This is a genomic window from Aliiroseovarius sp. B-4, assembly GCF_056857795.1.
On sequence record NZ_JBSXNV010000036.1, the window covers coordinates 1 to 57671 of the forward strand.

A 57671-nucleotide genomic window follows, 5' to 3' on the forward strand; every position below is an offset into this window, starting at 1 on the left:
AATCCGTCGCCCAGGCCGCAAAACACCTCGGCATAGGCAGATCAACAGCTTACAAGGTGATCAGAAACACCACGCCATAAGCCATGTTTATGCTTCGTTCTTCCTTAGCGTGGTTCTACGAAGAAACCTTCCGATGGGGCCATATGGATCAGCGGGTGACCCACGCGGCGATCACCGACAACAAACGCCTCGGTGCCGTGCTGGAGCAAATCAAAGAGATGCAGGACGCTGCGCCACCAAAGCCAAAGGTGCGGACCAACTCAGAGAAGATGGGCTACAAACCAAACGGACGGCGGCCGGGACGACCGCTTGGACCTCGGACCAAGAAGAAGATTGCGGACGCGGCACAGTAGGTCAAACTCAAGGGTATGACTGAAGACGAACCAGAGATCATCTTCTCCAAATACACTCGGACCGTCACCATCGACGGGCATCTTTTTGACGTCGAGATTTACAAGACCAGCATCAATCTCGGCTGGAATCCTGTCCGTAGAGAACCAGTTCGGCACCTTAACGATTTCAGACAACCCGCCCTTCTTTGGTGATGTTCTCGCCTAGCGTGCCTTTGAGGAGATCGTGCGCGAAGACGGCATCCGCGCATTCTACAACAAAAAAGAACAACGGAAGCTGGGTCTTTAAGCTGTCCCCGCAAAGCCAGCCAGGGCTGCGATATCTGAAGTCTTTGCCCTGTCAGGCTTTGCTCCGGTAAGCGCCTGCAGTGACATTCCTGATTTGCAGAACCGGTGACATTTCTGAATGGTGTTTACATGTCTACGCGCGCAGGCACATTCGAAAGTGGGTTGCTACAAATCCCCTATCTTGCTGGAAAGCAAGGAGAATGGACATGGCCCACACAGAGCTGGATTTGCGTGAACGACGCGCAATCGAAGAAATGCTGAACGCAAAAGTGCCTTGGATGGTGCACGCCAACTGAAGCCTTCAGGGAAGAGATCATGAAACTGAGTTAGCGGAAAACGTCGCAGCGACCCTTGAGCCAACACGTACGTCTGCCCCTGCCTCCTAGCGGAAAGGCTCTCCACCGCAATGCGCCGAGCCTCCGCCAGGCCTTTGTGCGGCTTTGCACTTGACGTGACGGCCTCAGGCGGAATATCACATGTGTGATCTTAAATCACTTATGTGATAAACCCACTCTGAGTTGTTCAGGAGGACACCATGCGCGCCATCGTGCTTCACGCACCGAAAGACATCCGCCTCGAAGAGGTTCCGGAACCCACCGCCGGACCAGGCGAAGTGGTCGTCCGTGTGGCTTCGGTCGGCGTCTGCGGCTCCGACCTGCCGCGGATGCTCATCAAAGGCGCACACAAGATGCCACTCATCACCGGACACGAGTTCTCGGGCCACATCACCGAGATCGGTGAAGGCGTCGAAGGCTGGGAAAAAGGCGAACTGGTCGCCGTCCCGCCGCTTCTGCCCTGCTACGACTGTCCCGAATGTGCGACCGGCAACTTCTCGCGTTGCCACGATTACGATTACTTCGGCAGCCGCCGCGACGGCGCATACGCCGAATACGTGGCCATTCCGGTCGAGAACCTTCTTAAAACTCCGGAAGGCGTCGATCCGCGCGCCATCGCCATGACCGATCCCGCCTCCATCGCGCTTCACGCGATCTGGAAAGCAGGCGGCATCACCGCTGGCCAGACCGGCGCCGTGGTCGGCTGTGGCCCCATCGGCCTTTTCGCGATCCAGTGGATGCGCATCATGGGGGCCTCCTCGGTCATCGCCGTGGACGTGTCGGAAGAGAAGCTGGACCTCGCGCGCCAAGCTGGTGCAGACGTTCTCGTGCTCTCCTCCGAGACAGACAAGAACAAGGCCCGCGCCAACGTGGTCGTGGAAGCCGTCGGCCTCGACGCCACCATCAACACCGCGATCAACATCGCAGCCCCTGGTGGCCACGTGTCCTTCATCGGTATTCCGGTGCCGGACGTGACCATGGACAACAAGACGTTCCAGACCTTCCTGCGTCAGGAAATCTCGCTGCACGGGTCGTGGAACAGCTTCGGCGCACCCTTCCCTGGGCCGCAGTGGACCACCACCATCGAGAAATTCGGCACCGGCGAGCTGAAATGGGAATTCATGATCTCCCATGATCTGGAACTCGAAGAGCTGCCCGAGATATTCCGCCGTTTCGACGCGCGTGATATTCACTTCTCGAAGGTCCTGTTTCACCCTTAAGGAACAGGTGACGGAACGGGAGGGCGCGTCGCAATGGCACATACTCTGAGCTTGGACTTCGGCACCAACGGTGTCCGCGCCGGGATTTTCGATCTCGACGCGGTCAAACTCGTGGCCGCGGCAGAGCGGGGCTATGTTACCCGTCACATCCCCCCGAACCGTGCCGAACAATCGCCTGACGACTGGTGGGCGGCGCTCTGCGATCTGATGCCCGAGGTTCTGGCCGAAGCCGGACACCCCGAGATCGACGCGATCTGCATCGCCACCTTCGCCTCGACCGTTGTGTTCAGCGACAAACACGGTCAGGCGCTCGCCCCCGCGATCCTCTGGATGGATGCCCGCGCCACGGAAGAAGCGGCCAAGACCGAAACCGTCTCGCACCCCGTGCTTGCCTACTCCGGCGGGTCCGACGCGGTCGAATGGCTGGTGCCCAAGGCCATGTGGATGGCCAAGAACGATCCCGACCTCTGGGCGCGCACCGACATCGTCTGCGAAGCCCTCGACTTCATCAATTTCCGCCTGTCCGGCGTCTGGGCAGGGTCGCTGATGAACGCGACTTGCAAATGGAACTACGACAGCCGCGCCCGCGCGTTCTGTGACGATCTCTACGCAGATCTCGGCGTCCCCGAGCTGACCGGCAAGCTGCCGCCCGACATTCTCGATATCGGCGCGGTCATCGGCACCCTGACCGACGAAGCGGCCACGGCGCTCGGCCTCACCTCCCGTCCGAAAATCGTTCAGGGCGGCATCGACGCCCACATGGGCACCTTCGGGGCCGGCACCGTCGAACCCGGATCGATGCTGATGATCGGGGGCACCTCGAACGTGCACCTGACCCAAGTGCCCGACGACGGGCGCGATATCACCGGCGTCTGGGGGCCCTATCCCCACGCGCTGACCCCCGACCTTCGGATGATCGAAGGCGGGCAGGTTTCGGCAGGATCGATCCTGAACTGGCTCGCCCGCGACATTTACCGCCTTGATGACGCGGGTTTCGTCGCGCTTTGCGAGGAAGCCGCCGAGGTCGATTTCCGCGACACCGGCCTCATGGCGCTCGATTTCTGGATGGGCAACCGCACGCCCTATCGCGATGCCTCGCTGCGCGGTGCGCTGATGGGCCTGTCGCTGTCCCATGACCGCGCCTCCATCTTCCGCGCCTGCGTGACCTCGGTCGCGCTCGGTTCGGCCAACGTGGTCTTCGACCTCGACCGCCAAGGGGTCCATATCGACCGCCTCGTGCTGGCGGGGGGCATCCTCAAGAACCGCATGTGGCTCGACGCGACCGTCGACGCCATCGGCAAACCCGTGAAGGTCGCGACCGGAGACAACCTCTCGCTCTATGGCGCCGCCGTGGCGGCCAAGGTGGGCCTCGGCCTGTCGCCCTCACTCGTCGACGCCGCAGGCTCCGTGGCCGCCCCGATGGTCGAACACGCCCCCGACATGGAGGCGCACGAAGACTACAAAACCATGCTCGCCGATTACCGCGAAGCGGTCGAGGTGCTACGCCCGATCCTGCACCGGCTGTCAGCAGGGCGCAAAGGCCGCGCCGCATGAGTGCCGAAGACAAGGATAAGGCCGCCAACCGGCTTCCGGTCGATGAAGCCCGCGAGCTTCTGATGGTCCGCATCGCGCGCATGGCCTATCTCGAAGATCGCAGCCAGACCGAGATCGCCGCCGAAACCGGCCTCAACCGCTGGCAGGTGAGCCGCCTTCTGACCGAAGCCCGCGATCTGGGCGTGGTGCGCATCGAAGTGGTGCCGCGCTCCTCCCGCCGCCCCGATCTGGAAAGCGCGCTGGCGCGGGCTTTCGGGCTTCGCGATGCCATCGTCGTCCCCGCCTCGGGGGCCGAGGCCGGTGCCGATCCGCTCGACGGTGTGGCGCAGGCGGCGGGGCAGTATCTGGCCGCCATAAAGCCGCGCCCCGAAATGGTCGGCGTGTCGTGGGGTCGCACCATGGCCCGCGTAGCGCATTGGTTGCCGCCGAAATGGGCCGACGGGGTCGAAGTGGTGCAGATCAACGGCACCGTCGCGCCGGTCCCGCAGGTGGCCCATCATAACGACGTGGCCGAGACGTTCGCCCGCAAGGGCAACGGAAGCTTCATTCCGCTGCCGGTGCCCGCCATCGTCGGCGAACGCGCCACCCGCGAGGTGCTCGAACGCGACCGTATCGTGGCCAACGTGCTCGACAAGGCGCGCACCGCAAAGGTGCTCTGCTTCTCGCTCGGCGCGCTTGGCGAAGCCTCGGCGCTGCTTCTGTCGGGGAACATCCTCGACGGCGAGAAAGACGCCCTGTTGCAGGCGGGCGCCGTGGGCGACATTCTGGGACGGTTCATCGACGTGCGTGGCAACATCGTCGACACGAGCCTGAACGAACGGACCATCGGGCTCGACCTGTCCGACCTCAAGACCCGCGAGCGCGCCATCGGCGTCGCTGCAGGGCAAGACAAGAACGACGTCGTGCTGGGCGCGCTTCACGCGGGCCTTATCAATGTCCTCGTCACCGACGAGGCGACCGCAAACTATGCATTGGAGCATGTCCATGACCGCTGAGTTGAAGGAAACCCCCGTGATGGCACAGAACCAGCTTGTGCCCACCTCCGAGACCGGAGGCCATGCGCGCAACCCCGGTATGCCGCTTGCCGTCGAGATGTTCGAAGGCCACGCCGTGAACCGTTCGGCTGCCGAACGCCGCGCCGCATCGCTCGGCGGTCGCCGCTCGGTCAAGAAACAGTGGCAGGCCGCCTGGCTCGTCAACGCCGTGCGCCTGATCGACCTGACCACGCTTGCCGGTGACGACACCGCTGCCCGTGTGCGCCGCCTCTGTGCCAAAGCCCGCAACCCGATTGCGCCGCACATCATGGAAGGCCTCGGTATGGGCGATATGAAGCTCACCACAGGCGCCGTCTGTGTCTATCCGACGATGGTGGAACACGCCGTGCGCGCGCTCGAAGGTTCGGGCGTTCCGGTCGCCTCCGTCGCCACCGGCTTTCCGGCGGGCCTTACGCCCCTAAACCTGCGTCTCGAAGAGATCAAATACGCGGTCGACAACGGCGCGCATGAGATCGACATCGTCATCAACCGCGAACAGGCCCTGCGCGGCGAATGGTCGGCGCTTTATGACGAGATCGCCCAGATGCGCGAAGCCTGCGGCGAAGCCCACCTGAAAGCCATCCTCGCCACCGGCGAGCTTGAAACCCTGCGCAACGTCTATTCGGCTTCGATGGTCGCGATGCAGGCGGGTGCGGACTTCATCAAGACCTCGACCGGCAAGGAAGGCGTCAACGCCACCCTGCCCGTCAGCCTGACCATGATCCGCGCCCTGCGCGATTACGGCACGGCCACCGGCCATATGATCGGCTTCAAACCCGCAGGCGGGATCAAGGCCGCGAAAGAGGCCCTCACCTGGCAGATCCTGATGAAAGAGGAACTCGGCCGCCCGTGGCTCGAACCCGATCTCTTCCGCTTCGGCGCCTCGTCCATGTTGGGCGATATCGAACGCCAGCTCGAACACAATGTCACCGGACGCTACGCCGCGTCCTCGCGCCACGCGATCGCTTGAGGGAGCACGACGAACAATGACTGAAATCACGGATATTCTCGCCACCATGGAATACGGACCCGCCCCCGAAGATCGCAGCATCGTGGACGCTTGGCTCGCCAAGCACGAAGCGGGCTTTGGCCACTTCATCGACGGCGCTTTCACCAAACCCGGCAAGCTTTTCGACGTGTCGAACCCCGCGACCGGCAAACGCATCGCGGGCGTGACCCAAGGCACCAAGGCCGATGTGGACGCCGCCGTCGCCGCCGCCCGCAAGGCACAGCCGAAATGGGCCGCACTGTCGGGTCATGAGCGCGCCAAGTACATCTATGCGCTGGCCCGCCACGTGCAGCAACACGCCCGTTTCCTCGCGGTGCTGGAAACCATCGACAACGGTAAGCCGATCCGCGAAAGCCGCGACATCGACGTGCCGCTCGTCGCCCGCCATCTCTATCATCACGCCGGTTGGGCCGAGATCCTCGAAGACGAATTCCCCGGCTCCGAAGCCGTGGGCGTCTGCGGTCAGGTAATCCCGTGGAACTTCCCGCTCCTGATGCTGGCATGGAAAATCTCGCCAGCGCTCGCAGCCGGTAACACTGTGGTCCTGAAGCCTGCGGAATACACGCCGCTCACCGCGCTGGCCTTTGCCGAGATCGCAGCCGAGATCGGCCTGCCCAAAGGTGTCTTGAACATCGTCACGGGTGACGGTGACACCGGCGGTGCCATCGTCAGCCATGACGACATCGACAAGGTGGCCTTCACCGGCTCCACCGATGTGGGCCGCATCATCCGCCGCCAGACCGCAGGGTCGGGCAAACAACTGACCCTCGAACTTGGTGGCAAATCGCCCTTCGTGGTCTTTGCCGACGCCGATCTCGACGCCGCCGTCGAAGGCGTGGTGGACGCGATCTGGTTCAACCAGGGTCAGGTCTGCTGTGCCGGTGCCCGTATCCTCGTGGCTGAACAGGTTCACGACCGGTTCGAAGCGCTGCTGCGTGCCCGTATGGACAAACTGCGCGTCGGCGATCCGCTCGACAAATGTACCGACGTGGGCGCTATCGTGGACCCGATCCAGCTCGACAGCATCACCTCGCTCGTCGACGAGGGCGTCGAACAGGGTGCCAAGCTCTACCAGACCGAAGCGCCCAAAGGCTGTTTCTACCCGCCCACTCTGGCGACCGAAGTGGAACCGGCCTCCGTGCTCTCGACCGAAGAAATCTTCGGCCCCGTGGTCACGCTGACCTCGTTCCGCACCCCTGCCGACGCTCTGGCGCTCGCGAACAACACGCGTTACGGCCTCGCCGCGTCCGTGTGGTCCGAGAACATCAACCTTGCGCTCGACATCGCGGCCAAGATCAAAGCGGGTATCCTCTGGATCAACTGCACCAACGTCATGGACGCGGGCGCAGGCTTCGGCGGCTACCGTGAAAGCGGCTTCGGTCGCGAAGGCGGACGCGAAGGCATGGGCGCATATGTCTCCAACGCGCTTCCGGCACCGAAGAAACCGGAAACCGCACCAGAAGCCCCCAACGCCATGCCGCAGGCCACCGGCCCCGACGCGGGCAAGGACGTGGACCGCACCGCCAAGCTTTACTACGGCGGCAAACAGGCACGCCCCGATGGCGGCTATTCCTATGGCGTCGAAGGTCCGAAAGGCACCGTCGGCCTCGCCGGTCTCGGTAACCGCAAGGACATCCGGAACGCTGTCGAAGCCGCAACGAAAGCCTCCGGCTGGGGCAAGGCCACGGGTCACAACCGTGCGCAGGTGCTCTATTACCTCGGTGAGAACCTTGCGGCCCGTTCGGGCGAGTTCGAGGAACGTCTCGTCTCCTTCGGTGCATCCGGCAAAGCCGCGGCCGCAGAAGTCGAAACGGCCGTGCGCCGCTGCTTCTGGTATGCCGCCCAAGCCGACAAGTTCGACGGCGCGGTGCACCAGACCAAAAGCGCCTTCGTCACGCTTGCGATGAACGAGCCGCTCGGCATCATGGGCATCGCCTGCCCGACCGCGCATCCGCTTCTGGGCTTCGTCTCGACCGTTCTGCCTGCCATCGCGATGGGCAACTCGGCCGTCGCCCTTCCGAGCCAGACGCACCCGCTTGCGGCGACCGACCTTTATCAGGTTCTCGAAACCTCGGACGTGCCCGCAGGCGTGGTGAACATCGTCACCGGTGTGCGCGACGAATTGTCCAAGACCCTCGCCCAACACGACGAAGTCGCGGGCATGTGGTATTTCGGGACCAAAGAGGGCGGCAAGATGGTCGAAGCCGAAAGCGCCGGCAACCTCAAACAGACGTGGACCGAAGATGCGGCCGCCCGCGACTGGACAGGAAAACAGGGCTACGGCCAGGACTTCCTGACCCGTGCGACGCAGGTGAAAAACATCTGGGTTCCCTACGGCGAATGATTATCTTCGACTGCGACGGCGTTCTCGTCGACAGCGAAATCCTGTCCTGTGAAACGGATGCCCGGCTTATGACTGAAGCCGGGTATCCGATCACGACGGAAGAGCTGATCCACGAATTCATCGGACGTCCGAAACCCGCGATCTGGGCCGAAGTCGAGAAACGGCGCGGCACGCCGTGGCCCGATGGGCTTCTGGACCGCGCCAATGGCATGCTCCAAGAGCGGCTCAAGACCGAGCTTCTGCCGGTCGACGGGATTGCAGAGGCGCTTGGCCGTCTCAACGGCCCCCGTGCCGTGGCGTCCTCGTCGGGCGTGAAGAAACTGGCCCTATCGCTCGACGTATGCGGGCTGTCGGGGTTCTTCGGCGATCACGTCTATTCCGCCGAACTGGTGGCGCGGGGCAAACCCGCTCCGGACGTGTTCCTGCTCGCGGCCTGCAAGGTCGGGGCCGATCCCGCCGATTGCCTCGTGATCGAGGACAGCGCGGCTGGCATCACCGCCGCCCGCCGCGCAGGCATGCGCGCCATCGGGTTCACCGGTGGCCGCCATAGCTGGCCCGTCCATCGTTCGGTTCTGGAAGAGGCCGGTGCCATCGACATCGTCACGGATATGCGCGACCTGCCGGAGACCATCGAAAAACACGCGCGCGCTGCCTAGAGGCGCGCGCGGATTTTCAGAACATCTCGTTGCGCCGCATCTGCCGCAGGTAACGCTTCATCCGCGTCAGCCGCTCGTTGTGCGCCTTGCCCAACCGCCGCGCGACCAGCGTGGACAGAACGTCCGCGATCACCAGCGCCGCAATGCGCGATGTGGTCGGCGTGAACAGATCGGTGTTGTCGAGCGTCTCCGCCGTAATCACCACGTCCGAATAATGAACCAAGGGCGAATCCGTCTCGCCGGTGATGGCGATGACCTTCGCCCCCTGCTCCCGCGCCAGACGCGCAAGCTCGGTAATCGAACGGGTGACGCCGGTGTTGGAAATCGCCACAGCCACCGATCCCGGTTTCATCATCGACGCCGCCATAAGCTGCTGATGGCTGTCGGTCGTCGCGTTGCACGGAATACCGAACAGCGGAAACTTCTGCTCCAGATCCTGCGCCACGATCGCCGACGCCCCGAACCCGAAAATCTCCAGATGATCCGCCTTCAGGATCAGATCGACCGCCGCGTTCATCTGTTCGATGTCGAGCGCATGACGCGCCCAGTCGAGCGAGGTGATCGTGTAATCGAAAATCTTCTGCGCCACTTCGGTCGGCGTGTCGTCATCCGAGATCGCCGAATGGGTCGCGGGCGTGCCAAGCGCGAGGCTCTGCGCCAGCCGGATTTTCAGGTCCTGAAACCCGTCGCAGCCGATTGCGGTGCAGAACCGGATCACGGTTGGCTGGCTCACTTCGGCAAGCAGCGCGGTCTCTGCAACCGTCGCGTTCAAAATCCGGTGCGGCGCTTCCAGCAGCACATCCGCCACCTTGCGGTCGGACTTCCGCAGCGTCGGCTGCATCGTGCGAACGACTTCAAGGATATTTCGGTTTCCTGCTGTCTCCATGTCTCTCATAATTCTCAAATAGCCTAGAGCGCAGCGCGCGATAACTCAAAAAATGAACCGATTTCGGCGGGACGGAGGTATACCGCCGTCTGGGCGCCTGCAATCTCGCGGATTTTCGCGGGGTCTTCGGTGTTGAAATCGAACAACCCGAAATGATGCGCAATCACCGACGGAATGCCCGCAGACCGTGCAAGATCAAGCGCTTCTGCCGTATCCATATTCCCCGGAACACCGTTTTCCCGCCGCCGCGCATCGCGCCCATTGACCGGAAACAGCCCCAGATCGGCGCCCAGTGCGGCTACTTCCGCAACCTGACCCTCGAAGGGAATGGTATCGCCGGAGTGAAAAATCGTTGCGTCACCCAAGCGGACGGCCATCCCGAGAAACACGTGGTTCCCCGCCTCGTCCCGCTGCAACGCCTCATGCGCCGCCCGGGTCGCGGTCACTTCGATGCCTGCCAAAGGTGCGATCACCTCGCCCGCCTCGATGTCGATGACCCGCTCGGGCCGGACGGCTGCCCGTTCCACCGCCACATCGCGCACCGCCCTCGCGGCGATGAGCGGCGCATCGGGATTGGCGGCCATCAGATCGGGCAAAGTGCCGAGGTCCAGATGGTCGGTATGCGCATGGGTCGCGATCACCAGATCGACATGCGCGATCTCATGCGGCGCGACCGGCGCGGGCATCATCCGGATATGCGGAAATTTGGTGCCCGCATATTTCTCGGCCAGACTGTCGGACAGGTAGGGGTCGATGACCACACGCCGTCCGCCCCCGTCGATCACAAAGCCCGCCTGCCCCAGCCACCACAGCCGCACGGCGTCACTTGGCGGGGCCGCCAGAACGTCGGCCAGCCCGCGCGCCTCGGCGTGAACCGTCAGCCGCGCCTCAGGCCGGGACATCCTGCGCCTCCAGCGCGTTCAACAGGTTCGTCACCGCATCGCGGGTCGCCCGCATCACGCTTCCGTCCGTCAGACCGCCGACATGGCTGGTCGCGATAACCTTGGGATGCGACGCGATGCGCCGGTCCTCGGGCGGTTCCTGATCGAAGACATCGGTCGCATAGCTCGCGACCTTCCCCCGATCCAGCGCCGCAATCATCGCATCGTCATCGACCAGACCGGCTCGCGCGGTGTTCACCACGATCGCACCCTCCGGCATCGACCCTATCCGCTCGGCGGTCAAAATCGGTGTGCCATCTTCCGTCATCGGACAATGGAACGTCACCATCGCGGTCTGCGCGAACAGATCATCGAGCGACACGTAGCGCACCGCACCCTCCAGCGCCCCGAGCGCAGGCTCGAAAGGATCAAAGGCCACCACATCGGCCCCAAGAGCGACCAGCGTGGTCGCGACCTTACGCCCGATTGCACCCATGCCGACGACGCCGACCGTGGTGCCCTCGATCTCGCGCCCCTTGAGACGCGGCCAGCCACCCTCGCGCACACCAGCACTTTCCGCCGGAATGTGACGACAGGCCGACAGCATCAGCCCGATGGCAAGCTCGGCCACACCGGTGGCATTCGCACCAGCGGCACGCTCCAGCCGGATGCCCTCGGCCTCGACGACTTCGACCGGCAGGCTATCGACACCGGTGCCGTTGCGCGAAATGACCCGCAACTTGTCCGCCGACCGGATCACCGCCTCGCTCACAGGCTCGACGCCCGCAAGCCAGCCAACGCACTCCGGCAACAGCTTCATCAGTTCCGCCTCATCCGGCGTCTTGCCAGGTGTGCAGAACACAACGTCATAGCCTGCCATCGCCAGACGGCTTAGCTCATCGGGCGGGTTCGACGTCAGCGAACGGGGGGTGACGAGAATCTTTCCCATGCTCACCCCTTCGCTGCCTTGACCGCGATCTCGGTCAGCTTGTCGATGTTCTCCTTGCCGGTGTCGATGGTGATGTCGAACACCTCCGCGATCACCTGCGTCCAACCGTGGATAAAATATGTCCAGCCATCGTTAATGGTCAGGCCACGCTCTGCTTCCTGTGCCCGCGCCTGATCCAGAAAGACCAGCTCGCCGCGATAGTTCAGTTCCCAGACAGTGACCTTCTCGGGGAACACCGCCGCGTCTGTCAGCGGCGAACCGGGTCGGTCCTTGCCCAGTCCCGTCGCGTTGATGACCAGCGACCCCGGCGCCATTGAGGCCAGCACCTTGTCGTTGGTGTCGGGCGCATCGACCAGCACGTAGTCGACCGGCACATCGCTGTCGATCTGCTCGTGGACATGCCGAATTTCGTCCAGCCGTTCCTGCGTGGTGTCCGAGACGACAATCCGCGCGGGCACATCCTGCCCCCGCTCGCGGCGCATCAAGTGCCATGTCAGCGCGATGGTCGAGCCACCGACACCCATGGAAAACACCTCGGCCCCGTTGCCGCTCCAATACCCGTCCCCCAGAAACCCGTCGATGGCGAGACCCGAGGACACCGGGTCTTTCGCGTGACACACAAGCAGGTTGTCGCGCTTCGAAATACAACTCGTCTCGCGCATCAGGCGGGCAAAAACGTCGATCTTGTCGAACAACTCTTCCGCCGCATCGAACAGGTCGATCTTGTGGGTCGTCACAAGCGCCCCCCGCGACATCGGATCGTCCCGGATGAACTTCACAGCTTCGACGTAGGCCTCCGGCGCGGAATGGGGTTTAAAGTCGATCCCGCGGATCGCGACGTCACCCAAACCGAGGTATTCGGCCCACGCCGGAAACACCTTCATGATCGAGCTTTGGCCGGTGGTCACACCGATGAAGTGAAGCGTCGGCTTCTCGCAAGGCGCATAGGTCATCCGCGCACCTCTATCGCCTTCGCCACCGCAGCGCGGGCTTTCTCGGTGATGCCGGACCAATCGCCAGCCGCGATATCTTCGGGCTTTGCAATCCACGTTCCGCCGACAGCGGCGATCTGCGACATCGACAGCCAGTCGGACATATTGTCGAGCGTTACGCCACCCGTCGGAATGAATGTCAGCCCCAGATGCGCGAAGGGGGCCGAGATGTTTTTCAACATCGACGGACCGCCCGCAGGCATGGCGGGAAAGAACTTCATCAGGCGATAACCCCGCGCCGTCGCGCGCGAAATATCCGAGGGCGTCATGATCCCCGGAGCAAAGGCAAGCCCCGCTTCGTCCGCGGCACTGGCCACGTCAGGGTCGTATCCCGGAGCCAGCCCGAACTTTGCGCCGGCCTCCATGGCCTGCGTCACCGCGTCAGGCGAGAGGATTGTGCCCGCGCCCACGTTCAATTCGGGGCGGCTGTCACGCAGCTTCGCCATCACCTCGGCAGCAGCATCCGTACGGAAGGTGATCTCGGCCACGCCGAGCCCGCCCTCCAGCAGAGCATCCGCCAGAGGTTCAGCATGATCGGGATTTTCGATGGCGATAACCGGCACGACGCCGATTTCGGCCACCGCGTCGAAAGCGCTGGTGGTCATCAGGCCACCTCTTCGCCGTAGATCTTGGCAAGGTCCTCGGCGCTTCGCGGGGTCCAATCGGGGTTGTCCACGGCTTTCCAGCCGCCGTTCCCGTCATCGACGATCCGCACTTTCATACCGCCCGAGCGCTCGATGATGCCGTAGTCCTGACCGGAATCGGAGGGATAGGCGAACATCATGACAAGATCTTCGGTGCCGGTGTTGACCGAACGGTGGATCCAGTAAGGCGGCACGTAACAGATGCCCTGCGGCTTCACTTCCACAAGCCGCACTTCCCCCTCGGGGCTTTCCAGCTGCATAAGACCGGTGCCCGACTGGCCGTAGTAAATCTCCGGACGGTCGCCGTTGGCGTGAATGTGGCCACGGGTCAGAAAGAACTCGTCCCCAACCTTGCCCGGCTCCATACGGGTCACACCCATAATAAGGTCGCTGACCTTATCGCCCGGAGTGTAGGACGTCACTTCATAAGCGACCTGCCCCTTACGTTCCGCGAGAATAGCCTCGAACGCCGATTCGTCCGCATAAAGACCGACAAGGTCGTCATAGGTCTTTTTGTAGTGACCATTGGCCCCTTTCAGCAGCCCTTCGGCCACAGCAACGTCGCAATATTGGGGTTCGGCGATTGTGGGCATGTCTTCCTCCATCCATGTGTCCGGCGCAGACCGAGCCAATTTGGCCTCCGCACCAAGGCAATCCGTAGCTTTACTACCAAATCAATTACCTAGTAGCCGAGAAATCGGGCATATTGCAACCTTAAACGGGAATCTCAGGCGCTAACACGGGCAGTTTCTGTATTGACGTGTAACAGCTTGGTAGCTACGCTCCGTTTTGTTCAGAGAGGACTGACAGGCGACGGACGTGAAAAACGACGCGCCAATTCCTAAAGGAGGAGACACATGAAGATTAAATCCATCAGTGCAATTGCCGTCGCAGCAACCATGGCCGCAGCGGGTTCCGCTCAAGCTCAGGACTGTAACCTGGGCATTTCCATGTACACGCTCGGCGCGCCCTACTTCGCCGCTCAGGAAGACGCAGCGCGCAAAGCCGCCGAAGAAGCAGGCTGCACCGTGCGTTCGGCTGACGGCCAGAACGACATGGTCAAGCAGATCGGCGACATCGAAGACATGGTCGCCGCCGGCATCAACATCCTGATCATCAACCCGCGTGACGCGCAGGGCCTCGTCCCCGCCGTGAACGCCGCGTCCGCTCAGGGCGTGCACGTGGTTGCGATCGACTCGACCCTCGACCCGTCCGCCGACTTCATCACTCAGATCCAGTCGTCGAACGAAGCCAACGGCGAACTCGTCGGTGACTGGCTCGCTCGCGAGCTCGACGGCGAACCGGCCCGCATCGCGCTTCTCTCCGGCAGCCAAGGTAACCTCGTCGGCCGTGAGCGCCGTCTCGGCGTCCTGCGCGGCCTGATGGACTCGATGCTGACCAACTACGGTTCCGCCGAAGTTGAAGTCGTCGGCCAGGGCTGGGGCAACTGGGCAACCGAAGGCGGTCTGACCGCGATGGAAGACCTGCTGACCGCACACTCCGACATCAACGTCGTGCTCGGCGAGAACGACTCCATGGTGCTCGGCGCCCGTGCCGCTCTTCAGGCTGCTGGCCGCCTCGACGAAGTGATCCTCGTCGCCGCTGCTGACGGTCAGAAAGAAGCCTACGAGCTGATCCGCGAAGGCGAATACGGCGTGACCGGCCTCAACAACCCGAATGAAATCGCCCGCATGGCGGTTGAAGTCGGCCTCCAGGCGCTCAACGACGAGCTGCCGGAAGACATGGGCAAACTCACCTTCACGCAGCCTGCCGCTATCACGCAGGAAAACGTGGACGAGTACTACGACGAAGAGTCGCTCTTCTGATCTTGCAAGAGTAACGTGAAGACGGCACGGTCCGGCTCCTTCGGGGGTCGGGCCGTTCCGACCCAGACGCGCAGGGGGAGAGGCGCTGTGACCAAGCCACTCATCGAACTCGACAACATCACGAAAACCTTCGCGGGCATCCACGCGCTGACCGAGGTGGATTTCACGCTGATGCCCGGCGAAGTGCATTCGCTCGTGGGCGAGAACGGCGCAGGGAAATCGACCCTGATGCGCGTGCTCGGCGGCGAGATGCGCCCCAACGCGGGCACCGTGTCGATCATGGGCGAAGAAGTGAAGATGCATGGACCGGTCGACGCGATCGAACGCGGCGTCTCCATCATCCACCAGGAAATGGCCCTCGCGCCCGACCTCTCCGTCGCTGAAAACATCTTTCTGGGCGAACTGCCCGCCCGCATCGGTTGGGCCACGCTGCGCCGCAGGGCGCGCGAGCTGATCAACCGCCTCGGCTTCGACATTTCTCCCGCCGCGCTGGTTGGTGACCTCTCGGTCGCTCACCAGCAGGTGGTCGAGATTGCGAAAGCCCTGTCCCGCAACGCCAAGGTCATCGTCTTCGACGAACCCACCGCCGTGCTGTCGATGGGCGACGCCCAGCGTCTACTCGACATCATCCGCAGTCTGCGCGACGACGGCGTGGGCGTGGTCTATATCTCGCACCGACTGGACGAGATTTTCGCGATCTCCGACCGGATTTCCGTGCTGAAAGACGGCCAGAACGTCGAAACCGTGACGCCTGACAGCCTCACCGTGGACGACCTGATCCGCAAAATGGTCGGCCGCCCCCTGAGCCAACTTTTTGGCGACAAGCCCGAAACCGAAATCGGCGAAGAGGTGCTGCGCGTCGAAAACCTGACCCTGCCCAACGGCGTCGAGGACGTAAGCTTCTCGCTCCGCCGTGGCGAAGTCGTGGGCTTGGGCGGTCTTGTCGGCTCCGGCCGCACCGAAGTCGTGCGCGCCATTTTCGGCGCCGACCCGATCACCTCGGGCACGATCCAGCTGCACGGCGAAGCCTTCCGTCCACGCGGCCCGAAACAGGCCGTGAAACGCGGCGTGGCGCTGGTGCCCGAAGACCGCAAAGGTCAGGGCGTCGTTCTGGAAATGTCCATCGGCCGCAACGCGACCATGGCCAAGACCTCGGACGTCACCCGCTTCGGGTTCTTCTCGGCCCGCAAGGAACGCAATGTCATCGAAGGGCTGATCAAGTCGCTTCGCATCAAGCTGGGCCACCACTCCGACCCCGTGTCGAGCCTGTCGGGCGGCAACCAGCAGAAAGTCGTCCTCGCCAAGTGGTTCAACACCGGCAACGACGTCTTCATTCTCGACGAACCGACCCGCGGCGTGGACGTGGGTGCGAAAACCGAGATCTATTCGCTCATTCACCGCATGGCCGCCGAAGGCAAGGCCGTGCTCGTCATCTCGTCCGAACATGCGGAGCTTTTCGGTCTGTGCGACCGCGTGCTCGTCATGGGCGAAGGTCGCCTGCATGGCGAGCTTCTGCCGCCGGACTATACGGAAGAAAAGCTTTTGACCCTGTCCATGTCCAGCCAGCGGTCATCTGAAGGGGAGAAATCGGCATGACTGGTCAAGGCGTAGGCGTTGGTGAACCCGGCGCGACCGAAAACGAAAAAACCAAAGGCCCCACGACGTCTTTCACCAAGCTGTTCCGCCAGTTCGGCACCTTCGCGATCTTCGTGATCCTTGTGCTTCTGGCCTCGACGCAATCCGACGCGTTCCTCTCCGAACGCAACATCATGAACGTGCTGCGGCAGATGTCCGGCGTGGGCGTGATGGCCATCGGGATGCTCTTCGTCATTCTGACACGCGGGATCGACCTTTCGGTCGGCTCCATCGCCGCGCTTGGGGCCGTTTCCTCGGCGCTCCTGATTCAGGAGTTCCCCCTGCCCCTCGCGCTGGCGATGTCTGTGGGCATCGGCGCGGCCTGTGGCGCCATCTCCGGTGTGCTCATCGCTTTCTTTCGCCTGCCCGCCTTCGTCATCACGCTCGCCATGATGACAGCCGCACGCGGCTTCGCGCTAATCCTGTCCAACGGTCAGCCAATCATGCCCGGTGACTCCGGTCGCCCCCTGCAGGAATTCGGCACCTCCTTCACCTTCGGCTTCCCGAACCCCGCGATGCTGATGTTCGGCCTGTTCCTTCTGGCCTTCCTCATCCTCAACTACTCGCGCTTCGGGCGTCTGGTGAAAGCCATCGGTTCGAACGAAGAATCCGTGCGTCTCTCCGGTATCTCGGTGCCGTGGTATGTGCTCGCCGTCTACATCATGTCCGGCGCACTCGCTGCTGTCGCAGGTATCCTCGTGACCTCCCGCTCCGGCGTAGGTTCGGCCAGCGTCGGTTCCGGCGCGGAACTTGACGTGATCGCAGCCGTGGTCATCGGCGGCGCAAGCCTCATGGGCGGTCGCGGTGGCGTCATCAACACCTTCATCGGCGTGATGATCCTCGGCGTGATCGGCAACATCATGAACCTTGCCGGCGTTCCCGGGTATCACCAGCAGGTCTACCTCGGCATCATCATCGTGGCGGCTGTCGTCATCCAGCACGGCACCCAACTGTTCCGCCGCTGAGGTCGATCGTGACCGATTGCACCATTGCACTCGACATCGGCACCGGCTCCACCCGCGCAGCGGTGATGGGGCCGGACGGCCAGGTTCTCAGGATCGCGGCCCGCGAATACCAACAGATCGTCCCGGCCTACGGCTGGTCCGAACAACGCCCCGCCGACTGGTGGGCCGCCTCCTGCGACGCACTGAGCGAAGTGACCGCATGGGCCAAGAACGAGGGCCATACCCTCACCGCCTTGGCAGGCTGCGGGCAGATGCACGGCACGGTTCTGGTGGACGCCGACGGTGAACCCACCCGCGATGCGGTGCCGCTCTGGAACGACAAGCGCACGCTCGATCACGTCCGCGCCTTCGAGGCCCGTGAGAAGGTCGAAGACTGGCTCGCCCGCACCGGCAACCCGCCGACACCGGCATGGCCCGCGTTCAAGCTTCAATGGCTGCGCGATGAAGAGCCCGAGGCCTATGCCCGTGCCACCCATGTGCTCATGCCCAAGGACTTCGTGAACCTGAAGCTGACCGGCGAGCGGGCGATGGACTGGACCGATGCGGCCTGTTCCTTCCTGATGGACCCCGAAACGGGGCGCTGGAACGATAGCGTTCTCTCCGACCTTGGGCTGGATGCGTCGAAAATGCCTGCGGTCAAACTGCCGACCGAAATTCTGGGCCATGTCACCGCCGAGGCCGCCAAGGCCACCGGCCTGCCCCAAGGGCTTCCGGTCCTCGCAGGGGGCGCGGATTACCCGATTGCGCTTCTGGGCTCCGGCGTCTGCCGCCCCGGATTGGCCTCCGAAGTCGCGGGCACCTCGTCCATCGTGACACTGGTGGCCGAAAAGCCGGTGCTCGATCCCGAGATTTCCAACGTCGGCACACCGGAAGGCAACTGGGGCGCCTTCGTCCTGCTCGAAGCGGGGGGCGATGCGGCCCGCTGGGCGCGCCGTGCCTTCCATGACAACGATCTAAGCTACGGCGACATCCTCGCGATGGCCGAAACCGCCGCTCCCGGATCGGATGCGCTGTTCTTCCTGCCCTATCTCGTGGGCGAACGGCTGGGCGCGCACCGCAACTCGCGGGCGCAGTTCTTCGGCCTCGCTGCCGGTCACGGCCTGCCCCAGATGCACCGCGCGGTGCTCGAAGGCGTGGGCTTTGCCGTAAACCGCCACCTTCAGGTGATGGAACGCGCCACCGGCACCCGCCCCGAGGTGCTCATCGCGTCGGGCGGCGGTGCGAAAGCCGACTTCTGGCTGAAGATCAAAGCCTCGATCTACAACCGTCCGATCCTGATCCCCGAAGAAGCCGAATGCGGTCTCGTCGGCTGCGCGGCGCTCTGTGCCGTAGCCTTGGGTCACGAACCCGATCTGGAAAGCGCCGCAGCCAAACTCGTGCGCCACACCCGCGAAGTGCAGCCCGACCCCGCTTGGGCCGAGCATTACGCGCGGATGCAGCCGCTCTTCGACACGCTCTACACCCAGAGCCAAGCACACTACGACACGCTCGATGCGCTCACGGCATCGCAACCGGAGGCCTGAATGTCCGACACCACTCAAGACGCGGCAAATGTGCCCTACCTCGACCGCTTCCGGCTGACCGACCGTCACGTGCTCGTCACCGGCGGCGCGCGCGGTATCGGGCTTGCGACCTGTGAAGCGCTGGCACAGGCAGGGGCGCATGTGGTCCTCACCGACCGCGACGCGGACGCCGCCGAAGCGGCTGCCAAGGGACTGGCCGATAAGGGTCTCTCCGTGACCTCCGATGTGCTCGAAGTCACCGATCCGGCGGCGGTTCAGGCGCTGGCCGACCGCCACCCCGAAGTCGATACGCTGGTGAACAACGCAGGCATCGCCCGGTCGAACATCCCCGCCGAACGCATGAGCGACGACGAATGGTCCTCGGTGATCGACATCAACCTGAACGGCCTGTTCTGGTGCTGCCGTGCCTTCGGCGCGAAAATGCTGGAACGTGGAACGGGCAGCATCGTCAATGTCGGCTCCATGTCGGGCTACATCGTGAACCGACCGCAGGAACAGGCGCAATACAACGCCTCCAAGGCCGCCGTTCACCAGTTAACCAAAAGCCTCGCCGCCGAATGGGCGCCGCGCGGTGTCCGCGTGAACGCGGTTGCCCCGACCTACATCGAAACCGAGATGAACTCTTACGTCTACGAGGACGAAAACCTCATGCGCCACTGGATCGGCGGCACGCCGCAGGGCCGCATGGGTCGCACGGACGAAGTCGCCTCGGTGATCCTGTTCCTCGCCTCCGACGCGGCGAGCCTTATGACCGGCTCCATCGTGCTCGCAGACGGGGGTTACACCTGCTGGTAAGGCCAGCCGCACGTTTTCTGGGAGGAATAACATGCCCGACACCGCACAGACCATGAAAGTCACCGGCGCCCGCTTTCCGGGACGTTACATCCAGGCCCCCGGCCTGATCGCGCGCCTCGGCGTCGAGACGAAAAGCTTGGGCACCAAGGGTTTCGCGATCCTCGACCGCGCTCTGGCTGACATGCTCGAAGCCGAAATGACCGCAGGCGCAGGCGACGACATTGCGCTCAGCTTCCACGCCCACGGCGGCGAATGCTCCGAGGAAGAGGTCGAAAAGCTGACCGCGCTCGCCAAAGACGGCGGAATCGACGTGGTGATCGGCGCGGGCGGCGGCAAGGCGCTCGATACCGCCAAGGTCGTGGCCCACAACATGGGCGTTCCCATCGTCATCATCCCGACCATCGCGGCCTCGGACGCGCCCTGTTCGGCGCTCGCCGTGGTCTATCGCACCGATGGCACCGTGGCTTATGACCTGTTCCTGCCGCGCAATCCCGATCTGGTGCTGGTCGATACCGCCATCGTCGCCAAAGCCCCCGCGCGCTTTCTGGCCGCTGGCATCGGTGACGCGCTCGCCACGTTTTACGAAGCCGAAAGCAGCCGCATCGCGGATGCGCCCAACTGCTGGGGCACCTTCGGGTCGCCGCTTGCCTTTGAAATTGCGCGCTACTGCCGCGACGTGATCTTCGCGGACGGCGTTCAAGCCCTCGAAGATTGCGACATGGACGACGCCTCTCCCGCCCTTGAACGGGTGGTGGAAGCCAACATCCTGCTCTCCGGCGCGGGCTTTGAAAGCGGCGGCGTCGCAGGCGCGCATGCAATCCACCACGGGCTGTGCGAACTGGATGACGTGCACCACCACCTGCATGGCGAAAAAGTCGCCATCGGTGTGCTCGCCATGCTTCTGATCCACGGACAACTGGACGAATTCGAGCGCGTGCGCGCCTTCTGCGCCTCGGTTCGCCTGCCCACCGATCTCAAAGGCGTCGGCATCACCGATCTGACCGAAGAGAAAGTCGCCCGTGTGGCGGAACGCGCCTGCAAACCGGGCGACATCATGCACAACGAACCGATCAAGGTCACACCCGACATGGTGGCCGAGGCGTTGCGCAAACTGGCCTGAGCGCACGCCGCTCGCCAATCACATCGAGGGAGGAGATACCATGACCGAGTTTTCGGAAATCATAGACACGTTCAAACCGGACCTGCTGGCGGGAAAATCTGCCATCGTCGTCGGCGCCACCAGCGGCATCGGGCTCGACATCGCCCGTGGCCTCGCGGCCCTCGGCGCGACCGTCATCGGCTCCGGCAGCTCCGCCGAAAAAATCGCGAAGCTGGATGAAAAGGGGATCACCTTCCAACGTCTCGACGTGCGCGACGCCGATGCGATCCGCAGCTTCTGCGCGGCGCAGGAACGGGTCGATATCCTCGTGAACGGCGCCGGCATCGCGCGCGGTGGCGAGGAATGGGACGAAGAGATTTTTCTCGACACCATGGATGTTAACCTGAACGCGCAGATGCGCTTTTCCTTCGCGCTCCACGACAAGCTGGCCGAGACCAAGGGCGCGGTGGTCAACATCGCCTCCATGCTCAGCTTCATGGCCGACCCCGAAGTGCCCGCCTACTGCGCGTCGAAAACCGGCGTGTTGGGGCTGACCCGCGCCTGTGCTCACAAATGGGGCCGCGAAGGCATCCGCGTGAACGCCATCGCACCCGGATATCACCAGACCGACATGACCAAACCGATCTGGTCGCGCCCCGAAGGCGAACAGGCAATCTCGAAACGCACCGCGATGGGCCGTTGGGGCACGACACAGGATCTCGTCGGCGCGACGATCTTTCTGGTCTCGCCCGCAGCCGCCTACATCACCGGCATCTGCCTTGAGGTAGACGGCGGTTTCGCAACGGGCAATCCGCTGGATTGATCCCACCGCAATCCGTCCCTGCAAAACACCCCCCGCTCCCTCCCGCGGGGGGTGTTTTTACATGTCGGATCATGAGAAGCGATTGATTGATAACCACGCAGGATCCCCTTCACCCTGCCACATCCAGCCGTAAAGCTTCGATATCGCGCTTCGGCGGATTGCCGAAGAGCCGCGCGTATTCGCGACTGAACTGTGACGGGCTTTCATAGCCGACACGGAACGACGCACTCGCCGCGGCCAGATCCTCAACCCGAAGCGTGTCCGCGAAAGGCACCTTCATACAGTTCACAAGCGACAGGATACGATGGTTCGGTCCGCCCGAGGCGACAAACGACCACAGCCGCGCGCGCTGATCGGACCGCAACCGCTTTCACCCGCTTGTCGGCAGCAGCAGCATTCAAGCCCATGCCACCAAAGCCGCAGATCCCCAGAATACCGATCCGGTCACGGCGCACACTGTCCAGCAGGCCGAGATCATCGACCGCCGCCATGAAGTTTTCGGTTGATGTCGGGCGAGGCCCGATCACGGGGGCTACCGCCGCTTTCACCAGTGAACGACGGATCGAACGCCAGCGAGGCGAAGCCACGCTCGGCCAGCATCTGCGCGTGCAGGCCCGAGGATTGCTCTTTGACCGCGCCGAACGGTCCGCTGACCTCAATCGCAGCGAAGGGGCCTGCCCTCAGGGGTGTACAGATCACCAGCCAACGTGATGCCGAAACCGACCTTCCGTCGGCGTTACATGTGGATTTGTGCGTTAATTCCGCGAACCGATAGATCATGACCGCGCATTCCATGCCTATTCCGCCGGAACGCGCGGGATTTCGCACTTTCGCCTTCGCGCGCCCCTACCCCACGCGCCGCAGTGACGGCAGGCCAAGGATATCGCGCCACGGCCGCCCGCTCTTGCGCAGCACCATGATCCCGTCGATGGACACCACGAGCACCAGCACCGCGCCGATCACGACCGATTGCCACTCGGACGGGACGGACAGAAGGTTGAAGGCGTTGTTCATGAACGAGATGAAAACCACCCCGAGAAACGCGCCCAGGTAAGATCCCTTACCCCCCGCAATCGAACCGCCGCCGATCAGGCAGGCGATGAAAATCTGCATCTCCAGCCCTTCGCCCATATACCGGTTCGCCATACCGACCCGCGCAGTCATCAGGATGCCGGCAAGCGCTGCAAGGAACCCCGACAACACGAAGCACCAGAACTCGACCTTCCGCTTGTCGATCCCGATGGACGAGGCCGCCTGCGGATTTCCCCCGAGAAAGACCAGACGCCGGCCACCTGCGCTCAGGCGGAAGAAAGCCTCCATCCCGATCACCAGCAGAACGGCAAAGGCGAAGAGCCCGTAAAAGCCGCCCATCTCAAAGCGCCCCAGCGCGCCGAAGCCTTCGGGAAAGCCGGTAAAACCAGCCAGCTTCTGACCCGACATCACAACCTCGATCACGCCCCGCGTCATGTAAAGCACGCCAAGCGTGACGATCAGGTGGTTGATCCCCAGCACCGCGACAAAGGCACCGTTAAAGGCCCCGATCCCGACGCCGACGGCCAGCCCCGCAGCCATGGCAAGCCACACCGGCGCACCGGCGGAAAACGCCATCGCCGTGGCGATCCCCGCCAAGCCCATGACCGCGCCGACCGACAGATCGAAGCGCCCGATCATAAATAGCGTCATCATCCCCGTCGCGACGATCAGGTTCGGCGCAATGGCGGTCTGAAGCGAGGCAAGGTTGTTGCCGTTCAGGAACGAGGCGCTGACGATGGACAGGACCAGCGCCAGAAGCACCACCGCCCCGAATGTCACCGTCTCCTGCTCCAGCCGCGCGGCTCTCAGAAAGCCTGTCTTGCGTGTGCTCATGGGTTCTATCCTCCCTCAGTCACTCGGCCCGCGTCAGCTGGCGCGGCGGTTCAAAAGCGTGTCGAAGGTCACGGTCGCGATCAGAAGCGCACCGATGACGAATTGCTGGAACACGGGTTCGATGTCGAACATGATCATTCCGTTCAGAACGACGGCGAGCAGCAGAAGACCAAGCGCGGAGCCGCGCAGATCACCGCGCCCGCCATAAAGACTGGCCCCCCCGATGATCGCCGCCGTCACCATGACGAATTCAAGCCCAAGGCCCATCCGCACGTCGGCATGCGTGATCCGGCTGGCGGTAAAGATGCCGCCCAAGCCCGCCGTCATCGCACTTGCGACGAAAGCCAGCACCTTGATCCGGCCCACATGGATGCCGTGAACGGCAGCCGATTTCATGTTCTCCCCGATGAAACACATCTTGCGATAAAGCCCGAAGCGGCGCTGGAATACCCACGCCAGCAGAACCATCACGACCATGATCACGATGGTGATCCGGATATCGAAAAGATCGGTGCGCGCCAGCGACCGGAACTCCCGCGGATAGGTGCGCCCGCCCAGATCGTTGGCCAGCACATTGGACAGGCCGCGCACCAGAAGCATGGTGCCGATGGTCAGCATCAGCGAATTGATCCCGAACCGCACGACCAGCAGACCGTTGAGTAGCCCGACCAGTCCGGCCGCGCCAAGCGCCACGAGAGCGGCGGGGAAAAGACCCCAGTCATTGATAAGCAAAGCGCCCGTCAAAGTGCCGGTCAGCGCGAACACCGAGCCGACCGAGAGGTCGATCTCCCGCATAACCATCACGTAAGTGAACCCGATGATGGCCAGAAACTCGATCGAGACCCCGAAGAGGATCGAATTGATGTTTTGATAGGTCGCGAAATTCGGCTGCGTCAGCGCCAGCAAGGCGATGATCGTGAACGTCACCATCGCAAGGGGGAGCGCATTGCCCCCGAACTTCCCCGCGCCCGATCCCTTGCCGCGCGCGGTGCCTTTGCCGGCGTCGCGCGTCAGACCCTGATCCACGTTTTCGGATGCACTCATGGTTTCCTCACTCCTCTCAGGCACTGCCAGCCGCCAATGCCATCACGGCTTCTTCGCCCATCGTTCCGGCCCCGACCTCGCCCACCATCCGGCGCGACCGCATCACCACGATCCGGTCGGCCAGCCGCAAAAGCTCCGGCAGGTCGGATGAAAAGACGGCGACCGCATGGCCCGCTTCGGCCTCGGCGCGCACGACCTCGTGGACCTCGGCCTTGGCCCCCACATCGACGCCCCGCGTCGGTTCGTTCATCACGATGACTTTGGGCGCATTGGCCAGACAGGCGGAAACCATGACCTTTTGCTGGTTGCCGCCCGACAATTGCTGCGGCGTGTCCCCGATACCCGACACGCGGATCGCGAACTGGCGCACGCTGTCATGGGCCAGATCCTCGACCGCCCGCCCGTCGACCATGCCGCGGCGCGACAAGCGGTCCAGCACGGGGGCCGCGACGTTGTCGGCAATCGACCGTTCCATATAGAGACCGGCTTCCTTCCGGTTCGCGGGCAGATACGACATGCCCGCCCGCATCAGGGTGGTGGGCGACGGATGGGCAACACGCTCTCCGAACAGCCGCATCTCGCCCTGTCCTGCCGGAATGAGCCCGAACATGGCCTCGCTCAACTCCTCGGCACCGGACCCTTCCAGCCCGAAGACCCCGACGATCTCGCCTTCATGAAGCGACAGCGACACGGCGTCGAACGCGCCATCCTGTCCGAGACCGGACAGCTCCAGCGCAACCGCCCCGCGCGTGCCGCCGTGGCCCCGACGTTCGTTGCCCAGCTCGCGGCCCACCATCCGCGCGATCAGCGCGTCCTCATCGAGGTTCCGGTTCACCAGCGTCTCGACGAATTTCCCGTCGCGCAGAACCGTGATGTGGTCGGCAATGTCGAGCACCTCCTGCAACCGGTGAGAAACGTACAGAATGCTCTGCCCCGTCGCCCGAAGCTGCTTGATAAGGTCCAGAAGCACCTCGGCCTCGCGGTTGTTCAGACCCGATGTCGGCTCGTCGAGGATCAACACCCCTGGCTCGCGCTCGACGGCGCGCAGGATCTCGACGATCTGCTGCTGCCCCGGCGTGAGCTGCGACACGATTTCCCGCGTGTCCACGTTCAGCCCGAACAGCGCCAGCAACTCGGCAGCACGGGCGTGCATTTTCTTGAAGTCGATGCGCCCGCCCTTGCGCGGCATGTCCCCCGCAAAGATGTTTTCGGCCACCGACATGTTCTCGAACACGGTGAGTTCCTGATGGACCATCTCGATGTCACCGACCGCCCGCTCGGCCGCATCCACGACCTTGCCGCGCAGCGACACCTGCCCAACGTCAGGGGTCAACTCGCCCTTGATGATCTTCAGCGTCGTGGACTTGCCCGCGCCGTTCTCGCCAAGGATCGCGTGAACCTCACCCGGTGCGACGCGAAAGCTGACGTCGCTCAACGCCTGCACCGCGCCATAGCTCTTGCTGATGCCGGATACGTCTAGAATAGGGGCTTCCATCGGCCGCACTCCCGTTCGTCAAATTCGGAGAAAAGTGACGGGGCGGGCCGCTCGGGCCCGCCGCCGCCGATGCGCACTCAGTTCAGTTCAGGAAGACTGTCACGCATGAAGTGTTCGATGTTGTCGCCATCGATAACCTCGGTGCCCATGTACATGACCGAGGGGAACGGCGTCACACCGGCCTCGGAGTTGTTGGCCGAGATCGGAACATCTGCCAGACCGACGGAGGTGTCGTTGTAAGCCTCCAGCATCTGCACGGCCATATAGGCCTGAAGCGCGGTCTTGTTCACGATGGTCGCGTCGATGGCGCCGTATTCGATGCACTCAAGCACCGGATCTTCGCGGTCGTGCACGATGACGGTGAGCGGTTCGATATCGATATCAAGCTCTTCCGCCGCCAGACAGATGCCCGTGCCCGACGAACTGTCGAGCCCGACAACAGCGGTGATGTCCGGATAGGTGTTGAACATGGTCTTGGCCGCGTCGATGGCGGTCGAGGTCGTCGCCTTGTCGTCGATCCGGCCCGCAAGCTCCCAGTCGGAGTTGGCGTCGAGGTAATCGACGAGACCCTGGAACTTGGCGTCTGTGTTCGACGCACCCCAGTTGCCCGAAGCCACGTAGCTGCCGGAATTGCCGCCCCGTTCGATCAGCTCTTTCGCGGTATCCACTCCGGCTTCGTAGTTGTCGAGACCGATGAAGGTCAGCGCACCGTTATCCGGTGTCGCGGCTTCGATCACGATGACTGGAATACCCTGCTCCATTGCCCGCTTGATGCCCGGAACCGCACCCGGCTCCCACAGGGTGGTGATGATGCCGTCGGGCTCACGCGCGATGGCCTGTTCGACCGCTTCGGCACCCGCGACCGGATCCCAGCCCTGCGGCCCGATCGGCTCGACCGTCACACCGAACTTGCCCTCGGCATAGGACATGCCCAGAAGGCTATCGAGCAGGTAGGGGTGGCCCTGAAGCTGCGATGCGTAGATGTAGGTGCGCGCCTCGCCATCCTGCGCCATCAGCGGCGCCGCAGCCACGGACGCAAGCAGTGTGCCAGCCACGAGTGTACGAGTTTTATTGAGATATTTCATAGATTTAACCTCCCATAAACTGACGACCTCCTGCCCTCCGCAACCCAAAGTGGTCGCGGTCCTCCGGTGCCGGAAATCATCTCGTGGAGCCGACCGTAGCAACGCGAATCGCTCCCGTCTAGAAATTTCTTTTCTTGTCTTTTACTTTTTGTGAATGTTATTTTCACAGCAGTTTCGCGGGCAGTCGGCTAAGACAGGTTTCCAGACCGGTCGATCCGCCCGCCGCCACAAGGAGGTGTGGCGACGACCAGCGAAACCGCTTCGGGGAATCCCGAAGGACGATGGGAGGACAAGGGCCGATGGCCGGACAGATAACGATTCTCGAGCACATCCGCGCGGTGCACGGAAACCTGAAGCCGACGCTTCAGACCGTGGCCGATGCCGTTCTCGCGAACCCCGACAAGGTGCGCCGCATGAACCTGCGGCAACTGGCGACCCACTCCGGCGTTTCTGAGGCCTCAATCAGCCGCTTCGTGCGCGGCATCGGGCTTGAGAACTACCGCGACTTCGTGCTGCGGCTGGCCGAAACCAGCCCCGGCGATCCCTCCGAAGGACAGCCCGCGATGCCGCAGGGCGTCTATGACAACATCGGACGCACCGACACCGCCGAAACCATCCTGTCCAAGATCGCACACCGCCAGATCGACGTGGCCCGCTCCGGCCTCGCCACGCTCGACCCCGACGCTCTGGAACGAGCGGCGCGGATGATCGTGAACGCCGGACCGGTCCTGTTCCTCGCTGCCGGTTCCTCTTGTCTCGCTGCCGAAAGCGGCGTGGTACGCTTCGGGCGCATGGGCATCCCCGCGATGTTCCATCAGGACCGGAACAACCAGACCATTCTGGCCGCCTCACTGCCCAAGGATGCGCTTGTCATCGCGATCAGCGATTCAGGCCGCACCGCGCAGACGGTCGAGGCGACACAGGCCGCCCGCAACAGCGGGCTTCCGGCCATCGCCATCACCTCCTACCCTGAATCGCCGCTGGCGAAGCTGGCCGATCTCACGCTCGCTACCCCCTCGGCTTACGAACCCGCAGGCGGCGAGCCGCTCTATGAAAGCATGGTCGCCAAATACGGCCAGCTTCTCGCCGTGGACGCACTTTATTCGCTGACCGCCGTGCTCGATTACGACCGCGCGCTCGACCACCTCAGCCGTGGCGACCCCCACATCAAGACGAGCAGAAGGATCGCACATGACGATGACCGGCGCTAAGCACTTCGCCCCACTTCCCGACCCCGAACCGATAACCGGTGCCACCAACCTGCACTGGCCCTATCAGGGCGAGACACTAGACGATCTTCTGGCGGCCACGCCGCAGGTCGCCCCCATCCCCGATCCCGCACCGGATGAGGTGGTGGTCCGTGTCGAAGCCGCCTCGATCTGCTCCTCGGACATCAAGGTCATCCGCATGGGCGAGCGTCATCCGCTTTTCGTCGCGACCGGTGCGACACCCGCGAAAACCGTGCTGGGCCACGAAGTCTGCCTGCGCGTCGTCGCTTCCGGTGCCGACATGTCCGCGACCTATCCCGCGGGGCTGCGTCTCGGCCTGCAACCTGCCATGAAGATCGACGGCAAACGCGCGATCATTGGCATGGATCTCCCCGGCGGTTTCGCGCAATACATCACGCTCGACACGCGCGCGCTCGATCCGGCGGCGCCTTACGTGTTCGAGGTGCCCGAGACCCTGACAGCCGCCGAAATCGCCTTGTTAGAACCTTATGGCTGCGTCGAACGCGCATGGCGCCCGAACGTGCGGCAGGATTTGGACCCGACCGGAAGCGCTCTGATCGTCGCCGGTCCGAACGCCGGTGATTTCCACGCCAGCCGCCCGCTTGACTGGGCGGGTGGCGTGACCTGTGTGGGTGAGGTGCCGGACGGCCTCCTCGCCACCCCTGCCCCATCCTCGGTCGCGCTTGGCGATCTCGGCGACACCACCTTTGACGACATCATCGCATTGGGCGATCTGGACGCCGAGACGCTCACGGACCTTGCCGCACGTCTCGCCACGGGCGGAATGCTGCTTCAGGCCCGCCAAACGGCCGGCGAAACGCCGTCCCGCATCGATCCGGCCCGCGTCCACTACAACGCGCTCGCTTTCACCGGCACGGACCAAACCGACGTGCTCACCGCGCTCGACCCCGACCGCCAGCGCTTCGATCTGCGCGCGGGTGGCACCGCACTGGTCTATGGCGCGGGCGGCGCGATGGGGCGCATCCACGTCCACCGGCTGCTCCAGATGCACGATGGCCCCAAGGTGGTCATCGCCACCTCGCGCAAAGGCAAACGCCTCGACGACCTGCGCGCCGATTTCGCGCCGCTCGCACAGGCGAACGGCCGCACCCTGATCGTGATCGAGGACGGCGCACTGGAAACCGCCGCCGCTGAGCACGCACCCGACGGGTTCGACGACATCACCGTCGTCGCCCCCCTCGCCCAAGCCGTCGAACGCGCGGCGGATCTTCTAGCCCCCGACGGGCTTTTGTCGGTCTTCGCGGGCATGCCCTATGGCGAAACCATCGCACTCGACCTCGCGTCCATCGCGACAAGCGGCCTGCGCCTCACCGGCTCGACCGGCTGCACCACCGGCGACATGCAGGACGTGCTGCGCCGCGTCACGACGGGCGAGCTTTCGCTCCTCGACAATCTCAAGGCGACCGTGGGCCTCACCGCCCTGCCCGATGCGCTGCGCGCCGTCACCGACGGGGCCGTGTCGGGCAAGATCGTCGTCTATCCACACGCGCCGGACCGTCCGCTCACGCCGCTCACCGGCCCGCTGACGGTATCCGACGAAGCCCCGCTGCGCGGCTGACAAGACCTAGGGAGGAAACCCCATGAAAGACCATGTCATCGGTATCGACATCGGCACCACCGGCACCAAGACCGGCATATACGACACGAACGGCACGCTGGTGGCGGATGCCTTCGAGGAAAGCATCCTGACCTACCCCGGACCCGGGCAGGTCGAACAGGATCCCGACGAAATTCTGGGCAGCGTGCGCCGCACGATCAACTCCGCCATGGCCTCCTCCGGCCTCGCGCCCGACCGCATCGCCTGTGTCGCGCTCGACGGGCAGATGGCGGGCATCATGGCGATCGACCGCGACTGGTCGCCGGTCACGCATTACGACAGCTGGCTCGACACCCGTTGCGCGCCTTATCTCGACGAGCTGCGCCCGCATGAAACCGATATCATCAAGACCTGCGGCATGGGGCTTGCCTTCAACCACGCGCCGAAAATCCTGTACTGGCGCGACCGGCCCGAGGTCTGGGACCGCATTCACGCCTTTATCCAGCCCGCCGCCTATTGCGCAGGGCGGCTCGGCGGGCTGACGGGCGACGACGCCTTCATGGACCGAACCTATATCGTGTTTTCCGGCTTCGGCTCCGGCGAGAGCTTCACTTGGAACGAAGAGCTTCTGTCGCGTTTCGACCTGACCAACGAGAAGCTGCCCAAGATCGTCGAACCGTGGGACATCATCGGCCATGTGACCGAGGACGAGGCGGCGCTTTGCGGCCTCGCCGATGGCACGCCCATCGCGGCGGGCTGCGGTGACCAGTCGGCCAACGTGCTTGGCGCGGGTCTCGTGGACCCCGGCGTGGTGTTCGATGTGTCCGGCACCGCTTCGGTGTTCTCGACCGTGATCGACAACTTCGGCACTGATACGGCCTATCGCTGCCTCATGACCTGTCCCCACGTGGTGCCTGGCCTGTGGTTCCCCATGGCCTATGTCGCCGGCGGCGGGCTGAACCTCAGATGGTTCCGCGACCATGTCTCGCCGCTCGAAAAGGCAGCTTGGGAAGCGGACGGCCACGACCCGTACGACGCTCTCGCCCGCGAAGCCGAGGAAATCGAACCCGGGTCCGAGAAGCTTCTGTTCCTGCCGCACCTGTCCGGCCGCAACACCCCGAACGATCCGACCATGCGCGGCGCGTTTCTGGGCCTCACGTGGCGGCATGGCAAAGCGCATATGGTCCGTGCCATGATGGAGAGCATCGCTTACGAATACGGTGTCTACATGCGCGCCGTGCGCGAGCTCGCGCCGGATTACAACCCCAAATTCGCGCTGAACATCGGCGGCGGCGCCCGAAGCGAACTGTTCCGGCAGATCAAGGCGGACGTTCTCGGCATCAACTACAGCCGCTTGCCCCGCGAGGAATTCGGCACTTTGGGCGCAGCACTGGTCGCAGGCCACGCCGCCGGCCTTTTCCCCGACATCGCCGCCTCGGCGCGGTCGTTCTCGGAATTGTCGACGGACAGCACCAAGGCACGGCCCGACGTTACGGCACGCTACACGCCTTACCTCGACACTTACCTCGACGCGATGGGCACCCTGTCCCCCTTCTTCTCCCGCATGGACGCGGCGCTCTGACGCCCTGCCCATCCCCCCCGAGCATACGTTCGGGGGGGATGCACGTGCCGACGGGCGTCGACGAGAGCACCGCCCTTAGCCGCGAGATCACCGTGAATCGCCCCGAACACGGGAACGCGCTCATGTTATTGATGTCGTCATCGTTCAAACTACCAAGACGTAAAGATCCCGTGCAACAAGCATCCTGATGATACAGGCGGCAATGCGGCTAATGACGCTCTAGAACCAAAGCCCAAGCACCCGCGCACCTACCACCCGAAGAGCAGCGGCAGATAGGCGATCAGTAGGTAAACCACGATCAGTACGATCAGGTATGGCACCACGGCGCGCGCGATCCGTTCGACTGGTTGGTCCGTCACCGACGAGGCCACGAACAGGTTGATCGCAACCGGTGGCGTCACCATCCCGATGGCCAGACCGACGACGATGATGATCCCGAAATGCACCGTATCGATGCCAAGCTGCGCCGCCAGAGGCAGCAGCATCGGCGTCAGGATGATAAGCGCGCTCGCGGTTTCCAGAAAAATGCCGGTCACGAGGATCAGGACCATCACCACCAGAAGCAGCACGAAGATGCTGTCCGACAGCGACAGCGCGAAGGTCGCGATGGCGTTGGGCACCTGCCAGCTTGCCAGCGCCCAGCTCAGAACCGAGGACGCGGCGATCACGAACAGGATCACCGCCGTCGTGACCCCGGCCCGCAGGATGATCTGATAAAGCCCCTTCAGCGTGAGATCGCGGTAGATGAAAAGCGAAACGAGCACGGCATAGTTCACCGCGACGACCGCCGCTTCGCTTGGCGTGAAGACGCCCGAAAAGATGCCGCCCAGAATGATGACCGGAGCCATCAGCCCCCAGCTGGCCGACAGGAACGTGCGCGCGATGGTTCTGACCGACAACGCCGTGCCGCTGGGATAGGCCCGGCGATAGCCCTGAATGACCGCGATGATCATCAGACCCAGCCCCATGGCGATCCCCGGCACGAAGCCCGCCAAGAACAGGCTCTTCACCGATTCCTGTGCGATCACCGCGTAGATGATCATCGGAACCGAAGGCGGGATCACCACCCCGATGGTGCCCGCCGCCGCGATCAGCGAGGCGGCCGAGGCCGGGTCATAGCCCTTGCGCTTGAGTTCGGGGACGAGGCTCGCCCCCACCGCCGCCGTCGTGGCCGCGCCCGACCCGGAAATCGCGGCGAAGAAAACCCCGGCTAGGACCGAGACAACCGAAAGCCCGCCCTTGATGAAGCCGAGCATCGCATCGGCAAAGGCGATCAGGCGTTTGGAGATCTCACCCTGCGCCAGAATGTCTCCGGCCAGCACGAACATCGGCACGGCGACAAGCGCGAAACTGTTGATGCCCGCGAACATCTGTTGCGGCACCACCATCAAGGGCACGTTACCCGCATTCAGCGCGGCCATGGTCGAGGCACCGATCACGAAGGCGATCGGAAGCCCCATCAAGAGAAACAGAACGAAAAGCAGCCCAAGCACGAGTGTCATGGCGCGTCCTCCGGCGCCCGGTCATCGCGCATCGGCGCGCCCGCGATCAGCCGCACGAGGTCGATCACCGACAGCACCGCCATCAACGCCCCTGCCACGGGCATCACGAGATAGATGTAATTCATCGGAATGCGCAGCGACGGCGACCTCTGGAAACTTTGCAGGTTCATATAGGTCCAGCCGATCCACGTCAGCGTCGCAAGAAACGCCAAGGCGACGAGGATACCCGCGCCGGTCACGATCCGGCGCAGGGTGTGGGGCAGCGAGTCGCGTAGCAATTGCACCGCGATATGCCGCCCCTGTTGATAGGCGAGAGACGCGCCGAGAAAGGTGATCCAGATCAGAAGGAATCGCGCCACCTCCTCGGTCCAGGAGACCGAGGTGAAGAACACGCGCGACACGATCTGAAGCGTGATGACGGCGGTCAAAGCGACCATCCCCGCCACCACGACTGGGCCCAGCACCGCACCCAGGATGCGGTCCAACCGGTTCAGCGCGCCCAGCATCTTACTTTAGCGCATCCTGAATGCGCGGCAGGTAATCACCGAAACGCTCGCCGTATTTCTCATAGACCGGAGCCACCGCTTCCGAGAACGCGGACAGGTCTGCATCGTCGATAACTTCCATGCCCGAGGCGCGCAGCTCTGCCAGTTGCTCGGCTTCGAGATCGGCGTTCAGCTGACGCTCGTACTCAGCAGCTTCCTGTGCGGCATCGGCGATGATCTCTTGCGCTTCTTCAGACAGACCGCTCCAGACCGGCAGGCTCATCACGATGATCGCCGGCGCATAGGTGTGGCGCGTCATGGTCATGTTGGTCTGGGTTTCGTTCAGCTTGAACGAATGCACGACGCCGACCGGGTTTTCCTGCCCGTCAATGGTGCCCTGCTGCATTGCGGTCAGCGCTTCGGTCCAAGCCATCGGAATAGCGTCGGCGCCAAGCTCGCGGAAGGTGTCGATGTAAACGGGGTTTTCCATGACCCGCACCTTCAGCCCTTCAATATCCGCAGGCGTGTTGATCGCGCGGTCCGAGTTGGTGAGGTTGCGGAACCCGCGCTCGGCATAGGCCAGACCCTTCAGGTTCACTTCCGACAGACGGTCGAGAAGCTCCTGACCGATTTCACCGTCGAGCACCTCATAGGCTTTCTCGGCCGAGGGGAACAGGAACGGCATTTCGAACACGGCGATGTCTTCGAGGAAGTTCGACACCGGACCGTTTGTGATCACACCCATGTCGATGGTGCCGATCTGCATCCCCTCAAGCAGCGTGCGCTCGTCGCCCAGCGTGGCGTTCGGGAAAATCTCGACGTTGATCTGACCGTCGGAACGCTCCGAGACCAGTTCCTGAAACTTGGTCGCGGCGGCGTGGAACCCGTCCTGTTCGTTCACAACATGCGCAAGGCGCAGGTTGGTTTCTTCGATCTGCGCGAACGCGGGGCCGCTGATCGCGATGGCAGTAAAGGCACTCGCGAGCAGAGCGAGTTTTCCGGTAATTTTCATGGTGGACTCCCAGAATTGGTAACACGTTACGAAAAATCGTGACGGGGTTCCCTATCGCGAATGAACGCCGTTTTCTATCCGGGTCGTGAAATAATTTTTCGGCAACGGATTAACCTGTTTCGTATATTTATCAGGGAAGGTTTTCCTTGAAGTATATATCCAGCTTCAGTGGCTCGGGCGGTACCTCCGGTTCGGCCAAGGTCCGGATCGCTCGGTCGATCAGCACGTCGGGATCCTGATCGAACACCGCATCCATCGTCCCGTCCAACAGCGCGCGGCGGGTGTCGGGCGTCAGCCCGTGACCCACGAACACCACGTCCTCGCGCCCCAGTTCGCGCAGGGCCCGCGTGATCCCGCCCGACGATCCACCGACATTATAGATGCCGACCAGCTCTGGCTCCTGTTCGACCAGCGCAAGCGTATGGCGGTAATTCTCGCCCGCGTCGTCATGTCCCTCGCGCAGCCCGACCAGCCGCAGGCCGGGAAACATCTCGTCGATCACGCTCAGGAACCCCGCCTCGCGTTCACTGTGGGCGCGGTAGTTGCGACTGCCCGCGACCAGCGCCACCGCGCCCTCGCCTCGCCCGGCAAGCCGCCCGACCAACAGCCCCCCGGTGCGCCCGACCGCGTGGTTGTCCAACCCGACATGCGCCACCCCTGCCCGCTCTCCAAGGTTCGACACGATGGTGACCAGCCGCGTGCCCTGCGCCGCGACCTCGGCGGCGGCGGCCCGCACCTCGGGATGCTCGATCGCGAAAAAGGCGATGCCATCGGCCCAGCCCGCGTTCTTGCGCAGCGCTTCGGCCAGTGCGCCCGCATCGAAGCTGTCGATGAAAAAGCACCTCAGGAACGGATCGGTCGCCCCCGACCGTCCGACCCGCGCGCGCAACCGGTCGCCCAGAAGCCGCAGATAGGGATTGGTGCCGGACGGCAGCAGAACGGTCACATTCATCGGGCGCGCCGCCCCGATATGCACGGCTTCGTCATCGCCCAGATAGCCAACGGCCCGCGCCGCCTCCAGCACCCGTTGCCGGGTGCGCTCAGCGACGCCCTTGCGCCGGTTGATGACACGGTCCACCGTCGCCATCGACACGCCTGCGCGAGCGGCAATATCCATCAAAAGCGGTCTGTTCCCACTATCAGGCATGATGCAACCCCTCAAAACCCATCATTTCAATTCTCTGGACCAATCATGCTCCAAATCCCTACCATCCGTCAAAGCCGCCGTGTTTTGGGAGGGATCGCGTCGGTTTCGGAAAGCCATCCCTCAAAACACGTCATTAACTCTGGGAGGAGAGAGATGAAAAATTCGTTCAATCTGAACCGCCGCTCGGTGCTTGCCCTTGGCGGCGCGGCCCTTGCCGCCCCCTTGGTCGCCCGTCCCGCGCTGGCCCAAACCACGCTGCGCTACGGTCACAACAACGAAGTCGCCTCGGTCGCCGGGGCTCAGGCCGACTGGTTCGCCGAAGCGCTCGGCCAAACTTCGGGCGGCGACCTCGACGTGCAGGTGTTCCCGAACTCGCAGCTCGGCAAGCTTCAGGAACTCGCCGAAGCCGTCTCGCTCGGGACCATTGCCTTTTCGCACAACACCGCCGGCGCGCTCGGCTCACTCTACCAACCCTTCGCGGCCCTCGACACGCCCTATCTCTATCGCGACATCGACCACCTGATGGCCGTGACCGACGTGGAAAGCCCGGTGATGCAGGAACTGAACGCGGGCCTGATCGACGCCGCCAACGTGCGCGTGATCTATGCCCACTACTTCGGTCGCCGGAACCTGACCTGTAGCAAGGCGGTCATGGGACCGGCCGACCTCGAAGGCACCAAGATCCGCGCCGTGCCCTTCCCGATCTACACCACCGCCGTCGAAGGCATGGGCGCTGTCGCGGTGCCGGTCGACTGGTCCGAAGTGCCCACCGCGCTGGCCACCGGCGTCGTGCAGGGTCAGGAAAACCCCGTCAACGTGGTGCTGAACGTGAAGCTCTACGAAGTGCAAAGCCACCTCATGCTCACCGGCCATATGTCGAACGCCGAAGTGGTCGTGATGAACGAAGACGTCTGGCAGGGCATGTCGGCCACCGAACAGGACGCCGTGCGCGAAGCCGCCAGCCAGACCCGCGAGAAAGCGACCAACGCCATTCTCGACAACGAAGCCGGCGAAACCCAGCAGCTTCGCGACCTCGGCATGACCGTGATCGGCGAAGAGGACGGCCTCGACATCGCGGGCTTCCGCGACGGCGTCTCCAAACTGGTCGACGAGCGTTTCGGCGCCGAATACGGCGAGCTCTACAGCAAGATCGCGGCCATCGGTTGATGCCGCGGGAGGTATCCTCCCTTCGCGCCGCTCTCGGGCGGGTCGCGGGGTTCGGGGTGGGGCTTGGCCTCACCCTGCTCGCCCTCATGGCGAGCCTCGTGGTCTTGCAGGTGGCGGCGCGGAATTTCTTCGACATGGGGCTGCCGTGGGCCGACGAACTGGCACGGTTTTCCGGCATCGGTCTGGTGTTCCTGTCCGTGCCTGCGCTCGCCGGGCGACAAGTTCTGGTCTCGGTGACGCTCTTGCCCGACCTCTTGGGCAAGCGCCCCGCGCGCTGGCTCGCCCTTCTGGCCGACATCGCCACGCTGGCCTTCGGTGTGCTCCTGTTGTGGAGCTTCGCCGAATTCCTGCCCCGCGCCGGTAAATTCCTGACCCCGGCCATGCGGGTGCCAAACTGGTTCTACTACTCGCTCGCCCTGACGGGATCGCTGTTCCTAACGCTGGTCGCAGCCGAGCGCATCATCGCGACCCTGCGCGGCAAATCCCCCTCGGCCCCCTACGGCGCGACCTCGGACCAAGAGGCGCTGGAGACCACATGACCGCCCTGCTCTTGACCCTCTTCGTCGTCCTGCTCGTCGCGGGCGCGCCCATCGCGGTCTGCCTCGGCCTGTCCTCGGCGGTGGTGATCGTGACACAGGGGTTGCCAATCTCGGTGCTCGCGCAACGCAGCCTGAACGCGCTAGACAGTTCGCCCCTTCTTGCCGTGCCGCTCTTTATCTTCGCCGCTTCGCTTCTGAACGCGACCGGCGTGACCACACATCTCTTCGACCTCGTGCGCATGGTGCTGGGCCGCATCCGTGGCGCGGTGGCCCAGGTCTCGATCCTCGTGTCGCTGATCTTTTCGGGCGTCTCGGGTGCGGCGCTCGCCGACATCGGCGCTCTGGGTAAAATCCAGATCGACCAGATGACACGGCAGGGCTACCGCCCTGAGTTCGCCTCCGGCCTGACTGTCGCCGCCGCCACCATCGGCCCGATCTTTCCGCCCTCTATCCCAATCATCATCTACGCCAGCGTCGCCAATGTCTCGGCGGTGCAACTGCTGCTCGCAGGCATCGTCCCTGCCCTGCTTCTGACCGCCTTTCTGATGATCCAGGTCGCCATCGTCGCCCGCGCCAAATCTCTGCCCCGCGACGACATCGCGGCCCGCCCGGCGGACGTGGCCAAGAAAGCGATCATTTCCTTTCCGGCCCTCCTCGCCCCCGTGCTTCTGATCGGCGGGCTGATGTCGGGTTATTTCGGCCCCACCGAGGTCGCGGGCGTCACCGTCGCATACGCCACGCTGATCGGCATTTTCATCTACCGCAGCCTGTCGCTTCGGGGGTTTATCACCGCGCTCCGCGAAACCACCACCGCCACGGCCAACATCCTGTTCGTGGTGGCGACTGCGGCGCTCTTTGCTTGGGTTCTGACGCTCGATCAGGTGCCGATGAAAGTCTCGGGGCTCTTGCTCGGCCTCTCCGAAAACCCGCTGGTGCTGCTTCTTTTGGTGAACATCCTGTTGCTGGTCGTCGGCATGATCCTCGAATCCATCGCCGCGATCCTGATCATCGCCCCCATCGTCGCGCCCGCACTGACGATGGCCGGGGTCGATCCTCTGCAACTCGGGATCGTCTTTGTCCTGAACCTGATGATCGGACTTCTGACCCCGCCCGTGGGCATGTCGCTCTACATGATCACCATCATAACGAAGATGCCCATCACCCGCGTGATCGCAGGCGTGATGCCCTTTTTCCTTCCGCTTATTCTGAGCCTGCTTGTCGTCACCGCCGTTCCGGCGCTGTCCACATGGCTCCCCACCACCCTGATGAAATGAGGCGCGCATGAGCAATCTACTCGGCCCGATCCGCCAGTTGGGTATCGTCGTGGACGATATCGAAGAGGGCATGAAACACTGGTCCGATGTCATGGGCGTCGGCCCGTGGTTCTATAACCCGCAGGTGCCGATCGAGGATTACACCTATGACGGCGAAACCTATGCGCCGCACAATTCCGTGGCGCTGGCCAATTCCGGCGACATGCAGGTCGAGCTGATCCAGACCCGCAACGACGTGCCTTCGATGTATCGCGACTATATGCAAAAGGGGTTGCGCGGGCTACAGCACGTCGCCTTCTGGACCAAGGATTTCGACGCCGATCTCGCCATGATGAAAGCCCGCGGCTTCACCGTGAAAATGTCGGGCTGCGTCGGCGAAAACGGGCGCTTCGTCTATTTCGCCGAAGAACACCACCCCGGCACCTGCATCGAACTGTCCGAGGTGATGGGACCGAAAGGGCGCATGTTCGACATGATCCGCGCGGCCTCGGTCGATTGGGACGGCACCGATCCGGTGCGGCCCTTCCCCGATCTGTCGGTAATCTGACATGGACCGGATCGTCGCGGACTACCTGCTGGAGACCCCGTTTCCCGTGGCCGAGGTGGCCGCGATGATGGCGGGCGAGCAATCTTCGGGCACCTTCGTGCGCGTTGCGGGCGAAACCGACGCGTTGCGCGCGCGTTCTGCTGCCGAAGTGCTGAGCATCGAAGAGCTGGGCCAAATGCCCGCGCCGACGCTCGCCTCGGCCTATATCGACCGCAAAGGCGCCCCCGGTCCGGTCAAACGCGCCCGCGTGCGCATCGCTTTTCCGACCGGCAACATCGGGCGCAACCTGCCGACCCTGGCCGCGACCGTGTCGGGCAACCTCTACGACATCGGCGAGATCACCGGCCTGAAGCTGATGAACGTCACCGTTCCCGCCGCCTATCGCGCCCGCTTTCCGATGCCGGTGCAGGGGATCGCCGGGACACGCGCCAGCCTCGGCATCACCGAGCGGCCGATCTTCGGCACGATCATCAAACCCAACGTTGGCATGACGCCCGAAGCCATCGCGGCGCTGGTCGCCGATCTCTGCGCCGCAGGGGTGGACTTCATCAAGGACGACGAGGTCTGCGCCAACCCCGACATCGCCCCACTTTCCCAGCGTGTGCCATTGGTCATGGACGCGATCAAACGGGCCGAAGACAGCTCGGGCCGCCGCGTGATGATGGCTTTCAACATCACCGACGAGGTCGACGCGATGCGCCGTCACGCCGATCTGGTGGCCGAACACGGCGGCACCTCGGTCATGGCCTCGCTGAACTGGTGCGGGTTGTCGGGCATGGAAAGCCTGCGCACCCACACCGACCTTGCCATCCACGCGCACCGCAACGGCTTCGGCGCGATGAGCCGCCACCCCGCCCTCGGCATGGCCTTTCCAGCGTATCAGACCCTGTTCCGCCTCGCAGGCGTCGATCACATGCACGTCCACGGCATCGGTGGCAAATTCGTCGACAGCGCCGAAGAGGTGACCGAAGCGGCCCGCGCCTGTCTCGCGCCGCTGACCGACGGGGCGGACGACCGCGTTATGCCTGCGTTTTCCTCGGGCCAATGGGCGGGCACCCTGCCCTCGGCCATGGATGCCTCGCAAAGCGCGGACCTGATGTTCATGTGCGGCGGCGGCATCCTCGCCCATCCCGACGGACCCTCCGCCGGCATCGCGTCGCTGCGCGAAGCCTATGCAGCGCACGCTGCGGGCACCGATCTTGCGACCGCGGCCAAGGACCACAAAGCCCTCGCCCGCGCGCTGGACTTTTTCGGGTCACGCTGATGGGCGCGCGGATCGTTTTTGTCGGGGACGATTTCACCGGCGCCTCCGACAGTCTCGCGGCCTATGCCCGGCGCGGGTTGCGGACGCGCCTCGTCACCGGGACGACCGCGCCCGAGGTCGATCTGGATGTGCTGGGGATCGCCACCGACCTGCGCTCGCTCACACCCGAGCGCGCGATCGAGACCCTCAACAAGCTCTGGCCGATGATCGAAGCCGAAGCGCCCGAGATCATCCACTTCAAGGTCTGCTCCACCTTCGACAGCAGCCCCGACACCGGCTCCATCGGCGCGGTCGCCCAAGCGCTGCGCGACATGTTCCACCCCGATGTGACCGCCGTCATCGGCGGGCAACCCGGCCTTGGGCGCTACTGCGCCTTCGGCACGCTGTTTGCACGTGGACCGGACGGGATCGTGCACCGGATCGACCGCCATCCGGTCATGGCCCGCCATCCCGTCACCCCGATGACCGAGGCCGATCTCGCCGTGCATCTCGCCGCGCAGGGGCTGGTCCTCTCCGAACGGATCACCGCCCCCGACCTGCGCGACCCCCAGACCGTCGCGGCGCGGCTGGCACGGGCGCCGGCGCTGCTCGACACGATCGATGCCGAAGACCAGCGCAGGATCGGCGCGGCACTCGAGCGGACCCCGGGGCGCAAACTTCTGATCGGGGCAAGTTCCGTGGCCGAAGTGCTGGGCGGTTACCTCGGCGGCGACCCTCCCCTCGCCCCTGCCCCGCGCAAGGGCCGAACGCTCCTCTTCGCCGGATCACGCTCATCGGTCACGGCGGACCAGATCGCGGCCACTACCACGCTCACCCCCGTCGCGCTCACGCCCGATGCGCTGGCCGACCCCGACACGCCGCAGCGGATCGCGTCGAAACATGGCGACGCCGACCTGCTCGTCCACTTGCTGCACGATGCGGATTACGGCGTCAGCCCCGATGCGCTGGCCGATGCCTGCGCCGATCTTGTGCAAAAGCTGGCGGACCTCATGCCCCTGCGGGCACTGGGTCTGGCAGGAGGCGATACATCCAGCCGGATCGTCGCGCGCATGAGCTTCGATGCGCTCGACTTCCAGCGCGACCTCGGCCAAGGCGCCTGCATCTGTCTGGGCCACCACAAAGAGACCCGCCTCGACGGGCTTCCGGTGATGCTCAAAGGCGGGCAGATGGGATCACGAACCCTGTTCGACGACGTCGCAGCCCTCTTCTGAGCCGCGCGGAGAACGGGTCAACACAAAGGTCGCAGCGCGACCAGCCGTTGGACCAGTCGCGCCACAAGAGTGTGGGAGGACACTCTTATTTCTTCAGCTTGGCCTGCTCCAGCGACCAGTATTCCATATCGAACAGCTCCCGCTCCGAAATCGGCGCGAAGCGTCCGTAATCTTCGGCGGCGTTCACGATCCGGGTGGTCTGTTCCAGCAAGTCGCCCGCAATGGTCGCGGCCTTGTCATTGGCCCCGACGCCGAACAGCCCGACGCCCGGCACCAGCACCGCACGCGGTAGCGTGTCGAGCATGACCTTCGGCTCCGAGGCCTGCGGCGCGTTGCGGTCGAAATAGGCTTTGTAGGTCGCGGCATAATCGGCCAGCTTGCGCGAAATCGCCGAGGCGTCGTCTTCCGCCTCCAGAACCAGAGCAAAGGGCTTGATCCGAATAACGTGGTCCGGCGTCGCCGTGCCGCGCATGGTCAGCTCGACAACGTTCTCACGCTCCAGATAACGACGGATCGCCGGGGTGGAACGGAAATTCAGCACCGGCGTCTCACCCAGTGCGCCGTCCTCGCCCAAGGCCTCGACCAAAGCACCCGCCAGAGCCTCTGGCATTTCGCGGTCGGGCGTTGTCAACTTAACTCGCTGGCGCCGAGGAAATGGCCTGTTTTAGAGCGTCAGATGCTCGCGGCGCCCTTCCAAGCGTCGAAGGCTTCGATTCGATGATAGCGTGTTGCGTTTGCGGAACGGCGGCTGGCGGGAACTGAGAAACGGTTTCGGACGGCAGTGTGGCAGGCTACAAACCGTTGCAACCCGCCCGGAGAGCGAAATCCTTGCATGCAACGCTCTCGTTTTCGAAACGGTAGATGGCTGTTTTCCGCCCTGTTGTTCAAGCCCTTGTGGGAACGATGTTCGAGACCGGATGCGACTTCACGTTTGGCCGCTCCGTAGGATCGCAGCTTGTCTGTGACGATCCGTTTGGGCGAGCCAAACCGCTTGATCAGCGCCTTCAAAAGACGCTTTGCGGCACGCTTGTCGCGTCTGGATTGCAGGATTTCCTCCAGAACAAGCCCGTTCTGATCGACCGCGCGCCAGAGCCAGAACTTCCGCCCCGATATCGTTACCACAACCTCATCGAGATGCCAGATATCGCCGAGACGGGCCTGGCGTCGACGCAAATTCCGGGCAATTTGAGGGGCAAATTTCGCCGCCCAACGCCGGATCGTCTCATAGGAAACGTCGACGCCACGGTTCAGGAGCATTTCCTCGACCTCGCGTAGGGAGAGGTTGAAACGCACATAAAGCCAAACCGCGTGCGTGATGATCTCTGGCGGAAAACGGTGGCGCTTGTAGCTGACAGTCGTACTCATGCGTAGCAACTACGAAAAATATCCAACGCTGCCAACGGACCCGTGTTAACGTGACAATTCCCCGCATCGACCTCTTGCAACAGTTCGGTGATCCGTATGGCGGGCAGCCGGTCATAGAGATCGAGCACCAGCTCGTCCGCCTCTTCGGGCACGGCTGCGCTGAGGCGATCGACCTTCAGGATGCCGTTCTCGATCGACCCGCCGGGGATGGCCCCCGCACGCGCCGCCTTGGCCAGCCGCGCCAGGCCATCGATCATGCGTGCCTTGCGGTCGGCAAGCCAGGCTTCCGGATCGAGCGGCACGGCCAGTCGTGGTATGTCCTTCACCGTCTCGGCCGAAACCAGAGCCTGCTTCAGATCGCTGTAGCGCCGGGAATGAGGCACCCAGATATCGCCTGAGCGGAAGGCATCCCGCAGGTGGAACAGCACCGCCACTTCCCAGAGCCGGTGACCGTCTGCCTCCAGGGCATTCAGATGGCGATGCCATTTCGATCCGTGCCGCAAGAAACCAACCGGTGGTATCTCGGGCCTCTCATCGTCGGCGATCAGCGTGCTCGCCTGCAACAAGGGTGCCGCGACACCCGCCGCCTGAATATCAAGCACGCGCAGCATGCGCGGAGCATAGCGCCGGAACCGGTGGTAGCCTTGGCCGACATGCGCCAAGGGGTCAGCGGCCATCGTGTCCGTCAGCTCGGCAGCAGTGGCAACCAAGCCTTCAAGCCGCTCCCATCCGCAGGCTTGCTCTGTCGCCTGATCCAAGGGCGCGCCATCGCTCTTGGCGTCCAGCAAAGCAGCGCCAAGGGATTTGAAGTGTGGAACGGCATGCAAGATTGACCCCTATATTGGGGTAATCGGCGTCCAAAAGTGACCCCCCTGATATTTCTGTTTTGATGCTTCCTCAGATGCATGAGGGAGCGAGTTGGGGATGTTGGTTGTGGAGACGATTGCAAAGATCAGGCGGGCGTATTTCATCCAGAGGAAGCCGATCAAGCAGATCTGCCGGGAGCTGCGGGTATCACGGAACACGGTGCGCAAGGTGGTCCGGTCGGGCGCGACCGAGTTCAGCTATGACCGATCCACCCAGCCCCGGCCCAAGATCGATCCCTGGCGGTCCGACCTGGATGAGATGCTGGCCGAGAATGACCGGCAACCCAAGCGCCAGCGGCTGACCCTGGTTCGGATTTATGAAGAGCTACGCAACCGGGGTTATGACGGCAGTTATGATGCGGTGCGGCGCTATGCGGCGAGTTGGTCGAAGGCGACCCGGGAAGCTTCCGCCGCTGCCTATGTGCCGCTGAGCTTCGATCCGGGGGAAGCCTATCAGTTCGACTGGAGCCACGAGGTTGTCCTGATCGATGGCGTCACCACGATGGTGAAGGTGGCGCATGTGCGCTTGAGCCATAGCCGGATGCCGTTCGTGCGGGCCTATCCGCGCGAGACCCAGGAGATGGTGTTCGACGCCCACGACAAGGCGTTCGCGTTCTTCGGCGGAGCTTGCGCCCGGGGGATATACGACAGCGGGAATTGTCCGCCATTGGTCCGAGGACAATGGACGCGAAGACGGCGGTCGATGCGATCTTCGTCGGCAAGGATCGCGCCTATAACCGGCGGTTCCAGCAGATGTGCGGCCATTACCTGGTTGACCCGGTAGCCTGCACCCCGGCCTCGGGCTGGGAGAAGGGTCAGGTCGAGAACCAGGTGGGCGTGGTCCGGCGGCGGTTCTTTGTGCCGCGTCCGAAGTTCAAATCCTATGCCGAACTGAACGCTTGGCTGGAAGACCGATGCCTGGACTATGCCAAGGCGAACAAACATCCGGAGCTGCGCGACAAGACCATCTGGGAGGTGCTCGAAGAAGAGCGTCCGAGTCTTGTGCCCTATGTCGGTCCCTTCGATGGATTCCACGCCGTTCCGGCCTCGGTATCAAAGACCTGCCTCGTGCGGTTCGACAAGAACCGATACTCGGTAGATGCCCGCGCCGTTGGCCGGCCGGTCGAGATCAGGGCCTATGCCGATCGGCTGGAATGCTGGCAGGATGGGCGGATCGTCGGCCGACACGAGCGTGCCTTCGGGCGGGACAAAACCCTCTTCGATCCCCTGCATTACATCCCCGTTCTAACCCGCAAACCCGGCGCCCTGCGCAACGGCGCGCCCTTCAAGAAATGGGAACTGCCGGTGCCGATCCGTCGCGTGTGGCGCAAGCTGGAGCGTCAGCCCGGCGGCGATCGGCAAATGGTCGACATCCTGAGCGCCGTGCTGACCGATGGGATCGACGCCGTGGAAGTCGCCTGTGCCGAGGCGCTGTCGCACAATGTCCATTCCGCAGGCGTCGTGCTGAACATCCTGGCCCGGCACCGCGAGCCGCCACCGCCCCTGACAATTACAACGCCAGATGCGCTGAAGCTGGCCTGCGAGCCAATTGCCGACTGCAACCGATATGACAGCTTGAGGAGAACACAGAATGGAACGCTCAGACGTGATCGACGCGATGGGGAAGCTGCGGCTCTACGGAATGAAGGCCGCCTATGACGAGGTGCTGACCACTGCCGTCAAACGCCAGCATGAACCGCAACAGATCATCGGCGACCTGCTCACCGCCGAGATACGCGAGAAGCAAGCCCGGTCGGTCAAATACCAGATGACCATCGCCAAGCTGCCGCTCGCCAAGGAACTGGAAGAGTTCGACTTCGAGACCGCCGAGGTTAACGAGACCCTGATCCGTGATCTGGCCACCGGCGACTTCCTCGACCATCAGCGCAACGTCGTCCTGATCGGCGGAACAGGCACCGGCAAGACCCATCTCGCCGTCAGCATCGCCCGCGCGTGCATCCGGGCCGGGCGCCGCGGCCGGTTCTTCAATGTCGTCGACCTGGTGAACAAGCTGGACGCAGAAGCCCGCGCAGAACGCCAGGGACGAACCGCCGATCTCATCTCCCGCCTCGACTTCCTGATCCTCGATGAACTGGGTTATCTGCCCTTCGCCCAGACCGGCGGACAGCTCCTGTTCCACCTGATCAGCAAACTCTACGAACGCACATCCATCATCGTCACAACCAACCTGGCCTTCGGTGAATGGCCCAGCGTCTTCGGCGATGCCAAAATGACAACCGCGTTGCTCGACCGGCTTACGCACCACTGCGAGATCGTCGAAACCGGAAACGAAAGCTGGCGCTTCAAGAACCGCGCATAGCGCCAACCCGAAACTCCGCAGGCCCGCCGCCGCTGCGCTATGTGAGGGCTACGCAGCGCCGGGCCTGCTCAGCTCAAAGGGGTCAATTTTGAATGCCGATAGGGGGTCAGCTTTGAATGCCGATTGACACAAAGCCAAATGCTGCCCCAACGCCGAGGCGCGCAAGATCACCCGCGAAGAGCATGAAGACGCCCGCCAGGTCGCCCGCGACATCGCCAAGACCCGCCAATACGACATCTCGATGAAGCTACGGAAAAAGGTCGAGATGCTATTCGCCCACCTCAAGCGCATCCTCGGCCTGGGGCGTCTTCGATTACGTGGCCCATGCGGTGCAAATGACGAATTCCTCCTCGCCGCCACCGCCCAGAACCTCAGGAAACTGGCCAAGATCTTTCCGGCGCCGCAGCAAACGCGCAAAGCCTGATAGAAAGGGCGTTCGCGCCGCATTTGGAGCAGCCATTTCTGCGCTCGCAAACGTTAGTTTTTCCACAGAATCGGCCCATTCCGGACCTTCGACCTCCCCATAAGACGCTGCGGTAGCAGCCCGATTTGCGGTCATTCGCTGCGCTGTGCGTCAAACCGGAAAGCCGGACGACAGCCGCGAGGATATCCGTCTGGCACCAGACGCGAACTTCTTCAGAGACCGTGAAGCCCAAGAATGGCACGAAACCATGGCGCGCAGAAATGAAAAGCTCGAAGCGCTTCAAGCGGCAGCGGCAGAGGAACTCCCCATGGAGATCTGATCCCCTCTTTCTATCTTTCTTCTGGCAGCCCCTTTGGAAAGAAAGACAGAAAGAAACCTCTCTTGGCGTCACACTGAGGCCGGCTCTTTCAGACGAATAACCTGGCCTTGGCGACTTCTAACCGCAAGCATTTCTCCCTCGGATACTCTGACATCAATCCAGCGCTTGATAGCCCGACGCGCCATGCCCTCATCATCTGGGAAGCTGTCATCGACACGGGCCACAATCTCCTTGCGAAGGCTGCCGCTCTCACCGGCAGCTTTAAGGTCTGTGTGGATGCTCTCTATCTCGTGGGCGATTGCCTCACATGTCGCCAGTCCATCATGGAGCCTTGGTATGAGGTTTTTATCCAGCTTGAGGAAGTGAGCACACGCCTGTCCCACGCCTGTGAGATCTCTCTCCTCAAGAAGCACTCGGAGGATACGGCCTATGAGAGCAAGTGGGCCTGTCCAGCTTGGGAAAAATGACGACCACTCAAAGATCAAATCATCATTGATGTCATAGTCTAACGGAGGGAGATCAGCATAGGTGAGGCCGAAAGGCTCATCAATCAATGTGGCCTCTCTTGCCTCAGCACGGGAGACCACATTCCTCATCAGAATCTCAATCTGGCTGATTGCGGGGGAAAAAGCATTCAGGGCTGCATTTGCGGATCCGGCCCGCAGTGCATCGTCTACAGCAATCCAGGCCTTCCCTATTTCTTTATGAAGGTCTGCGAGCTCCGGATCCTCATTGATTTCATCTCTGAAGGACATGGTCTCGGAATACTCAGGCTCCTCGGCGCGGCCATCCGGCGCCTCCTCGTCGCCAAAAAGGACGATGCGAAACGTTGCATCGTCGGTGGTGATTTGAAGCTCTGCGGACCAGTAATCATCATCGTTCCGGAAATTCATGAATTTAACGCGGTGAACCCCGAGCAAATGTGGGAAGCTGACACCCAGCCTGATGAGGCCTTCTTCAGGGACGGTGCCAAATCCGTCTCCTTCTGGAATTTCAGCCTCACCAACCTCCGGCGACCAGGTCAGCCAGATCGGTAAGAGCTCTTTATGGCCCTGCATTCTGATAAGGAGATTGCCTCTTTGAATGCGGGCAGCCACTACGTCATGAATGCTTCCAAGATCTAAATGGACGCGAGCAGGGTGTGCTGACAGCTTCTGTCGTATAGGGTCCAGCTTCTCATTAAGAGCAGCCGCCTTCATCTGTTCCACTGCTTCTTCGTCGAATGGATAGATCTCACGTATTGCAGTATATGACTTCCGTCCAACACCAGGACATCTCAAGATCTCTACATTGGTCAGCCTGGTGATCTCTTCAGGGTGCAACAGACCCGTTTCCTTCATGACAAGGTCAATGGACCGATTGAGCGCCTTTTCGTTCATGGGTGTTTCTTCTGCTCTCTGGGTGAAATGAATTGGGGGCAATGACAGTTACAGCATCAACACCTTAGGCGACAGCCAGTCAATGGGTTACAAGCATGGCGAGAGCATTTCGGCCATCCGGCCGGCCGACGCAAAGCGCCGGAAGACAGTCTTTTTCTTTCTTTCTTTTGAAGGGTAGGTGGCGAATAGAAATTGGCTGGCCTATTTTTGAAGATGCGTTTGTTTTGGCGCCTGCTGTGAAGCCAAAATGACGCAGATCTAACGTTTTTGGTTTTAGCGTTCGCCGCGCTTCACCAACGTCATTGTCACCGTCTCTGGTGGCGGCAAGGGCATCGATCTCATCGAATAGGTAGACCCCTCGTTGGGTCCTTACTGCTTCGAATATTGCATTCAGTTTGGAGGCCGTCTCCCCCATGAACTTTGATATCAGCCCGTGCAACAACGCGGAATAAAGTGGGAGCCTTAGCTCACCCGCCAATGCCGAGGCGCTCATCGTCTTTCCTGTGCCTGGGGGTCCCGCAAGAAGAACACGTTGCCGTGGTGTCAGCCCATGTTTCTCCAAGATGTCGCGTTTGCGGAACTCGACAACGAGTTGCTCAAGCTCCGACGACACAGCTTCTGGTAGGATGAGATCATTCAGCCTGGTTTCTGGATAGGCAGCCCCAATGATCGATGCCAATTCGCCCCGTGGCTTGGCGATCAATGTTGGGGTTGGAGATTGCGACTTTGGCGTCTGCCCCGCTTCAACCCACTGACGAAGCTGTTCGGCCAGACGAGTATGGCCCTTTTGCTCCTCCGCCGACGCAAGCTGAAGCGCGAGATCGAAGAATCGTTCTTCGTTCCCCTCAACGTGACTCTTCAAGAGTCCAATGAGTTGCTTTGCGGTTGCCACCAATCTCGTCTCCCTGTTGAGATCTACCTTAGCCTGTTCAATAAAAATTGCGAATGCGACGTGACGTCATCGATCTGGTTTTTATGGATTGTTGCAGTCGACGCATACATCATCATGAAAGTACTTTACCAGTGCGCCTGTTGTATGTCCGCTTCCGGACCAGGACAGAGTGATCGCTGCATCCGCAGCGAAAGTCGGCAATCCGCCCCTTGTGTCAGGTATTAGCCACAATCGCCTCACTTGACGTTCAGAAAAACATACCTTATTTTCTGACACGGAGTTGAACCATGATCACGTCAAAAATTAAGCAACGCATCATCAGAAAGGGCCGGGGCGCGATCTTCGCGCCGTCGGACTTCCTCGATATCGGGACCCGCGCAAGCGTGGACCAAGCGTTGTCGCGTTTGGTCGATCAAGGTGTGGTCCGGCGGCTGACACGTGGGCTCTATGACTACCCTAAGCAAAGCCCGCGATTTGGGCTTCTGGCACCATCCGCCGATGACATCGCGCGCGCTGTTGCCCGGAAGGACAACCAGGTTCTGCAGCCCTCCCCAGCCATGGCGGCGAACCAGTTGGGTCTGTCCACCCAGGTCCCTTCCAATCTGACTTACATGACCGACGGGCCCACCCGAACGAAGAAAATCGGACGGCAGGTGATCCAGTTCCGGAATGCCTCTCCAAAGACCTTGGTTGGTGCCGGATCAAAGACGGGCACTGTTTTCCAGGCGCTTCGCTATGTCGGCAAGGACCGCGTGGACGATCAGGTGATTGGCAAGATCGCCCGCACGCTGGATGCCAAGGATCGGGCGCAGCTCGCAAGGCAAAGCAAACATGTCCCGGCCTGGATGCATCCGGTGGTCCAGCAGATTGTAGCACACGCCTGAGCATGGATGCCTTCGCAAACGATACGTCTGAACAACGAGACGAGGCCTTCCGCCAGGCCGCGGCAGAACTCGGCTTCGCCAGAGCGATTGTCGAGAAGGACTTCTGGGTGTGCTGGTCGCTCCAGCACCTGTTTACCCTACCCTCCTTCGGAGATCACCTGATCTTCAAAGGCGGCACATCGCTTTCTAAAGCCTATGATGTGATCCACCGGTTTTCCGAGGACGTGGATCTGTCGCTCGACCGCGCCCAACTCGGGTTTGAGGGAGGCCGTGACCCTGCGAATCCCAACCTTTCAAGCAGCAAACGCAAATCCCTGCTACAAGAGCTTCAAGACGCCGCCGAGGCCACCGTCGCGGGTCTGCTGCTCGAAGAAATCAATGCCACCTTCTCAGCGAGCCTGGAGCAGCCCTTCTCTCTCCAGATCGACGATGGCGACCCTCAGACCATACTCTTCGCGTACCCGACACTTAGTGACGAAGACCAAGGTTACATCAAGCCTGTCGTACGGTTTGAGTTCGGCGCGCGTGGCGCACAGCTTCCGGCCGAGGAACAGACACTCTCAACCTATGTCCAACAAGCCTTTCCCGATCTGCCTGGCCTCACCCCTGTTGATGTGCGCACTCTCGGGATCGAGCGGACCTTCTGGGAGAAGGCGACGATCCTGCACATGCTCTTCCATCAGGACCCGGGCAAATCGCTCGCCGACCGGATGTCCCGGCATTACTACGACATGGCGCAACTAGCTCAGCGTAACGCCAAGGTGCGCGCTTTGGCTAATCTCGAACTCTTGAGCGAAGTCGGCCACCACAAGTCGGTGTTCTTCAAGGCAGCGTGGGCTCGATACGAAGACGCGAAGCCGGGATCGCTCCGCCTTGTTCCAAACGCAAAACTCGAGGCCGCCCTGCGTCGGGACTACGCCGGAATGCGCGAGATGATCATGGGCGACGCGCCGAATTTCGATGATGTGCTGAGCTCGATCGCGGCGCTGGAAGAGGAGATCAACGCAGCCTGAGGTCGAAGAGCCTGGTGATTGAGAGGCAACAGAGCTTCGACCGCCAAGCAGGCAGATCGTTATGAGTAGTAGGACGCTGCTCAATAACTCATGAATGAGCCAGATCTAAGCGATAGAGCACATGACCATACCACTCAATTGTCATCCGGTAGCCACTCCCGCATCTTCCATCTGCTCGCGATCAGGCAGGTCTTGCAGCGACTCCAGGTCGAACGCCACGAGGAACTTCTCGGTTGTCACGAAGGTATAGGGAGCGCCGCGCCGAGGCGACCTTGGCCCGGTCCCGATCAGGTCGCGCGCATGCAGCCGCCCGATCAGGTCGCGGCTGATCTGCTTGCCGAAGATGTCCTTGAGCCCGTCGCGGGTGATCGGTTGATGGTAGGCGATAGCGGCCAGGACCGCGACGTCGAACTCGCTCAGATCGAGTAACTGGTCCCCGACATCTGCCGCCGCGCGGATCGCGGGGGCGTAGGTGGCGCGCGTGCGGAACATCCAGCCGCCAGCGACCTGGGCGATCTCGAAGGCCCGCCCCTCCAGATCGGCGGCGAGGTCCTCGACCAGCAGATCAACCGAAGCCCCCTGCCCCACCACGCGGGCCAGGTCCTCGCGCGGCACCGGCGAAGCTGAAGCAAACAGCACCGCCTCGATCCGGCGCATCCATTCCCGCCAGCGCAACTCTGGCGGCAGTTCGGGCAACTCGCGGTCAAGCTCGAGGTCGGAGCGATCCTTCGCCATCGCTACACTCCGTAAAGCCGGAAAGTGTCCCTACCCGTCAGCTCGCGCACCGCGCCGAGGTCGACCAGCCGATCGCTGAGCCGCCGCGCGGCGCGATCCGGCAAAGGCAACGCCGAAGGCGCCACAGCATCGCGGGTCAGGAACATCTCGACCGCCTTCTCGGCCCCCTTCGCCCGAAGCTTCGGCGCAACGGCTTTCAAATGCGCCGCCCGACGCGCGAGATCGGTGGAGAGACGCGCAGCCTCGATCGCCGAGGAGATCAGCGCGCGATGACAGGCGAGCCTCAAGTCGTCCCCACGCTTGCGCAGGTCAGCCCGTTTCAGGCCAGTCGCCAGCAGCGGCATCAGATGACCCCAACCGAGTGCTTGGGCGAGGGCTATATCCGCGAGGATCAACGCGGGCACATCGGCCCGCGGCGCTTCGGTCAGCACCGCCTCCAGCACTATCGCGGCACGGACTACCGGCATTCCCTGCCCTGCATCCAGCCAAGCGGCAATCTGGCCGGAGTCGAGGCGCGGCAAGGCTCGGTCCAGAACCTTGATCGACAACTGCCGCTCCGCCGCGCGCCGCCAGGCGAGGTAGGTTTCCCCGGCCGGTCCGGGCAGATCGCCGGGCCGCAACAGGTGCACCGCATCGCGCAGCTCCCCTGCCCGCTCCGGGCGGCCAGAAAACGCGACACAGGCCTCTGCCGCACGCAGCGCGAGCCGGTCCCGCAACAAGGCATGGGGGAGGTCAACTCGGCTCAACACAAGATGCAGGTGGTCCAGCGCCGCACCCGACAAAAACGCAACATCTTCAAGGGTTTCAGCGCGTGCAGAGGTGACCCAGGCGGGCATCCGGGGTAACGTGTCAACGTCGCTGAAGTGTTCCGGCCGGGCAAAAGTCATGCCTGAAGCCTACATGAGAGCGGCGCTTTCTGCCAGATAATTGAGCGTAAACCGCCCCACTCTGCAACAATCAGCTATGTCCAATAAGTTTGCCTTATCGGACATATTTGAAGTAAGCTCCATAGCATGGAAGAAACACCAGAAATTCAGCCCCCAGACGCCGAGAAATCGACCTCAGCGCCCTCCGATTCGAACAATCAAGCTCAGCGCGACGAGAGAGACCAAGTCAGCACCGACCCCATCGCCCTACCGGCCCATGTGGCCGGGTCCGGCACGCTCGACCGGCTTGTCGACACCGCCCGTGATTACGCGAGGGCCTCGACCGCCGAGAACACCAACAAAGCTTATGCCGCCGACTGGAAGCACTTCGCGCGTTGGTGCAGATTGAAGGGAACGGATCCCCTCCCCCCGTCTCCCGAAATGATCGGGCTCTACCTGACCGATTTGGCAGCGCCGGCGAAAGGCACCCCTGCCCTCTCCGTCTCTACGATCGAGCGCCGCCTGTCCGGCCTGGCCTGGAACTATGCGCAACGCGGCTTCTCGCTCGATCGCAAGGACCGCCATATCGCCAACGTCCTCGCTGGGATCAAACGCAGGCACGCGCGCCCGCCTGTGCAAAAGGAAGCGATCCTGCCCGAGGACATTCTCGCCATGGTGGCCACCCTGCCCTTCGATCTGCGCGGCCTGCGGGTTCGGGCGATCTTGCTGATCGGCTTTGCAGGCGGTCTGCGCCGCTCCGAAGTCGTCAGCCTGGACGTCAGCAAAGACGACACGCCTGACAGTAGCGGATGGATTGACGTCTTCGAAGATGGCGCGGTTTTGACATTGAACGCAAAGACAGGCTGGCGCGAGGTGGAAATCGGACGCGGATCCTCAGAACAGACCTGTCCTGTGCATGCGCTCGAGCAATGGCTGCATTTCGCCAAGATCGATTTCGGCCCCGTGTTCACCCGCACGTCGAGGGACGGGAAGCGGGCGATGGACGAGCGGCTCAACGACAAGCATGTCGCGCGCCTCATCAAGAAGACGGTGCTGAAATCCGGCATCCGAGCCGAGCTGCCCGAAAACGAGCGCCTTGCGCTGTTCTCCGGTCACTCGTTGCGCGCCGGTCTCGCAAGTTCGGCCGAAGTCGATGAGCGCTTTGTCCAGAAACAGCTCGGACACGCCTCGGCCGAGATGACCCGCCGCTACCAGCGCCGTCGCGACCGGTTCCGGGTGAACCTAACCAAAGCAGCCGGTCTCTGATCGCACGCTCATTCGGTCGTTTAGTAACGGCATATGAAATTGCAATCGGCCCCGTTTTCATGCCCCTGATAGGCTATGCCCGCGTTTCCACGGAGGATCAGACCCCCCTGCCCCAGTCTGAGGCGCTGCAATCTGCGGGCTGTGCCGAGATCTTTGAAGAGCACGCCTCAGGCGGCAATCGCGCGCGTCCTGTACTCGCGCGTTTGCTCGAACGCGTCCAGAGCGGCGATACGCTGGTCGTTGTGCGGATCGACCGGCTTGCGCGATCCCTGTCGCATCTGCTGGAGGTGATCGAACGTCTGGAGGCCAAGGGAGCTTTCTTCCGCTCGCTGCAGGATCCAATCGACACCGCCTCCCCTCAAGGAAAATTCACATTGCAGGTTCTGGGCGCCGCGGCCGAGTTCGAGCGCGCGCTGATACGTGAGCGCACAAAGGCCGGGCTTGCCTCTGCGCGCGCCAAAGGGCGCGTTGGTGGCAATCCTGGGCTTCGCACCAAAGACCCCGCCGCGCTGCGCAAGGTGCGGCTGGCACGACAGGACGGCTACATGGAGCGCCTGAACGAAACCGCGCAGGATTGGGTGCCCCACGTGCGACGCCTACGGCCGGATATGGCCTGGGAAGATGTTTTGCGAATCGTTAATGGCCCCCTGCCCCACGACCGGCACTGGACCCAAAGCCGCCTACTCCGTGCTGTGAAAGCCTATGTCCGCGACGGGTTTCTACCAGATGAAGTGCTTGGCCGCGCCGGACGCCGCGAAACCGATGACCGCCTGCCAGCTATCGTGGCTGCCATCAAAGGCTCGGACCCCGAAATCACACTGCAGGCGATCTGCGACCGGCTAGAATCGATGCGTGAGCGCACCCCTCGAGGCCGTACTAGCTGGCAGCCGTCTTCGGTCAAAATGCTGCTTGAGCGTGCGGAAAAGTTGGGGCTCCTGTGAACACGACACTTGTGTTGGCTTATCGGATTGCCACTAAATCTAGAAAGTGCTTGCACGAATCTGGCTGGTCGGGCAATAGTCTCGAAAAATAACGCGCGGTCACATAAAAAACGCGCCCACGGATCGGGGCAGACATGAGCGAAGCAGAACAAGATCTAGATATCGCCATCGGGCACTACGCGGAACTTCTCGCGTCGAACCTGCATGCTCAGCGCGCTGCGCACTTCCCACCGGATGCAAAGAAGGTGATGCGCACTTTGACTAGCGGCGAAGCTGCTGAGCTCCTTGGCGTCGACCATACCTATCTTCGGAAGCTTCATCGAGAAGGAAAGATCGTTGACGTCGAGACGACGGCGGGAAGTCATCGCCGCTATACGCTCGACGATATCTGGGAAATCCGGCAGACGCTTGAAGGAAACGCAAAAAAGTCTGGAACTTACGTGCCTGGGCGTCGCGACGGTGACGAGCTTCAAGTCATTTCAGTGGTGAACTTCAAGGGCGGAAGCGGCAAAACGACGACGTCTGCTCACCTCGCTCAGCGCTTGGCGCTCAAGGGGTACAGAGTTCTTGCGATCGATCTCGACCCCCAAGCATCTCTTTCGGCTCTTCACGGAATCCAGCCAGAACTCGACCTCATGGAGGGCGGAACCCTCTATGATGCCGTTCGCTACGACGATCCGGTTCCGATCTCCGAAGTGATCCGCAAGACTTACATTCGCGGCCTTGATCTCATCCCAGGCAACCTTGAACTCATGGAGTTCGAGCACGAGACGCCTGCTGCTATCCAGCGAGGCGGAGCGAAGGCGTTCTTCGCGAGAGTTCATGACGCACTCGATAGTGTTGAAGCGAACTACGACGTTGTTGTGATCGACTGCCCGCCGCAGCTTGGTTTCTTGACGATGTCAGCACTTTCCGCGTCCTCGGGCGTCCTCGTGACGGTTCACCCGCAGATGCTTGACCTTATGTCGATGTCCCAATTCCTGCGAATGACGGCGGATCTCCTGGGAGTAATCAGGGATGCAGGCGCAAATTTGCGCTTCGATTGGCTGCGATTCTTGCCAACGCGATACAAAGTCGGCGACGCGCCACAAACCGAAGTCATCGCCTTCATTCGCGGGCTGTTTGGGAGGTCGGTCCTGACCAATCACATGGTTGAATCGACCGCAATTTCTGATGCCGGCTTGACCAAGCAAACGCTCTACGAAGCTGACAAGAGGGACTTCACGCGTCAGACGTTTGATCGTGCGATCGAATCTATGAACGCAGTGAACGATGAGATCGCTGAAATCATCCAGAACACATGGGGGCGGAATGGCAAGAAAGCCTAAACTTGGCCTGCCGCTGCAGACCCTTCGCAACGCTCCTGACGCTCTTGAAGGGCGCCGACTGCGTGGCGGTGTTTTTGAGATCGATCCGGCGCAGATTGTTACCGAAGGACGGTTGGATGACAGGCTTCAGATTGAAGTTGAGGGCCTGAAGAACTCTATTTCCAAGAACGGTCAGCGTGTGCCTGTCTTGGTCCGCCCACTGGAAGGCGATCGCTACAACCTGATCTATGGCCGCAGACGCTTAGAAGCATGTCGCGAACTCGGTATCAAAGTTCGAGCCATCGTCACAGAGGTTGAGGGTGATCAAGCGCTTCGAGATCAGCTTCTCGAGAACCAAGAGCGTCGTGATCTGAGCTTTATTGAGCGTGCGCTCGTTGCGACGGCACTTCTGGACGGTGATCATTTGGAAGGGGCTGAGCGCACCAATCGAGGTGTCGCCGAAGTCCTTAACCTCCACGAAGCTGGGGTTTCACAACTCTTGAGTGTCGTTCGGATGGTCGGCGAGGAACTCATCCAGGCAATTGGTGCGGCTCCCGGGATTGGTCGCCCGAGATGGGAAGAGCTCAAAAAGGCTTTGGGTGCCTACGACGGTGATCGAGACCAACTGCAAGCCGTAGCTCATGCAGCCAAGTCCGAAAGTTCCGGCTCGGTCGATGAGGTTTCTGAGCGTGCGTTTCTCGCAGTTCTGGCAGCCGCGAAGAGCGCAGAGAAGAAAGCAAGCCCGTCTAGAAAAGGCGTGCCTGCTTTGGCGATCCCCGGTGTCGGAGCTGCGACGGTCAAGACCGGCCGCCAAGGCAAGCAGCTTAAACTCGATCTGACTACGGATGAACCTGATTTTATCAGCTGGCTGGAGGGCAATGCCCCAAAGCTGATTACCGAGCTTCATGAGCGCTGGAAGCGTTCAGAAGACTGAGGAAGAGCAACCAACAAGAAGGAGGCACGATACAGGCAAAAAGAAAAAGGCCCCGAGAAGCTAGCTTCACGAGACCTTTGTAAGGTTTCGCACCGGGATCAGCCCGCTACAAAATCTCAGTTTTCGCACTTCTGAATGTAGCGTTCTGGCCCCTACCCCGCAAGCGCAAAGCGATTCGCGGGCCCTAGAATTTTTGTCTTCGTGAACATTTTCATGGAGTACACACCAATTTCGCCGTTTATGCGGCCGATTTCGCACGCTCATTTGCGCGTCATCGAGCGACCCGAGGCATCTGTTCCGGCCAGACCCGTTAACAAGTGGGAACTCCTGCGCGAGCTCTCCAAG

Annotated in this window: 52 protein-coding genes and 4 pseudogenes (1 of these 56 running past the window's edge); 33 read left to right on the forward strand and 23 right to left on the reverse strand. The window is 62.5% G+C overall.

All coding sequences use genetic code 11. The features are described 5' to 3' along the window. Positions 1–146 precede the first annotated feature (146 nt). The 7 genes and pseudogenes from AC13C8_RS09590 to AC13C8_RS09620 form a co-directional block, all read left to right on the forward strand. Positions 147–353, forward strand: a pseudogene (locus tag AC13C8_RS09590) (ISNCY family transposase); the annotation flags it as partial. Positions 354–1173: 820 nt separating this feature from the next. Continuing rightward, complete coding sequence (locus tag AC13C8_RS09595) at positions 1174–2193, forward strand: galactitol-1-phosphate 5-dehydrogenase (RefSeq protein ID WP_482847150.1); 1020 nt, start codon at positions 1174–1176, stop codon at positions 2191–2193. Positions 2194–2226: 33 nt separating this feature from the next. After that, positions 2227–3747 carry an FGGY-family carbohydrate kinase gene (locus tag AC13C8_RS09600; protein ID WP_482847151.1) on the forward strand — a complete coding sequence of 507 codons (1521 nt, stop codon included), beginning with the start codon at positions 2227–2229 and terminating at the stop codon, positions 3745–3747. Continuing rightward, complete coding sequence (locus AC13C8_RS09605; protein WP_482847152.1) at positions 3744–4742, forward strand: sugar-binding transcriptional regulator; 999 nt, start codon at positions 3744–3746, stop codon at positions 4740–4742. The genes AC13C8_RS09600 and AC13C8_RS09605 overlap by 4 nt, the downstream gene beginning before the upstream one ends. Before the next feature lie 19 nt (positions 4743–4761). After that, on the forward strand, positions 4762–5751 hold the full coding sequence (gene deoC / locus AC13C8_RS09610) for a deoxyribose-phosphate aldolase (RefSeq protein WP_482847200.1): 990 nt from the start codon (positions 4762–4764) through the stop codon (positions 5749–5751). Positions 5752–5767: 16 nt separating this feature from the next. Further along, the gene (locus tag AC13C8_RS09615; RefSeq protein ID WP_482847153.1) at positions 5768–8134 is read left to right on the forward strand and encodes an aldehyde dehydrogenase family protein; all 2367 of its coding nucleotides are present in this window, start codon (positions 5768–5770) and stop codon (positions 8132–8134) included. Next, on the forward strand, positions 8131–8790 hold the full coding sequence (locus AC13C8_RS09620; RefSeq protein WP_482847154.1) for an HAD family hydrolase: 660 nt from the start codon (positions 8131–8133) through the stop codon (positions 8788–8790). Before AC13C8_RS09615 ends, AC13C8_RS09620 begins: the two co-directional genes overlap by 4 nt. Before the next feature lie 16 nt (positions 8791–8806). On the opposite strand, the gene AC13C8_RS09625 is transcribed toward AC13C8_RS09620, so the two are convergent. The 6 genes from AC13C8_RS09625 to AC13C8_RS09650 are packed head-to-tail and all read right to left on the reverse strand — an operon-like array spanning position 8807 to position 13735. Then, positions 8807–9676: a MurR/RpiR family transcriptional regulator gene (locus AC13C8_RS09625; protein WP_482847155.1), complete on the reverse strand. Its 870-nt coding sequence runs from the start codon at positions 9674–9676 to the stop codon at positions 8807–8809. 23 nt (positions 9677–9699) lie between these two features. Continuing rightward, positions 9700–10578 (reverse strand): MBL fold metallo-hydrolase, encoded by an 879-nt coding sequence (locus AC13C8_RS09630; protein WP_482847156.1) that lies wholly within the window; start codon positions 10576–10578, stop codon positions 9700–9702. Then, entirely contained in the window at positions 10565–11506 is a 942-nt protein-coding gene (locus AC13C8_RS09635) for a phosphoglycerate dehydrogenase (protein WP_482847157.1), read from the reverse strand. The genes AC13C8_RS09630 and AC13C8_RS09635 overlap by 14 nt, the downstream gene beginning before the upstream one ends. 2 nt (positions 11507–11508) lie before the next feature. Next, positions 11509–12459, reverse strand: coding sequence for a shikimate dehydrogenase family protein (locus AC13C8_RS09640; protein WP_482847158.1), 951 nt, complete (start codon positions 12457–12459; stop codon positions 11509–11511). Next, positions 12456–13103 (reverse strand): bifunctional 4-hydroxy-2-oxoglutarate aldolase/2-dehydro-3-deoxy-phosphogluconate aldolase, encoded by a 648-nt coding sequence (locus AC13C8_RS09645; protein ID WP_482847159.1) that lies wholly within the window; start codon positions 13101–13103, stop codon positions 12456–12458. Before AC13C8_RS09645 ends, AC13C8_RS09640 begins: the two co-directional genes overlap by 4 nt. After that, positions 13103–13735, reverse strand: a complete 633-nt coding sequence (locus tag AC13C8_RS09650; RefSeq protein WP_482847160.1) for a glucose-6-phosphate isomerase — start codon at positions 13733–13735, stop codon at positions 13103–13105. Before AC13C8_RS09650 ends, AC13C8_RS09645 begins: the two co-directional genes overlap by 1 nt. Positions 13736–13999: 264 nt before the next feature. On the opposite strand from AC13C8_RS09650, the gene AC13C8_RS09655 reads away from it, so the two are divergent. The 7 genes from AC13C8_RS09655 to AC13C8_RS09685 all read left to right on the forward strand — a co-directional run bounded on the left by AC13C8_RS09655 (position 14000) and on the right by AC13C8_RS09685 (position 21808). Beyond that, positions 14000–14968, forward strand: coding sequence for a substrate-binding domain-containing protein (locus tag AC13C8_RS09655; protein ID WP_482847161.1), 969 nt, complete (start codon positions 14000–14002; stop codon positions 14966–14968). A gap of 87 nt (positions 14969–15055) precedes the next feature. Beyond that, positions 15056–16564 (forward strand): sugar ABC transporter ATP-binding protein, encoded by a 1509-nt coding sequence (locus tag AC13C8_RS09660; RefSeq protein WP_482847162.1) that lies wholly within the window; start codon positions 15056–15058, stop codon positions 16562–16564. Next, complete coding sequence (locus AC13C8_RS09665) at positions 16561–17568, forward strand: ABC transporter permease (protein WP_482847163.1); 1008 nt, start codon at positions 16561–16563, stop codon at positions 17566–17568. The genes AC13C8_RS09660 and AC13C8_RS09665 overlap by 4 nt, the downstream gene beginning before the upstream one ends. 8 nt (positions 17569–17576) lie before the next feature. Beyond that, positions 17577–19091, forward strand: coding sequence for a xylulokinase (locus AC13C8_RS09670; RefSeq protein WP_482847164.1), 1515 nt, complete (start codon positions 17577–17579; stop codon positions 19089–19091). Beyond that, positions 19092–19886: an SDR family NAD(P)-dependent oxidoreductase gene (locus tag AC13C8_RS09675; protein WP_482847165.1), complete on the forward strand. Its 795-nt coding sequence runs from the start codon at positions 19092–19094 to the stop codon at positions 19884–19886. A gap of 31 nt (positions 19887–19917) precedes the next feature. Next, on the forward strand, positions 19918–21006 hold the full coding sequence (locus AC13C8_RS09680; protein WP_482847166.1) for a glycerol dehydrogenase: 1089 nt from the start codon (positions 19918–19920) through the stop codon (positions 21004–21006). Between the two features lie 40 nt (positions 21007–21046). Beyond that, positions 21047–21808, forward strand: coding sequence for an SDR family NAD(P)-dependent oxidoreductase (locus tag AC13C8_RS09685; protein WP_482847167.1), 762 nt, complete (start codon positions 21047–21049; stop codon positions 21806–21808). A 109-nt stretch (positions 21809–21917) separates the two neighbouring features. Here AC13C8_RS09685 and AC13C8_RS09690 read toward each other — a convergent pair whose 3' ends face one another. The 6 genes from AC13C8_RS09690 to AC13C8_RS09715 all read right to left on the reverse strand — a co-directional run bounded on the left by AC13C8_RS09690 (position 21918) and on the right by AC13C8_RS09715 (position 27298). Beyond that, a complete protein-coding gene (locus AC13C8_RS09690) occupies positions 21918–22172 on the reverse strand; it encodes a hypothetical protein (protein WP_482847168.1) in 255 nt (84 codons plus the stop codon). 110 nt (positions 22173–22282) lie between these two features. Continuing rightward, entirely contained in the window at positions 22283–22507 is a 225-nt protein-coding gene (locus tag AC13C8_RS09695; RefSeq protein ID WP_482847169.1) for an alpha/beta hydrolase, read from the reverse strand. A 147-nt stretch (positions 22508–22654) separates the two neighbouring features. Further along, entirely contained in the window at positions 22655–23674 is a 1020-nt protein-coding gene (locus AC13C8_RS09700; RefSeq protein WP_482847170.1) for an ABC transporter permease, read from the reverse strand. Positions 23675–23707: 33 nt separating this feature from the next. Then, positions 23708–24718: an ABC transporter permease gene (locus tag AC13C8_RS09705; protein ID WP_482847171.1), complete on the reverse strand. Its 1011-nt coding sequence runs from the start codon at positions 24716–24718 to the stop codon at positions 23708–23710. A gap of 16 nt (positions 24719–24734) precedes the next feature. Continuing rightward, positions 24735–26213 carry a sugar ABC transporter ATP-binding protein gene (locus AC13C8_RS09710; protein ID WP_482847172.1) on the reverse strand — a complete coding sequence of 493 codons (1479 nt, stop codon included), beginning with the start codon at positions 26211–26213 and terminating at the stop codon, positions 24735–24737. Between the two features lie 77 nt (positions 26214–26290). After that, positions 26291–27298 carry a substrate-binding domain-containing protein gene (locus AC13C8_RS09715; protein ID WP_482847173.1) on the reverse strand — a complete coding sequence of 336 codons (1008 nt, stop codon included), beginning with the start codon at positions 27296–27298 and terminating at the stop codon, positions 26291–26293. 299 nt (positions 27299–27597) lie between these two features. Here AC13C8_RS09715 and AC13C8_RS09720 point away from each other — a divergent pair, with 299 nt between their 5' ends. The 3 genes from AC13C8_RS09720 to AC13C8_RS09730 are packed head-to-tail and all read left to right on the forward strand — an operon-like array spanning position 27598 to position 31667. Then, positions 27598–28509: a MurR/RpiR family transcriptional regulator gene (locus AC13C8_RS09720; protein ID WP_482847174.1), complete on the forward strand. Its 912-nt coding sequence runs from the start codon at positions 27598–27600 to the stop codon at positions 28507–28509. Further along, positions 28490–30106, forward strand: a complete 1617-nt coding sequence (locus AC13C8_RS09725) for an alcohol dehydrogenase catalytic domain-containing protein (RefSeq protein WP_482847175.1) — start codon at positions 28490–28492, stop codon at positions 30104–30106. The genes AC13C8_RS09720 and AC13C8_RS09725 overlap by 20 nt, the downstream gene beginning before the upstream one ends. Before the next feature lie 22 nt (positions 30107–30128). Further along, entirely contained in the window at positions 30129–31667 is a 1539-nt protein-coding gene (locus tag AC13C8_RS09730; protein ID WP_482847176.1) for an FGGY-family carbohydrate kinase, read from the forward strand. 248 nt (positions 31668–31915) lie between these two features. On the opposite strand, the gene AC13C8_RS09735 is transcribed toward AC13C8_RS09730, so the two are convergent. The 4 genes from AC13C8_RS09735 to AC13C8_RS09750 form a co-directional block, all read right to left on the reverse strand. Then, on the reverse strand, positions 31916–33169 hold the full coding sequence (locus AC13C8_RS09735; protein ID WP_482847177.1) for a TRAP transporter large permease: 1254 nt from the start codon (positions 33167–33169) through the stop codon (positions 31916–31918). Further along, positions 33166–33675, reverse strand: a complete 510-nt coding sequence (locus AC13C8_RS09740) for a TRAP transporter small permease (RefSeq protein ID WP_482847178.1) — start codon at positions 33673–33675, stop codon at positions 33166–33168. The genes AC13C8_RS09735 and AC13C8_RS09740 overlap by 4 nt, the downstream gene beginning before the upstream one ends. Before the next feature lies 1 nt (position 33676). Beyond that, positions 33677–34666, reverse strand: a complete 990-nt coding sequence (locus tag AC13C8_RS09745; protein ID WP_482847179.1) for a TRAP transporter substrate-binding protein — start codon at positions 34664–34666, stop codon at positions 33677–33679. Between the two features lie 130 nt (positions 34667–34796). Further along, the gene (locus tag AC13C8_RS09750) at positions 34797–35813 is read right to left on the reverse strand and encodes a LacI family DNA-binding transcriptional regulator (protein ID WP_482847180.1); all 1017 of its coding nucleotides are present in this window, start codon (positions 35811–35813) and stop codon (positions 34797–34799) included. 153 nt (positions 35814–35966) lie between these two features. Between AC13C8_RS09750 and AC13C8_RS09755 the strand changes: the two genes are divergently transcribed. From AC13C8_RS09755 to AC13C8_RS09780, 6 genes are all read left to right on the forward strand, one after another. Beyond that, the gene (locus AC13C8_RS09755; protein WP_482847181.1) at positions 35967–36980 is read left to right on the forward strand and encodes a TRAP transporter substrate-binding protein; all 1014 of its coding nucleotides are present in this window, start codon (positions 35967–35969) and stop codon (positions 36978–36980) included. An 86-nt stretch (positions 36981–37066) separates the two neighbouring features. Then, positions 37067–37519 (forward strand): TRAP transporter small permease, encoded by a 453-nt coding sequence (locus AC13C8_RS09760; RefSeq protein WP_482847182.1) that lies wholly within the window; start codon positions 37067–37069, stop codon positions 37517–37519. Then, on the forward strand, positions 37516–38793 hold the full coding sequence (locus AC13C8_RS09765; RefSeq protein WP_482847183.1) for a TRAP transporter large permease: 1278 nt from the start codon (positions 37516–37518) through the stop codon (positions 38791–38793). The genes AC13C8_RS09760 and AC13C8_RS09765 overlap by 4 nt, the downstream gene beginning before the upstream one ends. Positions 38794–38800: 7 nt before the next feature. Further along, a complete protein-coding gene (locus tag AC13C8_RS09770) occupies positions 38801–39340 on the forward strand; it encodes a VOC family protein (RefSeq protein ID WP_482847184.1) in 540 nt (179 codons plus the stop codon). Between the two features lies 1 nt (position 39341). Further along, positions 39342–40604 (forward strand): RuBisCO large subunit C-terminal-like domain-containing protein, encoded by a 1263-nt coding sequence (locus AC13C8_RS09775; RefSeq protein WP_482847185.1) that lies wholly within the window; start codon positions 39342–39344, stop codon positions 40602–40604. Then, on the forward strand, positions 40604–41815 hold the full coding sequence (locus AC13C8_RS09780) for a four-carbon acid sugar kinase family protein (RefSeq protein WP_482847186.1): 1212 nt from the start codon (positions 40604–40606) through the stop codon (positions 41813–41815). The genes AC13C8_RS09775 and AC13C8_RS09780 overlap by 1 nt, the downstream gene beginning before the upstream one ends. Before the next feature lie 85 nt (positions 41816–41900). Here AC13C8_RS09780 and AC13C8_RS09785 read toward each other — a convergent pair whose 3' ends face one another. The 3 genes and pseudogenes from AC13C8_RS09785 to AC13C8_RS09795 form a co-directional block, all read right to left on the reverse strand. Further along, positions 41901–42446 carry a hypothetical protein gene (locus AC13C8_RS09785; RefSeq protein ID WP_482847187.1) on the reverse strand — a complete coding sequence of 182 codons (546 nt, stop codon included), beginning with the start codon at positions 42444–42446 and terminating at the stop codon, positions 41901–41903. Positions 42447–42487: 41 nt separating this feature from the next. Continuing rightward, on the reverse strand, positions 42488–43180 hold the full coding sequence (locus tag AC13C8_RS09790; protein WP_482847188.1) for an IS6 family transposase: 693 nt from the start codon (positions 43178–43180) through the stop codon (positions 42488–42490). Between the two features lie 62 nt (positions 43181–43242). After that, a pseudogene (locus AC13C8_RS09795) lies at positions 43243–43989 on the reverse strand (Tn3 family transposase); the annotation flags it as partial. A gap of 115 nt (positions 43990–44104) precedes the next feature. Between AC13C8_RS09795 and istA the strand changes: the two are divergent. From istA to AC13C8_RS09810, 3 genes and pseudogenes are all read left to right on the forward strand, one after another. Beyond that, a pseudogene (istA, locus tag AC13C8_RS09800) lies at positions 44105–45705 on the forward strand (IS21 family transposase). Continuing rightward, positions 45638–46366 carry an IS21-like element helper ATPase IstB gene (gene istB, locus AC13C8_RS09805; protein WP_482847189.1) on the forward strand — a complete coding sequence of 243 codons (729 nt, stop codon included), beginning with the start codon at positions 45638–45640 and terminating at the stop codon, positions 46364–46366. Before istA ends, istB begins: the two are co-directional and overlap by 68 nt. 130 nt (positions 46367–46496) lie before the next feature. After that, positions 46497–46790, forward strand: a pseudogene (locus AC13C8_RS09810) (transposase); the annotation flags it as partial. A 387-nt stretch (positions 46791–47177) separates the two neighbouring features. Here the strand turns inward: AC13C8_RS09810 and AC13C8_RS09815 are convergent. Next, positions 47178–48488: a hypothetical protein gene (locus AC13C8_RS09815; protein WP_242115343.1), complete on the reverse strand. Its 1311-nt coding sequence runs from the start codon at positions 48486–48488 to the stop codon at positions 47178–47180. Positions 48489–48567: 79 nt separating this feature from the next. Next, on the reverse strand, positions 48568–49380 hold the full coding sequence (locus AC13C8_RS09820) for an ATP-binding protein (protein ID WP_242115344.1): 813 nt from the start codon (positions 49378–49380) through the stop codon (positions 48568–48570). A gap of 287 nt (positions 49381–49667) precedes the next feature. Between AC13C8_RS09820 and AC13C8_RS09825 the strand changes: the two genes are divergently transcribed. Together AC13C8_RS09825 and AC13C8_RS09830 are read left to right on the forward strand one after the other, a co-directional pair. After that, the gene (locus AC13C8_RS09825; RefSeq protein ID WP_482847190.1) at positions 49668–50264 is read left to right on the forward strand and encodes a DUF6088 family protein; all 597 of its coding nucleotides are present in this window, start codon (positions 49668–49670) and stop codon (positions 50262–50264) included. A gap of 2 nt (positions 50265–50266) precedes the next feature. After that, on the forward strand, positions 50267–51277 hold the full coding sequence (locus tag AC13C8_RS09830; RefSeq protein ID WP_482847191.1) for a nucleotidyl transferase AbiEii/AbiGii toxin family protein: 1011 nt from the start codon (positions 50267–50269) through the stop codon (positions 51275–51277). A gap of 141 nt (positions 51278–51418) precedes the next feature. Here the strand turns inward: AC13C8_RS09830 and scpB are convergent, their stop codons facing one another. Both scpB and AC13C8_RS09840 read right to left on the reverse strand, forming a co-directional pair. Further along, positions 51419–52012 carry an SMC-Scp complex subunit ScpB gene (scpB, locus tag AC13C8_RS09835; RefSeq protein WP_482847192.1) on the reverse strand — a complete coding sequence of 198 codons (594 nt, stop codon included), beginning with the start codon at positions 52010–52012 and terminating at the stop codon, positions 51419–51421. Positions 52013–52014: 2 nt separating this feature from the next. Further along, positions 52015–52899 (reverse strand): DUF1403 family protein, encoded by an 885-nt coding sequence (locus AC13C8_RS09840; protein WP_482847193.1) that lies wholly within the window; start codon positions 52897–52899, stop codon positions 52015–52017. Between the two features lie 126 nt (positions 52900–53025). On the opposite strand from AC13C8_RS09840, the gene AC13C8_RS09845 reads away from it, so the two are divergent. The 5 genes from AC13C8_RS09845 to repC all read left to right on the forward strand — a co-directional run. Next, positions 53026–54144, forward strand: coding sequence for a tyrosine-type recombinase/integrase (locus AC13C8_RS09845; protein WP_482847194.1), 1119 nt, complete (start codon positions 53026–53028; stop codon positions 54142–54144). A gap of 59 nt (positions 54145–54203) precedes the next feature. Next, positions 54204–55085: a recombinase family protein gene (locus AC13C8_RS09850; protein ID WP_482847195.1), complete on the forward strand. Its 882-nt coding sequence runs from the start codon at positions 54204–54206 to the stop codon at positions 55083–55085. A gap of 134 nt (positions 55086–55219) precedes the next feature. Further along, the gene (gene repA / locus AC13C8_RS09855) at positions 55220–56413 is read left to right on the forward strand and encodes a plasmid partitioning protein RepA (RefSeq protein ID WP_048535388.1); all 1194 of its coding nucleotides are present in this window, start codon (positions 55220–55222) and stop codon (positions 56411–56413) included. After that, positions 56397–57326: a plasmid partitioning protein RepB gene (gene repB, locus AC13C8_RS09860; RefSeq protein WP_482847196.1), complete on the forward strand. Its 930-nt coding sequence runs from the start codon at positions 56397–56399 to the stop codon at positions 57324–57326. The genes repA and repB overlap by 17 nt, the downstream gene beginning before the upstream one ends. 213 nt (positions 57327–57539) lie before the next feature. Next, positions 57540–57671, forward strand: the 5' portion of a protein-coding gene (gene repC, locus AC13C8_RS09865) for a plasmid replication protein RepC (RefSeq protein ID WP_287260173.1). Its footprint extends 1080 nt past the window's final position; 132 of the gene's 1212 nt are visible here — the first part of the coding sequence; its start codon is at positions 57540–57542; the stop codon falls past the right edge of the window.

Bases quoted from the DNA above. Each gene is read 5' to 3' on its own strand.
- AC13C8_RS09595 (WP_482847150.1), top strand. From the start codon at position 1,174: ATGCGCGCCATCGTGCTTCACGCACCGAAAGACATCCGCCTCGAAGAG.
- AC13C8_RS09600 (WP_482847151.1), top strand. From the start codon at position 2,227: ATGGCACATACTCTGAGCTTGGACTTCGGCACCAACGGTGTCCGCGCC.
- AC13C8_RS09605 (WP_482847152.1), top strand. From the start codon at position 3,744: ATGAGTGCCGAAGACAAGGATAAGGCCGCCAACCGGCTTCCGGTCGAT.
- deoC (WP_482847200.1), top strand. From the start codon at position 4,762: ATGGCACAGAACCAGCTTGTGCCCACCTCCGAGACCGGAGGCCATGCG.
- AC13C8_RS09615 (WP_482847153.1), top strand. From the start codon at position 5,768: ATGACTGAAATCACGGATATTCTCGCCACCATGGAATACGGACCCGCC.
- AC13C8_RS09620 (WP_482847154.1), top strand. From the start codon at position 8,131: ATGATTATCTTCGACTGCGACGGCGTTCTCGTCGACAGCGAAATCCTG.
- AC13C8_RS09625 (WP_482847155.1), bottom strand. From the start codon at position 9,676: ATGGAGACAGCAGGAAACCGAAATATCCTTGAAGTCGTTCGCACGATG.
- AC13C8_RS09630 (WP_482847156.1), bottom strand. From the start codon at position 10,578: ATGTCCCGGCCTGAGGCGCGGCTGACGGTTCACGCCGAGGCGCGCGGG.
- AC13C8_RS09635 (WP_482847157.1), bottom strand. From the start codon at position 11,506: ATGGGAAAGATTCTCGTCACCCCCCGTTCGCTGACGTCGAACCCGCCC.
- AC13C8_RS09640 (WP_482847158.1), bottom strand. From the start codon at position 12,459: ATGACCTATGCGCCTTGCGAGAAGCCGACGCTTCACTTCATCGGTGTG.
- AC13C8_RS09645 (WP_482847159.1), bottom strand. From the start codon at position 13,103: ATGACCACCAGCGCTTTCGACGCGGTGGCCGAAATCGGCGTCGTGCCG.
- AC13C8_RS09650 (WP_482847160.1), bottom strand. From the start codon at position 13,735: ATGCCCACAATCGCCGAACCCCAATATTGCGACGTTGCTGTGGCCGAA.
- AC13C8_RS09655 (WP_482847161.1), top strand. From the start codon at position 14,000: ATGAAGATTAAATCCATCAGTGCAATTGCCGTCGCAGCAACCATGGCC.
- AC13C8_RS09665 (WP_482847163.1), top strand. From the start codon at position 16,561: ATGACTGGTCAAGGCGTAGGCGTTGGTGAACCCGGCGCGACCGAAAAC.
- AC13C8_RS09675 (WP_482847165.1), top strand. From the start codon at position 19,092: ATGTCCGACACCACTCAAGACGCGGCAAATGTGCCCTACCTCGACCGC.
- AC13C8_RS09680 (WP_482847166.1), top strand. From the start codon at position 19,918: ATGCCCGACACCGCACAGACCATGAAAGTCACCGGCGCCCGCTTTCCG.
- AC13C8_RS09685 (WP_482847167.1), top strand. From the start codon at position 21,047: ATGACCGAGTTTTCGGAAATCATAGACACGTTCAAACCGGACCTGCTG.
- AC13C8_RS09700 (WP_482847170.1), bottom strand. From the start codon at position 23,674: ATGAGCACACGCAAGACAGGCTTTCTGAGAGCCGCGCGGCTGGAGCAG.
- AC13C8_RS09705 (WP_482847171.1), bottom strand. From the start codon at position 24,718: ATGAGTGCATCCGAAAACGTGGATCAGGGTCTGACGCGCGACGCCGGC.
- AC13C8_RS09710 (WP_482847172.1), bottom strand. From the start codon at position 26,213: ATGGAAGCCCCTATTCTAGACGTATCCGGCATCAGCAAGAGCTATGGC.
- AC13C8_RS09715 (WP_482847173.1), bottom strand. From the start codon at position 27,298: ATGAAATATCTCAATAAAACTCGTACACTCGTGGCTGGCACACTGCTT.
- AC13C8_RS09720 (WP_482847174.1), top strand. From the start codon at position 27,598: ATGGCCGGACAGATAACGATTCTCGAGCACATCCGCGCGGTGCACGGA.
- AC13C8_RS09725 (WP_482847175.1), top strand. From the start codon at position 28,490: ATGACGATGACCGGCGCTAAGCACTTCGCCCCACTTCCCGACCCCGAA.
- AC13C8_RS09730 (WP_482847176.1), top strand. From the start codon at position 30,129: ATGAAAGACCATGTCATCGGTATCGACATCGGCACCACCGGCACCAAG.
- AC13C8_RS09735 (WP_482847177.1), bottom strand. From the start codon at position 33,169: ATGACACTCGTGCTTGGGCTGCTTTTCGTTCTGTTTCTCTTGATGGGG.
- AC13C8_RS09740 (WP_482847178.1), bottom strand. From the start codon at position 33,675: ATGCTGGGCGCGCTGAACCGGTTGGACCGCATCCTGGGTGCGGTGCTG.
- AC13C8_RS09745 (WP_482847179.1), bottom strand. From the start codon at position 34,666: ATGAAAATTACCGGAAAACTCGCTCTGCTCGCGAGTGCCTTTACTGCC.
- AC13C8_RS09750 (WP_482847180.1), bottom strand. From the start codon at position 35,813: ATGCCTGATAGTGGGAACAGACCGCTTTTGATGGATATTGCCGCTCGC.
- AC13C8_RS09755 (WP_482847181.1), top strand. From the start codon at position 35,967: ATGAAAAATTCGTTCAATCTGAACCGCCGCTCGGTGCTTGCCCTTGGC.
- AC13C8_RS09760 (WP_482847182.1), top strand. From the start codon at position 37,067: ATGGCGAGCCTCGTGGTCTTGCAGGTGGCGGCGCGGAATTTCTTCGAC.
- AC13C8_RS09765 (WP_482847183.1), top strand. From the start codon at position 37,516: ATGACCGCCCTGCTCTTGACCCTCTTCGTCGTCCTGCTCGTCGCGGGC.
- AC13C8_RS09770 (WP_482847184.1), top strand. From the start codon at position 38,801: ATGAGCAATCTACTCGGCCCGATCCGCCAGTTGGGTATCGTCGTGGAC.
- AC13C8_RS09775 (WP_482847185.1), top strand. From the start codon at position 39,342: ATGGACCGGATCGTCGCGGACTACCTGCTGGAGACCCCGTTTCCCGTG.
- AC13C8_RS09780 (WP_482847186.1), top strand. From the start codon at position 40,604: ATGGGCGCGCGGATCGTTTTTGTCGGGGACGATTTCACCGGCGCCTCC.
- AC13C8_RS09790 (WP_482847188.1), bottom strand. From the start codon at position 43,180: ATGAGTACGACTGTCAGCTACAAGCGCCACCGTTTTCCGCCAGAGATC.
- istB (WP_482847189.1), top strand. From the start codon at position 45,638: ATGGAACGCTCAGACGTGATCGACGCGATGGGGAAGCTGCGGCTCTAC.
- AC13C8_RS09815 (WP_242115343.1), bottom strand. From the start codon at position 48,488: ATGAACGAAAAGGCGCTCAATCGGTCCATTGACCTTGTCATGAAGGAA.
- AC13C8_RS09825 (WP_482847190.1), top strand. From the start codon at position 49,668: ATGATCACGTCAAAAATTAAGCAACGCATCATCAGAAAGGGCCGGGGC.
- AC13C8_RS09830 (WP_482847191.1), top strand. From the start codon at position 50,267: ATGGATGCCTTCGCAAACGATACGTCTGAACAACGAGACGAGGCCTTC.
- scpB (WP_482847192.1), bottom strand. From the start codon at position 52,012: ATGGCGAAGGATCGCTCCGACCTCGAGCTTGACCGCGAGTTGCCCGAA.
- AC13C8_RS09840 (WP_482847193.1), bottom strand. From the start codon at position 52,899: ATGACTTTTGCCCGGCCGGAACACTTCAGCGACGTTGACACGTTACCC.
- AC13C8_RS09845 (WP_482847194.1), top strand. From the start codon at position 53,026: ATGGAAGAAACACCAGAAATTCAGCCCCCAGACGCCGAGAAATCGACC.
- AC13C8_RS09850 (WP_482847195.1), top strand. From the start codon at position 54,204: ATGCCCCTGATAGGCTATGCCCGCGTTTCCACGGAGGATCAGACCCCC.
- repA (WP_048535388.1), top strand. From the start codon at position 55,220: ATGAGCGAAGCAGAACAAGATCTAGATATCGCCATCGGGCACTACGCG.
- repB (WP_482847196.1), top strand. From the start codon at position 56,397: ATGGCAAGAAAGCCTAAACTTGGCCTGCCGCTGCAGACCCTTCGCAAC.